General features: G+C 49.9%; 57 protein-coding genes and 1 pseudogene (1 of these 58 running past the window's edge). All 58 read right to left on the minus strand.

The features are described 5' to 3' along the window. A protein-coding gene (locus PGRAT_RS17490) for a M16 family metallopeptidase (RefSeq protein WP_025704666.1) crosses the window boundary here: on the minus strand, nt 1-1,076 show its 5' portion. It extends 190 nt beyond the left edge of the window; the window shows 1,076 of its 1,266 coding nt (coding positions 1-1,076); the start codon lies at nt 1,074-1,076; its stop codon lies off the left edge, out of view. A gap of 79 nt (nt 1,077-1,155) precedes the next feature. Then, nucleotides 1,156-2,142 carry a polysaccharide deacetylase family protein gene (locus PGRAT_RS17495; protein WP_025704665.1) on the minus strand — a complete coding sequence of 329 codons (987 nt, stop codon included), beginning with the start codon at nt 2,140-2,142 and terminating at the stop codon, nt 1,156-1,158. A gap of 193 nt (nt 2,143-2,335) precedes the next feature. Beyond that, complete coding sequence (gene pnp, locus PGRAT_RS17500) at nt 2,336-4,438, minus strand: polyribonucleotide nucleotidyltransferase (protein WP_025704664.1); 2,103 nt, start codon at nt 4,436-4,438, stop codon at nt 2,336-2,338. A gap of 259 nt (nt 4,439-4,697) precedes the next feature. After that, nucleotides 4,698-4,967 carry a 30S ribosomal protein S15 gene (gene rpsO / locus PGRAT_RS17505; RefSeq protein ID WP_019910460.1) on the minus strand — a complete coding sequence of 90 codons (270 nt, stop codon included), beginning with the start codon at nt 4,965-4,967 and terminating at the stop codon, nt 4,698-4,700. Nucleotides 4,968-5,117: 150 nt separating this feature from the next. Then, on the minus strand, nt 5,118-6,065 hold the full coding sequence (locus PGRAT_RS17510; protein WP_025704663.1) for a bifunctional riboflavin kinase/FAD synthetase: 948 nt from the start codon (nt 6,063-6,065) through the stop codon (nt 5,118-5,120). Nucleotides 6,066-6,103: 38 nt separating this feature from the next. Beyond that, complete coding sequence (gene truB / locus PGRAT_RS17515) at nt 6,104-7,018, minus strand: tRNA pseudouridine(55) synthase TruB (RefSeq protein WP_025704662.1); 915 nt, start codon at nt 7,016-7,018, stop codon at nt 6,104-6,106. Further along, entirely contained in the window at nt 7,015-7,992 is a 978-nt protein-coding gene (locus PGRAT_RS17520) for a DHH family phosphoesterase (RefSeq protein ID WP_025704661.1), read from the minus strand. The genes truB and PGRAT_RS17520 overlap by 4 nt, the downstream gene beginning before the upstream one ends. A gap of 21 nt (nt 7,993-8,013) precedes the next feature. Further along, nucleotides 8,014-8,367, minus strand: a complete 354-nt coding sequence (gene rbfA / locus PGRAT_RS17525) for a 30S ribosome-binding factor RbfA (RefSeq protein WP_025704660.1) — start codon at nt 8,365-8,367, stop codon at nt 8,014-8,016. 17 nt (nt 8,368-8,384) lie between these two features. Continuing rightward, nucleotides 8,385-11,036 (minus strand): translation initiation factor IF-2, encoded by a 2,652-nt coding sequence (infB, locus tag PGRAT_RS17530; RefSeq protein WP_042266949.1) that lies wholly within the window; start codon nt 11,034-11,036, stop codon nt 8,385-8,387. Continuing rightward, nucleotides 11,034-11,352, minus strand: a pseudogene (locus PGRAT_RS17535) (YlxQ family RNA-binding protein); the annotation flags it as partial. The gene infB and the pseudogene PGRAT_RS17535, both read right to left, overlap by 3 nt. Further along, on the minus strand, nt 11,345-11,653 hold the full coding sequence (gene rnpM, locus PGRAT_RS17540) for an RNase P modulator RnpM (RefSeq protein WP_019910454.1): 309 nt from the start codon (nt 11,651-11,653) through the stop codon (nt 11,345-11,347). The pseudogene PGRAT_RS17535 and the gene rnpM, both read right to left, overlap by 8 nt. 35 nt (nt 11,654-11,688) lie before the next feature. Further along, nucleotides 11,689-12,786, minus strand: a complete 1,098-nt coding sequence (gene nusA / locus PGRAT_RS17545; RefSeq protein WP_025705363.1) for a transcription termination factor NusA — start codon at nt 12,784-12,786, stop codon at nt 11,689-11,691. Between the two features lie 26 nt (nt 12,787-12,812). Beyond that, nucleotides 12,813-13,280, minus strand: a complete 468-nt coding sequence (gene rimP / locus PGRAT_RS17550; RefSeq protein WP_019910451.1) for a ribosome maturation factor RimP — start codon at nt 13,278-13,280, stop codon at nt 12,813-12,815. 265 nt (nt 13,281-13,545) lie between these two features. Further along, nucleotides 13,546-17,871 (minus strand): PolC-type DNA polymerase III, encoded by a 4,326-nt coding sequence (locus PGRAT_RS17555; protein WP_025705362.1) that lies wholly within the window; start codon nt 17,869-17,871, stop codon nt 13,546-13,548. Between the two features lie 179 nt (nt 17,872-18,050). Beyond that, complete coding sequence (gene proS, locus PGRAT_RS17560; protein ID WP_025705361.1) at nt 18,051-19,499, minus strand: proline--tRNA ligase; 1,449 nt, start codon at nt 19,497-19,499, stop codon at nt 18,051-18,053. Nucleotides 19,500-19,655: 156 nt separating this feature from the next. Next, nucleotides 19,656-20,930, minus strand: coding sequence for an RIP metalloprotease RseP (gene rseP / locus PGRAT_RS17565; protein WP_025705360.1), 1,275 nt, complete (start codon nt 20,928-20,930; stop codon nt 19,656-19,658). 148 nt (nt 20,931-21,078) lie between these two features. Further along, the gene (locus PGRAT_RS17570; protein ID WP_025705359.1) at nt 21,079-22,218 is read right to left on the minus strand and encodes a 1-deoxy-D-xylulose-5-phosphate reductoisomerase; all 1,140 of its coding nucleotides are present in this window, start codon (nt 22,216-22,218) and stop codon (nt 21,079-21,081) included. A gap of 21 nt (nt 22,219-22,239) precedes the next feature. Next, the gene (locus PGRAT_RS17575) at nt 22,240-23,043 is read right to left on the minus strand and encodes a phosphatidate cytidylyltransferase (RefSeq protein ID WP_025705358.1); all 804 of its coding nucleotides are present in this window, start codon (nt 23,041-23,043) and stop codon (nt 22,240-22,242) included. Between the two features lie 21 nt (nt 23,044-23,064). Further along, a complete protein-coding gene (locus PGRAT_RS17580) occupies nt 23,065-23,835 on the minus strand; it encodes an undecaprenyl pyrophosphate synthase (protein ID WP_025705357.1) in 771 nt (256 codons plus the stop codon). Nucleotides 23,836-23,913: 78 nt separating this feature from the next. Next, on the minus strand, nt 23,914-24,468 hold the full coding sequence (frr, locus tag PGRAT_RS17585; RefSeq protein WP_025705356.1) for a ribosome recycling factor: 555 nt from the start codon (nt 24,466-24,468) through the stop codon (nt 23,914-23,916). Then, nucleotides 24,468-25,196 carry a UMP kinase gene (gene pyrH / locus PGRAT_RS17590; RefSeq protein WP_025705355.1) on the minus strand — a complete coding sequence of 243 codons (729 nt, stop codon included), beginning with the start codon at nt 25,194-25,196 and terminating at the stop codon, nt 24,468-24,470. Before pyrH ends, frr begins: the two co-directional genes overlap by 1 nt. A gap of 105 nt (nt 25,197-25,301) precedes the next feature. Continuing rightward, complete coding sequence (gene tsf, locus PGRAT_RS17595) at nt 25,302-25,952, minus strand: translation elongation factor Ts (protein ID WP_025705354.1); 651 nt, start codon at nt 25,950-25,952, stop codon at nt 25,302-25,304. A gap of 132 nt (nt 25,953-26,084) precedes the next feature. Continuing rightward, the gene (rpsB, locus tag PGRAT_RS17600; RefSeq protein ID WP_020434093.1) at nt 26,085-26,786 is read right to left on the minus strand and encodes a 30S ribosomal protein S2; all 702 of its coding nucleotides are present in this window, start codon (nt 26,784-26,786) and stop codon (nt 26,085-26,087) included. A gap of 198 nt (nt 26,787-26,984) precedes the next feature. Further along, nucleotides 26,985-27,632, minus strand: coding sequence for a hypothetical protein (locus PGRAT_RS17605; RefSeq protein ID WP_042266953.1), 648 nt, complete (start codon nt 27,630-27,632; stop codon nt 26,985-26,987). Continuing rightward, nucleotides 27,629-28,195 (minus strand): hypothetical protein, encoded by a 567-nt coding sequence (locus PGRAT_RS17610; RefSeq protein WP_025705352.1) that lies wholly within the window; start codon nt 28,193-28,195, stop codon nt 27,629-27,631. The genes PGRAT_RS17605 and PGRAT_RS17610 overlap by 4 nt, the downstream gene beginning before the upstream one ends. Before the next feature lie 39 nt (nt 28,196-28,234). Then, nucleotides 28,235-28,546: a hypothetical protein gene (locus PGRAT_RS17615; protein WP_025705351.1), complete on the minus strand. Its 312-nt coding sequence runs from the start codon at nt 28,544-28,546 to the stop codon at nt 28,235-28,237. Between the two features lie 84 nt (nt 28,547-28,630). Next, nucleotides 28,631-30,004 (minus strand): flagellar assembly protein A, encoded by a 1,374-nt coding sequence (locus tag PGRAT_RS17620; protein ID WP_036704705.1) that lies wholly within the window; start codon nt 30,002-30,004, stop codon nt 28,631-28,633. 60 nt (nt 30,005-30,064) lie between these two features. Further along, complete coding sequence (locus PGRAT_RS17625; protein WP_025705349.1) at nt 30,065-30,853, minus strand: FliA/WhiG family RNA polymerase sigma factor; 789 nt, start codon at nt 30,851-30,853, stop codon at nt 30,065-30,067. Nucleotides 30,854-30,903: 50 nt separating this feature from the next. Further along, nucleotides 30,904-31,320, minus strand: a complete 417-nt coding sequence (locus tag PGRAT_RS17630) for a hypothetical protein (protein WP_025705348.1) — start codon at nt 31,318-31,320, stop codon at nt 30,904-30,906. A gap of 2 nt (nt 31,321-31,322) precedes the next feature. Beyond that, nucleotides 31,323-31,820 carry a chemotaxis protein CheD gene (locus PGRAT_RS17635; RefSeq protein WP_025705347.1) on the minus strand — a complete coding sequence of 166 codons (498 nt, stop codon included), beginning with the start codon at nt 31,818-31,820 and terminating at the stop codon, nt 31,323-31,325. Then, the gene (locus tag PGRAT_RS17640; RefSeq protein WP_411830834.1) at nt 31,813-32,406 is read right to left on the minus strand and encodes a chemotaxis protein CheC; all 594 of its coding nucleotides are present in this window, start codon (nt 32,404-32,406) and stop codon (nt 31,813-31,815) included. Before PGRAT_RS17640 ends, PGRAT_RS17635 begins: the two co-directional genes overlap by 8 nt. A 36-nt stretch (nt 32,407-32,442) precedes the next feature. Then, nucleotides 32,443-32,904 carry a chemotaxis protein CheW gene (locus PGRAT_RS17645; protein WP_025705345.1) on the minus strand — a complete coding sequence of 154 codons (462 nt, stop codon included), beginning with the start codon at nt 32,902-32,904 and terminating at the stop codon, nt 32,443-32,445. A 28-nt stretch (nt 32,905-32,932) separates the two neighbouring features. Beyond that, entirely contained in the window at nt 32,933-34,999 is a 2,067-nt protein-coding gene (locus PGRAT_RS17650) for a chemotaxis protein CheA (protein WP_042266957.1), read from the minus strand. A 34-nt stretch (nt 35,000-35,033) separates the two neighbouring features. Continuing rightward, nucleotides 35,034-36,422 carry a protein-glutamate methylesterase/protein-glutamine glutaminase gene (locus PGRAT_RS17655; protein ID WP_025707204.1) on the minus strand — a complete coding sequence of 463 codons (1,389 nt, stop codon included), beginning with the start codon at nt 36,420-36,422 and terminating at the stop codon, nt 35,034-35,036. A gap of 35 nt (nt 36,423-36,457) precedes the next feature. Next, on the minus strand, nt 36,458-37,339 hold the full coding sequence (locus PGRAT_RS17660) for a MinD/ParA family protein (protein WP_025707203.1): 882 nt from the start codon (nt 37,337-37,339) through the stop codon (nt 36,458-36,460). Next, the gene (gene flhF, locus PGRAT_RS17665; RefSeq protein ID WP_025707202.1) at nt 37,336-38,754 is read right to left on the minus strand and encodes a flagellar biosynthesis GTPase FlhF; all 1,419 of its coding nucleotides are present in this window, start codon (nt 38,752-38,754) and stop codon (nt 37,336-37,338) included. The genes PGRAT_RS17660 and flhF overlap by 4 nt, the downstream gene beginning before the upstream one ends. Then, entirely contained in the window at nt 38,751-40,784 is a 2,034-nt protein-coding gene (flhA, locus tag PGRAT_RS17670; protein ID WP_025707201.1) for a flagellar biosynthesis protein FlhA, read from the minus strand. Before flhA ends, flhF begins: the two co-directional genes overlap by 4 nt. An 18-nt stretch (nt 40,785-40,802) precedes the next feature. Then, the gene (flhB, locus tag PGRAT_RS17675) at nt 40,803-41,897 is read right to left on the minus strand and encodes a flagellar biosynthesis protein FlhB (RefSeq protein WP_025707200.1); all 1,095 of its coding nucleotides are present in this window, start codon (nt 41,895-41,897) and stop codon (nt 40,803-40,805) included. Nucleotides 41,898-41,918: 21 nt separating this feature from the next. Further along, entirely contained in the window at nt 41,919-42,704 is a 786-nt protein-coding gene (fliR, locus tag PGRAT_RS17680; RefSeq protein ID WP_025707199.1) for a flagellar biosynthetic protein FliR, read from the minus strand. 10 nt (nt 42,705-42,714) lie between these two features. Continuing rightward, nucleotides 42,715-42,984, minus strand: a complete 270-nt coding sequence (gene fliQ, locus PGRAT_RS17685; RefSeq protein WP_025707198.1) for a flagellar biosynthesis protein FliQ — start codon at nt 42,982-42,984, stop codon at nt 42,715-42,717. Between the two features lie 22 nt (nt 42,985-43,006). Then, nucleotides 43,007-43,774, minus strand: coding sequence for a flagellar type III secretion system pore protein FliP (gene fliP / locus PGRAT_RS17690; RefSeq protein ID WP_025707197.1), 768 nt, complete (start codon nt 43,772-43,774; stop codon nt 43,007-43,009). Then, complete coding sequence (locus tag PGRAT_RS17695) at nt 43,771-44,298, minus strand: flagellar biosynthetic protein FliO (RefSeq protein WP_025707196.1); 528 nt, start codon at nt 44,296-44,298, stop codon at nt 43,771-43,773. The genes fliP and PGRAT_RS17695 overlap by 4 nt, the downstream gene beginning before the upstream one ends. 9 nt (nt 44,299-44,307) lie before the next feature. Beyond that, on the minus strand, nt 44,308-44,673 hold the full coding sequence (locus tag PGRAT_RS17700; RefSeq protein ID WP_019910416.1) for a response regulator: 366 nt from the start codon (nt 44,671-44,673) through the stop codon (nt 44,308-44,310). 27 nt (nt 44,674-44,700) lie between these two features. Further along, a complete protein-coding gene (fliY, locus tag PGRAT_RS17705; protein WP_042266961.1) occupies nt 44,701-45,966 on the minus strand; it encodes a flagellar motor switch phosphatase FliY in 1,266 nt (421 codons plus the stop codon). Beyond that, on the minus strand, nt 45,956-46,954 hold the full coding sequence (fliM, locus tag PGRAT_RS17710) for a flagellar motor switch protein FliM (RefSeq protein ID WP_025706281.1): 999 nt from the start codon (nt 46,952-46,954) through the stop codon (nt 45,956-45,958). Before fliM ends, fliY begins: the two co-directional genes overlap by 11 nt. A gap of 39 nt (nt 46,955-46,993) precedes the next feature. After that, on the minus strand, nt 46,994-47,461 hold the full coding sequence (locus PGRAT_RS17715) for a flagellar basal body-associated FliL family protein (protein WP_025706280.1): 468 nt from the start codon (nt 47,459-47,461) through the stop codon (nt 46,994-46,996). Further along, entirely contained in the window at nt 47,458-47,682 is a 225-nt protein-coding gene (locus PGRAT_RS17720) for a flagellar FlbD family protein (protein WP_025706279.1), read from the minus strand. Before PGRAT_RS17720 ends, PGRAT_RS17715 begins: the two co-directional genes overlap by 4 nt. A 121-nt stretch (nt 47,683-47,803) precedes the next feature. After that, the gene (gene flgG / locus PGRAT_RS17725) at nt 47,804-48,622 is read right to left on the minus strand and encodes a flagellar basal body rod protein FlgG (RefSeq protein WP_025706278.1); all 819 of its coding nucleotides are present in this window, start codon (nt 48,620-48,622) and stop codon (nt 47,804-47,806) included. A gap of 121 nt (nt 48,623-48,743) precedes the next feature. After that, nucleotides 48,744-49,127, minus strand: a complete 384-nt coding sequence (locus tag PGRAT_RS17730) for a TIGR02530 family flagellar biosynthesis protein (protein ID WP_025706277.1) — start codon at nt 49,125-49,127, stop codon at nt 48,744-48,746. Further along, on the minus strand, nt 49,124-49,618 hold the full coding sequence (gene flgD / locus PGRAT_RS17735; RefSeq protein ID WP_025706276.1) for a flagellar hook assembly protein FlgD: 495 nt from the start codon (nt 49,616-49,618) through the stop codon (nt 49,124-49,126). Before flgD ends, PGRAT_RS17730 begins: the two co-directional genes overlap by 4 nt. Nucleotides 49,619-49,643: 25 nt before the next feature. After that, nucleotides 49,644-51,131, minus strand: coding sequence for a flagellar hook-length control protein FliK (locus PGRAT_RS31710; protein ID WP_081758862.1), 1,488 nt, complete (start codon nt 51,129-51,131; stop codon nt 49,644-49,646). 21 nt (nt 51,132-51,152) lie between these two features. Further along, nucleotides 51,153-52,094 (minus strand): MotE family protein, encoded by a 942-nt coding sequence (locus PGRAT_RS17745; protein WP_025706274.1) that lies wholly within the window; start codon nt 52,092-52,094, stop codon nt 51,153-51,155. A gap of 18 nt (nt 52,095-52,112) precedes the next feature. Next, the gene (fliJ, locus tag PGRAT_RS17750; protein ID WP_025706273.1) at nt 52,113-52,556 is read right to left on the minus strand and encodes a flagellar export protein FliJ; all 444 of its coding nucleotides are present in this window, start codon (nt 52,554-52,556) and stop codon (nt 52,113-52,115) included. 6 nt (nt 52,557-52,562) lie between these two features. Continuing rightward, on the minus strand, nt 52,563-53,876 hold the full coding sequence (gene fliI / locus PGRAT_RS17755) for a flagellar protein export ATPase FliI (RefSeq protein ID WP_025706272.1): 1,314 nt from the start codon (nt 53,874-53,876) through the stop codon (nt 52,563-52,565). Beyond that, nucleotides 53,869-54,720, minus strand: a complete 852-nt coding sequence (locus tag PGRAT_RS17760) for a FliH/SctL family protein (RefSeq protein ID WP_025706271.1) — start codon at nt 54,718-54,720, stop codon at nt 53,869-53,871. The genes fliI and PGRAT_RS17760 overlap by 8 nt, the downstream gene beginning before the upstream one ends. Further along, the gene (fliG, locus tag PGRAT_RS17765; RefSeq protein ID WP_025706270.1) at nt 54,713-55,729 is read right to left on the minus strand and encodes a flagellar motor switch protein FliG; all 1,017 of its coding nucleotides are present in this window, start codon (nt 55,727-55,729) and stop codon (nt 54,713-54,715) included. Before fliG ends, PGRAT_RS17760 begins: the two co-directional genes overlap by 8 nt. A gap of 4 nt (nt 55,730-55,733) precedes the next feature. Then, entirely contained in the window at nt 55,734-57,320 is a 1,587-nt protein-coding gene (gene fliF, locus PGRAT_RS17770; protein WP_025706269.1) for a flagellar basal-body MS-ring/collar protein FliF, read from the minus strand. A gap of 34 nt (nt 57,321-57,354) precedes the next feature. Next, nucleotides 57,355-57,663 (minus strand): flagellar hook-basal body complex protein FliE, encoded by a 309-nt coding sequence (gene fliE / locus PGRAT_RS17775; protein ID WP_025706268.1) that lies wholly within the window; start codon nt 57,661-57,663, stop codon nt 57,355-57,357. Nucleotides 57,664-57,671 lie beyond the last annotated feature (8 nt).

The raw sequence follows: 57,671 nt of genomic DNA on the forward strand, positions 1-57,671 counted from the left end.
TCGTTTTTTCCGATACGGTTCATCCTGCTGCTGGTGCTTTCGAGGCTGAGGATCAGGCTGCCTTTGAGCTGCTCTTTGCCTTTTCTCAGTTCATCCTCGCTGAGCCCCTTGACGGCAAGCTCATACATCATGTCTTTGATCAGCTCGGTAACCTCTTTAGTCTGCTTCGGCGCAGTCCCCGCATATACCGTGAACATCCCGCTATCCGCCTGGGAGCTATGGTAAGAGTAGACCGAATAAGCCAACCCGCGTTTTTCGCGGATCTCCTGGAACATCCGTGAGCTCATGCCGCCGCCGATGGCATTGTTCAGCAGCACCATCGGATATTGCAGCGGCCCTCCGCTTTGGACACCCGGCAGGGAGAGGCAAATATGGTTTTGCTCTGTTTTTTTGCGGTGGAACAGCAGCTCGCCATGGAAATCGGGTGCAGCCAGCGCTGCGGACTCGCCATGATTCTGAAATGAACCGAAGTGCTTCTCCAGCAGCTCTGCCAGCCCGTCATTGATGTTGCCGGCTACACTAATCACTGTGTTCTCAATCGTATATTGTGCCTTCATATAGGCCCGGAGATCATCCGGGGTCATTTCCTGAAGCCGCTCCTTGAGGCCCAGAATGGAATAGGCCAGCGGATGCTCACCGTAAGCTGCGGCGCACATCAGATCATGCACCAGATCATCCGGTGTGTCCTCGCACATAGCGATTTCCTCGAGAATGACATTTTTCTCCTTCGCCAGCTCTTCGGCATCCATCCGCGATCGGAAAAACATATCGGCCAGCACATCCACCGCAATCGGCAGATGCTCATCCAGCACTTTGGCATAATAGCATGTATATTCCTTAGAGGTAAACGCATTGACGTTGCCGCCGATAGCGTCGAACTGTTCAGCAATATCCTTGGCGCTGTACCGGCCTGTTCCTTTGAACAGCATATGCTCAATAAAATGAGAAATCCCGTTGTTCAGCGGAGTCTCATTACGGGAGCCAGTTTTGACCCATATTCCAAAGGAAACGGATCGGCCGGTGGGAATTTTTTCTGTAACCACCCTGAGACCGTTTGACAATACTATTTTTTCCACTTCTAAGTCCTCCTGGCATAGCCCTGGTTCTATCTGTATTTTGATATACGCGCCTCTTATCCTACCAGAATTAGACGGCTCACTCAACATCAGCAGGCAGTACACGCTCCGCTGAGAGCGTCTGGCTGACCGTCCCCAGCTGCAGGCCTTTTGCTTTTATTCCCCGGATCATCCCCCGGAGCGCCTGCGAAGAGGAAGCTGTCGGGTGCATTAGAATCAAGGTTCCCGGCTCCGCTTTGCTGCTGATTTTGGAAATGATCGAATCCGGGGAAGGGTTGCGCCAATCCACCGTATCCAGCGTCCACAGCACCGTTTTCAGCCCTAACGAGGCGGCAATGTCGACAGTCTCCTGGTCAAAGTCGCCGGATGGAGGAGCAAACCAGATATTGGTCACTCCCAGGCTCTCTTTGAGCAGGTTTTGCGTTTTCTGGATTTCGGCTGTGGCTCGCGCCCGGCTCAAAGTGCTCATATTAGGATGGGTATAGGCATGATTCTCCATTTCATGCCCCCGTTTCAGCATTTCCTCGGCCAGCTCTTTATTGCGGCTCAGCCAGCTGCCGTCCAGAAAAAAGGTGACCTTTACCTTTTCCTGATCTAAAATGTCCAGCATTGGGATAATGTACTCGTTGCCCCAAGCTACATTGATCATCAGCGATACCATCGGCTTCGCGGGATTGCCCCGGTATATCGGCTGAGCCCCAAGGTCATCCAGTGAAACTCCAGGTTTAATCTGGCGGTACAGCAGCTTCAAGCCAGCATTAGGCCCCTTAAGCTTAGCCTTCCGGTATGTTGCCTCCACATCCACTTCCAGCCCGTTATAACCCGGTATAGCCTTCCATACACGGTCAACGGTTGCATCCACAGGCGGGCTGTTCAGCTTGGCGGCTTTACTCTCAATGCTTGTGCGCAGATCATCCTGGGGTTCTGTGTAGACCCTGCTCCATACAGCCAGTCCAGTCTGCGGCTTAAGCTGGGCCAGCATTTCCTTCACCGGCCCATATGTACTGCCGATCCCGGCCACCACAGCAATACAGCCCAGCACCAGTGCCGCTTTTTCCGTCTTCATGACGTCTTTTCCTCCCTGGCAGAACAGTTCATTTGTCCGTCCCGGCACAAGTCAGGTGCAGAGACGCTTTGTCCCAGCCTATGAGTCCATGAAGGAAAATATGTCCAGCGTCTACAACTTAAAAAAGAGCCAGAACAAAACTGCTTCTGTCTCTTCCCGTTCATACATTTAATTTCGTTTCAAACATTAATATCTAAGCCTTAGCTGCACCCTCTGCAGTGAGCACTGCTTTGCGTGACAAATTTACGCGGCCCTGCTGGTCGATTTCAGTAACTTTGACAGTAATCGTGTCACCGATAGCCACTACATCTTCCACTTTGGCTACACGTTCAGTAGACAGCTGTGAAATATGCACCAGTCCGTCTTTGCCTGGAATCAATTCGACAAAGGCACCAAACTTTTCGATGCGTCTGACTGTACCCACATATATTTCACCGACCTGTACTTCACGTACAATGCCTTCGATAATACCGCGGGCTTTTTGAATCATCGCTTCGTCCGAAGAGCCAATGAAGACACGGCCATCCTGCTCGATATCGATCTTCACGCCGGTTTCTTCAATGATTTTATTGATAATCTTGCCACCTGCGCCGATGACATCACGGATTTTGTCCGGATTGATGTTGATGATAATGATTTTGGGAGCATATTTGGACAGGCTTGGTCTAGGCTCGGAGATAGCTTCCTTCATTTTGCCCAAGATGAACATCCGTCCTTCTTTGGCCTGCTGCAGCGCATCCTGAAGAATCTTGCGGTCAATGCCGGCGATCTTGATATCCATCTGAATCGCTGTAACCCCTTTAGCCGTACCTGCCACCTTGAAGTCCATATCGCCAAGATGATCTTCCATCCCCTGAATATCGGTCAGGATCGAGACATGCTCTCCGTCTTTGATCAGACCCATGGCTACACCGGCTACAGGCGCCTTAATCGGCACACCCGCATCCATCATGGCCAAGATGCTGGCGCAAATACTCGCTTGGGAAGTAGAGCCGTTGGATTCAATAGCTTCTGATACCAGACGAATCGTGTACGGGAATTCAGTTTCACTAGGTATAACTTTGGACAATGCACGCTCCCCAAGGGCTCCGTGTCCAATCTCGCGCCGTCCCGGTGCTCTGAGCGGACGGGCTTCCCCTACGCTGAACGGCGGGAAGTTGTAGTGGTGCATGAAGCGTTTCGTCTCGGCCGGATCAATCCCGTCCAGGATCTGCACATCTCCAAGCGCACCAAGCGTACATACGCTAAGGATCTGAGTCTGTCCGCGCGTGAAAAGTCCGGAACCATGAGTACGCGGCAGCAAAGCCGTATCGCATTCAATGGGCCGGATTTCATCCAGCTTGCGTCCATCCGGACGGATCTTGTCATGGGTGATCAGACGTCTTACTTCATCCTTGACGATATCATGCAGCACTTCCTTGACATCCTTCAGAAGCTCCGGTGTTTCTATGTATTTCTCTGCGAAATACTCCACCGTTTCATTGTTGATCAGGTCGATGGCATCCTGGCGGGCATGTTTCTCGGCAATTTTCACAGCTTCGACCAGACGGATCTGCGCATAAGCGCGTACCTCTGCGTTCACTTCGCTATTTACCGTGTGCAGCTTCACTGCCATCTTTTCTTTGCCGGCAGCGGCAACAAGTTCTTGAATCACAGCTACGATCTTGCGGATTTCATCATGTCCGAACATGATAGCTTCCAGCATGACATCTTCAGGCACTTCATTGGCTTCAGCTTCCACCATCATGATGGCGTCTTTGGTTCCGGCTACGACTACATAAATGTCGCTCGCTGCTTGCTGCGCAACGTCCGGATTAATGATGAATTCACCGTTAATACGGCCTACTGCCACACCACCGATCGGTCCGTCAAACGGCACATCGGAGATGCTGAGCGCAGCGGAAGTACCAATCATAGCGGCAATATCCGGCGCACAATCCTGATCCACGCTCATTACCAGATTCAGTACCTGCACATCGTTACGGAATCCTTCCGGAAACAGCGGGCGAATTGGACGGTCTGTCAGACGGCTGGACAGAATCGCTTTCTCACTGGGTCTGCCCTCACGTTTGATGAAACCTCCAGGAATTTTGCCAACTGCATATAATCTTTCCTCATAGTTAACCGTAAGCGGGAAAAAATCCAGATCTTTGGGTTCGCTGGAGGCTGTAACCGTACACAATACTGAAGTGTCACCATAGCGCACCATGACTGCAGCATTTGCCTGTTTGGCAAGGCGGCCCGTTTCCAGTACAAGGCGTCTTCCGCCAAGCTGCATTTCTACACGTTTTTCCATAAAATCCCTCCTTAAATGGTAGTAGACCTGCCTTATTATCGCAGGTTCCAGCATAACACTAATAAATTCTTATCTTTCAAGCAAAAACGGCTTGTCCTCAAGCAGAGGTAAAATAGCCGTTTTGTGCAAATCATATCCACTTGCCGCCTGCAATAGTTTTCCCTAAATTTTCAAAAAGCAACCCGGCTGTCCCGCTGTCGCTCGTAAGAAGGACATACGGTATACAACCAGGCTGCTTTAGGGTAATGATTATGGAAAATTAGCGACGCAATCCCAGTTTTTCGATCAGGGCGCTGTAACGTCTGATGTCTTTGTTTTTCAAATACGCCAGCAGTTTACGACGTTGTCCAACCATCTTCAGCAGTCCGCGGCGGGAATGGTGATCCTTCTTGTGCGTACGCAAGTGGTCAGTCAAATTAACGATGTTCTCCGTTAGGATAGCAACTTGCACCTCAGGAGATCCAGTATCGGATTCGTGAGTTTTGTGCTCGTCAATCAATTGATGTTTACGTTCTTGAGTCAATGCCATCCTGTTCACCTCCTTCAATATAATCGCCAATAGCCTCGTCACCGTCGGTGAGAACATGCAACCAAGCTAAGGTTATGATGCTGTCATTCCAGCAACGTTAATCAGTATAGCACCTTCGAAGACAAATGTAAACGGCATGTCCACAGTGAATCAGGATTCTGCACTCAGCAAGCTTTTGGCGGTATTGGCATCCTCGCCAATCTGCGCGATCAAGGCATGAATGGAGTCGAACTTGCGTTCAGGACGGATGAAGGAGACCAGCTCCACCTTCAGCTCCTGCCCGTAGATATCTCCCGAAAAATCAAACAGATGCACCTCAAAGCTGGGCGCTGTTACCCCTTCGTGGAAGGTTGGCTTCACACCAACGTTCATTACCCCGTGCAGAACTTCATCTTTATAAAAGACCCTGACCGCGTATACCCCCTTGGCGGGAACAACATACCGGTCTTCAAGCTGCACATTGGCTGTAGGGAAACCTATAGTGCGTCCCCGCTTCTCTCCATGAACTACCGTTCCCCGCAGATGATAACAGCGCCCGAACCATGTATTCGCCAGGGTAAGATCACCATTCTGGAGACTCTTGCGTATCCCGGAGCTGCTGACCTTCTGTCCTTCAATCAGGAACGGAGGGGCAGTTAGAACACCCATCCTCCCATTTCCCAGCTCACGGAGCCGGTCTGGATCACCTGCGCCCAGATAGCCGAAGTGGAAATCAAAGCCAACCACGGCAGTTGAAATCTGCAGCGGCAGCAGCATCACAGACACAAAGTCCTCCGGACTTACCCGGGATAACTGCTCGTTAAATTCAATAATATACAAAATATCGACACCCATGCCGGCAAGAATCTCCTGCTTGTCCTTCGCCGGGGTCAAATATCCGTCATAATCTCCTTTGCCCATGACATCCTTGGGATTCGGATGAAAGGTCATGACTGCAGCCGGTACGCCTTCTTTGCGGGCCAATGCAACAGCGGATGCTATGACACTGGCGTGTCCGCGGTGCAGCCCGTCAAACTGACCCAGGGCAGCCACTTGCGGCTGCGCCCACTCCGCTGCAGTCTCCGGCGGCATCGGATAGCTTAAGGTTATGGTTCTCACGCTGTTTCTCACCTACAATTCACTAATGAAATTAATTGTCAAGCTTGTGCAAATACCTTCACAGGCGCGATGGCTCCGGTTTCTTCCAGTTCATATATCCCCAGGAACCCCCCCTGCTCATCATAAAGCCGAAAATGCCCATTGCGCTTTACTTCAGGCGCCACATGACGGAGGGACAGACGCTGCCCCTGCAGCGCTGCCTTTTTCTTCTCGTCCATCACTGTATGCCTGGGCAAATGGGAGATCGCCTCGTCCGCCGCAATCAAATACCTATCCAGGGTACCTGCATCCTTGTATTCAGCGATTTGTTCCAGGGTCAGGCAATGGCTTGCAGATATCCCGGCAGACATCGTCCGTTCAAGCTTCACCATAACACCGGGAAGTCCAAGCGCCCGGCCAATATCTACGCATAGGGTACGGATGTATGTGCCCTTAGAGCACAGCACACGGAACGTAACATCCGGATGATTGCCGTTCCAGACCATACCGGTCATTTCAATCTCATAGATTTCCACTTCGCGGCTCTTACGCTCTACGGTTTTGCCTTCCCGGGCCAGCTCATAGAGGCGCTTCCCGTCAACCTTGACTGCAGAATACATGGGTGGAACCTGAGAAATCACACCTTGAAAAGAATTCAGCACTGCAAGTACTTCGGCTTCCGTAACATGCACATCATCAACGGTTTCCGTAATCGTACCTGTTAAATCCTCGGTATCACTGGATATCCCGAGCCGCAGCGTGGCTACATACTCTTTGGGCAGTTCCTGGATATATTCTACAACACGCGTTGCCCGTCCAAGACAAAGAGGCAAGACGCCTGTCACCTGGGGATCAAGGGTCCCCGTGTGGCCGATCCGCTTCATGCCGAGAATGCGCCGCGCTTTGGCGACAACATCATGTGAAGTGAATCCGGCAGGCTTATAGACAGCCAGAACACCTGTAAGCTCACTCATAAATGACGTCTGACCTCCTGAAGCACCATTGGAATAGCTTCTTCCAGTGTCGCATCGATCCGCGCACCCGCAGCCCGGGTATGTCCGCCTCCGCCAAACACTTGCGCCAAAGCAGCAACATCTACTTTACCTGCAGACCGAAAACTTGCTTTCACGGCACGCTCATGAATAACCTTGAATAGAATTCCTACCTCAACGCCACGGATATTGCGCGGATAGTTCACGATGCCTTCAAGATCCTCGTTTGCGGCTTCGCAATCCAGCATATCCTGAGGTGTTATGGATACCCAGGCAATGTCGCCATTCGGGGAGAGCTGCAAAGTACTCAGCGCCCGGTTCAGCACCTTGACCTGTCCCAGTGTCATCTCCTCCAGCAGTGTTTCCGCAAGCATTGGACCATTGACACCGAGTTCAAGCAGCTCAGAAACCGCAGCCATCACTTTTGGCGAAGTATTGCTGTAGCGAAAACCTCCGGTATCCGTGAGCAGTCCGGTATAGAGGGCTGTCGCGACATCAATATCCCATTCCACCTCAAATGTCTTCAGCAGGTCGAATAAAATCTCCGCAGTTGCAGCAGCATCAGGTTTAATAAGATTAACGTAGCCATAACCGTTATTCGTAGGATGATGATCAATATTTACGATGAGGGCATCGGAGGCAAAATGGCGCTTGGTCAGTCCTACACGCTGAAAATCGGCACAATCAACGCAAATGATATGGCTGTACTCGCGGGGCAAATCCCCTTCTGCCAGATTGGCAATCTCACCGGCATGCCATAAGTATTCCATCCGCTGCGGGATCGGGCCTTCGTTCAGCATAGTATATTTTTTGCCCAGACATGAGAGAAGCCAGCCCACCACTAGGGTGGAGCTGACTGCATCTCCGTCCGGCTGAATATGCGACACTACAAGATAGTCATCGTGTTCCAGCAGAAACTTACGGGTCTGCCGGAGACTTTGTTCATAGCTCTGCATTCGCCGTCTCCTTTATGTTTCCTAGCTTTCTTCATTCTTGCCAAGTTCACCGAGCAGCTTCTCGATATGGCTTCCGTAAGCAACGGATTCGTCAATCTTGAAGATCAGCTCAGGCGTATGCCGCAGACGGATCGCTTTGCCAAGCTCCGAGCGGAGAAAGCCATTGGCTTTCTCAATCGCTTTTAAGGAACCTGTGACCTGCTCTTCATCCCCAAAAACACTCAGGTACACTTTGGCCTGTGACAGATCGTTCGTCACATCTACGCCGGTTACAGTTACAAACCCGATGCGCGGGTCTTTAAGTCCGCTTTGGATAAGCTGGCTGAGTTCTTTTTTGATCTGCTCGCCAACCCGTCCGGCTCTGATTTTAGACATTTATATCACCTCTTCGCTTAGCGCTCAACCGTCTCCATGATAAACGCTTCGATAATGTCGCCTTCGACGACATCATTATAGCGTTCCAAAGTTATGCCACATTCATAACCCTGTGCCACTTCTTTGGCATCATCCTTGAAACGCTTCAAGGTGTCGATCTTGCCTTGGAAGACAACAATACCGCTGCGGATCAGGCGCATTTCGGCATTGCGGGTAATTTTGCCGGAAGTAACCATACAACCTGCAATGGTCCCCACTTTGCTGATTTTGAAGACGTTGCGCACTTCGGCATGGCCGATAATGTTCTCTTTGTAGACGGGATCCAGCATGCCTTTCATAGCACTTTCAATTTCTTCGATTACATTGTAAATGATGTTGTGCAGACGGACATCCACTTTTTCCTGCTCTGCTGCGGCTTTGGTCTGGGCATCCGGACGCACGTTGAAGCCAATTACGATCGCATTGGAAGCTGCCGCCAGAGTAATGTCGGATTCCGTAATCGCACCCGCACCACTATGGATAATCTTCACACGCACGCCTTCAACTTCAATTTTGGCCAAGGAGCCTTTGAGCGCCTCAACCGAACCCTGCACGTCACCTTTGATGATTACGTTCAGGTCTTTGATCTCGCCTTCTTTGATGTGCTTGAACAGATCATCCAGCGTTACCCGGGTGTTCGTATTCAGCTCAGACTGGCGCTGCGTTGTGGAACGTCTGTCTGCAATCGCACGGGCCTTACGCTCATCCTCAAACGCCATGAACGGATCGCCGGCTTGCGGAACTTCAGTCAGACCGGTAATTTCCACTGGAGTGGAAGGACCCGCTTCCTTGATCTTGCGCCCTTTGTCATTCACCATGGCGCGCACGCGGCCGAAGCAGTTCCCTGCTACAAAGGCGTCTCCGACTTTCAGGGTACCATTCTGTACCAGAATCCGGGCAACCGGTCCACGGTTCTTATCCAGCTCTGCTTCTATGACGGTACCGCGCGCCCGTTTGTCAGGGTTAGCTTTGTACTCATTCACTTCAGCAACGAGCAGAATCATTTCCAGCAGCTCTTCAAGGTTGATGCGCTGTTTGGCAGACAGGTTGACGAAGATAGTGTCTCCGCCCCACTCTTCCGGCACCAGCTCATAGTTGGTAAGCTCCTGCTTCACGCGGTCAGGGTCTGCACCCGGTTTGTCGATCTTGTTGACAGCAACAATGATCGGCAGGCCTGCAGCCTTGGCATGGTTGATTGCTTCTACCGTCTGCGGCATCACACCGTCATCGGCAGCGACTACGATAATGGTCATATCCGTTACCTGGGCACCACGGGCACGCATAGCTGTAAACGCTTCGTGGCCCGGTGTATCGAGGAACGTGATTTTTTTGTGGTTGATTTCGACTTGATAAGCACCGATATGCTGGGTAATTCCGCCGGCTTCTCCGCCGGTTACATTCGTAGAGCGAATGGCATCCAGCAATGTCGTTTTACCATGGTCAACGTGGCCCATGATGGTTACGACCGGAGGACGAGTCTGCAGATCCTCTTCGGAATCGTTCTCTTCCACCGTCTCGAAGCTGTCTTCATCCACTGGAATCTTCACTTCTACTTCCACTCCGAATTCACCGGAGAGCAGCAGAATCGTGTCAATGTCGAGCTCCTGGTTAATTGTAGCCATAACCCCCATGGAAATCAGCTTCTTGATGACTTCAGAAGCATCCTTATGAAGCAGCTTGGCAGTTTCACCGACAGTCATGCTGCCGCGGACAATGATTTTTTTAGGGGTGTTGTCGATTTTTTCACGGACAGGCTGATTGCTTCGGCCACGGTTGTTTTTACCGCCCCGGCCGCGGAAATTACCGCCTTTGCCGTCTTCAAAACGTTTTTGACCGCTGTTGTTGTTCGGTCTGCCGCCGGTTGCGTTTTTCTTGGGTCCTCTGTCGCCGCCGCGGGAGAAATCACCGCCGCCTTGACCTTGTGGACGGCTGTCAGCTGTACGCGTTCCACCTTGACCCTGTGGACGGTCGCCAGTACGCGGCGCACCGCCGCCTTGGCCTTGCGGGCGGCTGCCCGTAGAGCTGCCCTGCGGACGGCTGCCAGTGGAGCTGCCTTGTGGACGGCTGCCGGTAGAGCTGCCTTGTGGACGGCTGCCAGTGGAGCTGCCCTGCGGGCGGCTGCCGGTGGAGCTGCCTTGCGGGCGGTTACCGCCCGTGGAGCTGCCTTGCGGACGGCTGCCGGTGGAGCCGCCTTGCGGGCGGTTACCGCTTGTGCTGCTTTGCGGACGTGAATTTTGTGCTGAACCTGATGTTGCTCTGCGGGAATCTTGTCCGCTTTGGGGCCTTGGGGACGTCGTCGATTGGTTGTTGTTTTGGTTACTGTTCATACCTACCTGCTTTTCCGGTTGATTTTTGTTGGCATTCTGAGCGCTCTGGGGTTCAGCGGTTACCGTTCCGGCCGATGCCGGACGGCTGCTGGTTCCGCTATCCCGTTTGGCTGCAGCATTTGACTTAATATCCTTGAAGAACTGTTCAACTTTACTCACGGAGCCATTCTCCATGACACTCATATGATTATTCACAGGGACATTCAAACGCTTCAGAATTGTGATGATTTCTTTACTGCTCATGTTGAGCGATTTCGCGTATTCATACACGCGCAGCTTATCCTTATTGTCTTCTTTAGTCAATAACTCCACCTCCGACAGTATCTCCCAGCACTCTGGAGATCATTTCCGCGAATCCTTTATCCGTAACGGCCAGCACTACGCGCTGGTCTTTACCAATACTTGCACCGAGTTCATCCCGGTGAAATGCGATTACTAGTGGAATATCGTAGGTTCCGCACTTGTCACGGAACTTTTTCTGAGTATTTTCTGAAGCATCACCAGCCAGGACGACCAGCTTCGCCTCCGAAGACCGTACCGCTTTCAGCACAGCTTCGTCGCCGGTGACAATCTTGCCTGCTCTCATAGCAAGCCCTAAATAAGAAAGTGTCTTACTCATTGTCCTCACTATCCTTCGCTGCCAGAAACTGCTCCTCCACGGATGCAAAATCCCGGGCAAGCTGGGCGTAAATTTCAGGACTCACTTGACATTTGAGTGCACGGTCAAGTGCTTTGTTCTTTTGTGCCAGCTTAAAACATTCAAGTTTGCCGCATATATAAGCACCACGGCCCGACTTTTTGCCTGTCAGGTCAATCAGCACTTCACCCTCCGGCGTTCTCACCACGCGAATCAGCTCTTTTTTGGGCATCATCTCTTGGCTGGCAACGCATTTGCGCAGCGGCACCTTACGCTGTTTCATGTCAATCGCCTCCCCTCTATAATAGAGCAGGTTGATTAGTCAATGGAGACGGAATCCTGATGCATTTCATCATTAGAAGTTCTTGGTCTGCCGTATTCCTGCTCTGCCTGGCTTTCGCTCTTGATATCAATTTTCCAGCCGGTCAGCTTGGCGGCAAGACGGGCATTCTGCCCTTTAATGCCGATTGCCAGCGACAATTGATAGTCAGGAACAATGACACGCGCCATTTTCTCCGCTTCAAAGACCTGAACCTCAAGCACCTTGGACGGACTAAGCGCGTTAGCCACATACTCCTGAACCGCATCGGAATAACGGACGATATCAATTTTCTCACCGCGGAGCTCAGTAACAATAGTCTGAACACGTGTGCCTCTAGGGCCTACGCATGAACCGACCGGATCCACTTCCGGGTTGCGCGAAAAGACGGCAATCTTGGAACGGAATCCGGCTTCGCGGGCAACGGAACGAATTTCGACGACACCGTCAAAAATTTCCGGAACCTCAAGCTCGAACAGGCGTTTCAAGAGTCCAGGATGACTGCGGGACAGCATGATCTGCGGCCCTTTGGTCGTGTTCTCAACCTTGGTGATATAAGCCTTGATGCGTTCGCTTTGCTTGAATTTCTCACCCGGCATCAGTTCGCTAAGCGGCAGAACCGCTTCGATCTTGCCCAGGTCAACATAGATGTTGCGCATATCCTGACGCTGTACAAGACCGGTAACAATGTCATCTTCCTTGTCGATAAAAGCGTTATAGATCAGTCCGCGCTCCGCTTCACGAATGCGCTGGGTTACCACCTGCTTGGCCGTCTGGGCGGCAATGCGGCCGAAATCACGCGGCGTTACTTCAAGCTCGGCGATATCCTCCAGCTGGAAATGAGGGTTGATCTCACGTGCGGACATCAGCGAGATTTCGGTGCGGGTATCCAGCACCTCCTCGACAATCAGCTTGCGGGCGAACACCTTGATTACGCCAGTGTTGCGGTTCATGTCGACACGCACATTCTGCGCGGCATTGAAGTTGCGTTTATAACTTGAGATCAGCGCAGCTTCAATGGCTTCGAACAACACATCCTTGCTGATGCCCTTCTCTCTTTCCAGTTCATTCATAGCTTCGATAAAATCCATACTCATGAAATTCCGGTCCCCCTTTCAAGACGTTAAAAAATAATGGCCAATCTCGCACTGGCGACTTTGGCGTACGGTACAACATGTTCTTTTTTGCCCGCGGAGATGAGCAGTTCCTCGTTCTCGAACGAGAGCAAACGACCTTCGAATTCCTTGAGTCCTTGAATCGGCTCATATACCGTTACATAGACGTCCTTGCCGACCGCTTTGGCAACATCCGCAGCTTTTTTGAGCGGACGTTCAGCACCAGGTGAGGAAACTTCAAGAAAATACGCCTCAGGTATAGGATCATTCTCATCCAGCTTCTGGCTGAAATATTCGCTGATGGCACCGCAGTCATCAATATCAATGCCGCCTTCTTTATCAACGAATATGCGCAAAAACCAGTTGGAGCCTTCCTTCACATATTCAACGTCCACCAGTTCGAAACCATTGTCCTCGAGATAGGGCCCGAGCATCTGCTCTACCGTTTGTTTAATTTTGGATTTGGGTGTGCTCAAAAGAAGATAACCTCCACGAACTTGTCTTTTGCTATATACCAAAGATAAAGAGTGGGTTTCCCCACTCTTTACACAACGGACTTATCTCATTATTACCAAAAAAATTATACCATAGTGCATCTGCACTGACAAGTGCCGGCCCTTGACTGCCTCATTCTGCAGGGCAAAAAAGGATGTTTATTTCCACTTTGTGGGGCTGCTTATCCCGGGGCCCCCGCAAAGTACCTGACTGTTCTTCGAATCTTAACTCCACTTTGTGGGGCTGTTAAAACAGTGACAGCTGGTTGCTCTCCGGCAATCCGCGGAAGCAGCCCATGCCGTTCAGCAGTTCGACAACCGTCTTGCTCGCCTTTGATTTCTGCTGGAAGTCCTCAATGGACAGGAACTCTCCAGCTTCCTTCGCAGCAGCGATATTGATGGCGGCATTGTCCCCGATTCCCGCAAGCGAAGAGAATGGAGGAATCAGGCTGGTGCCGTCAACGGTAAATTTGGTGGCGTCGGAACGGTACAAATCGATATTCTTGAAGGTGAAGCCGCGCGCGGTCATCTCCAGAGCCATTTCCAGCACAGGCAGCATCGCTTTTTCCTTCGGCAGCGCCTGGAAGCCTTTTTGCTCAATTTCTACGATTTGCCGGCCGATCGCCTCATAGCCTTTGCAGCATAACTCAATGTCAAAATCGGCCGCCCGGACCGAAAAATAGGTCGCATAATATTCAATAGGATAATACAGTTTGAAGTAAGCGGTGCGTACTGCGGAAATAACATAGGCGGCAGCATGCGCCTTCGGGAACATGTACTGGATCTTCAGGCAGGAATCAATATACCAGGCGGGTACCTTGCATTTTTTCATTTCCTCGATCCATTCGGCGGACAAGCCCTTCCCCTTACGGACACTCTCGGTAATTTTGAAGGCCAGCCCCGCGTCCATTCCCGCCTTGTAGATCAGGTAGAGCATAATATCGTCGCGGCAGCCGATAACTGTCTTGATGTTGCAGGTGTTGTTCTTGATGAGCTCCTGGGCATTGCCCAGCCAGACTCCTGTCCCGTGGGACAATCCGGAGATCTGCAGCAAGTCGGCAAAGCTGGACGGTTTCGACTCTACCAGCATCTGCCGGACAAACTTCGTCCCCATTTCCGGTACTCCATAGGTGGCTACCGGCGTGCGGATCTGGTCCGGTCTGACTCCAAGCGCCTCCGTGGAATTGAACATGCTCATAACCTTGGGATCATTCATCGGAATGGTCGTCGGGTCAACGCCCGTCAAATCCTGAAGCATACGCATCATGGTCGGATCATCGTGTCCCAGAATATCGAGCTTCAGCAGGTTCGCATCGAACGCGTGATAATCGAAATGGGTGGTCTTCCATTCGGCAGTGACGTCATCCGCGGGGTACTGCACTGGAGTAATATCTTCGATCTCCATATAATCCGGCAAAACGACGATACCGCCGGGATGCTGGCCTGTGCTCCGTTTCACACCTGTGCAGCCTGCCGCCAGACGCCCGACCTCGGCTCCGCGCCAGCGCTTCTGGTGATGTTCCTCATATTTCTTCGTGAAGCCGAAGGCGGTTTTTTCGGCTACTGTACCGATAGTACCTGCCCGGAAAACATTGTCCGGTCCGAACATGGTCTTGGTAAAATTATGGGCATTCGGCTGATATTCACCCGAAAAGTTAAGATCGATATCGGGAACCTTATCTCCCTTAAACCCGAGGAAGGTCTCAAAGGGAATATCCTGCCCTTCCCCCCTGAGCTTGCCTCCACAGTCCGGGCAATCCTTGTCCGGAAGGTCGAAGCCGCTTGGAACGCTCCCGTCAAGAAACCACTCGCTGTGCCGGCACTCCGGATTAGCGCAGATATAATGCGCAGGCAGCGGATTAACCTCGGAGATCCCGAGGAAGGTTGCAACTACAGAGGAGCCTACGGAACCACGCGAGCCGACCAGATATCCATCCTGATTCGACTTTTTAACAAGGCGCTCCGAGATGAGATAGTTGGCAGAGAAGCCGTATTTGATAATCGGCGCCAGTTCCTTTTCCAGCCGGGCAACGACAACCTCTGGCAGGTCTTCGCCATAGATTGATTTTGCCGTATTGTAGCAGGTATTGCGGATTTCTTCGTCAGCACCTTCGATGACAGGCGTGAACAGCTCGCTTGGAAAAAGCGGATATTCCTCAAACCGATCGGCCAGCGCAACAGTGTTCGTAACGACAACTTCCATCGCTTTTTCCGCACCAAGGAATTCAAATTCAGTGAGCATCTCATCTGTTGTGCGGAAATGGGCGTCCGGCTTGCGCTGGTCCTTCAGCGGGCTGAAGCCGGTAATCCCATGAATCGTAATATCGCGGAACAGCTTGTCCCGAGGCTCCAGATAATGCACATTTCCAGTGGCGATGACTGGCTTATTCAGCTGCTCGCCAATCTCGCAGATCTTGCGCACAACACCACGCAAATCCTCCGGACTGGCCACAAACCCCTTGTCCACCAGATGCATGTACATCGTCAGCGGCTGAATCTCCAGAACATCGTAAAATTGCGCGACTTCCATCGCTTCCTCCACCGTCTTATTCAGCACAGCCTCAAAAAACTCGCCGCGTTCACAGCCGGAAATCACCAGCAGGCCATCCCTGTGCTCTTCCAGCTTGGACTTGGGAATGCAGGGCACGCGCTTGTAATATTCCGTATGTGACATGGAAATCAGCTTATACAGATTTTTTTTGCCTGCCGGATTAAGCGCATAAATGCCGCAGTGGAACGGCCGGACATTGGAGAGATCATTGCCGACATAATCATTCAGCCGCTCCAGACGGGTGATGTTCTTGAGCTTCTCCGCATCTGCCAGCAAGCCGTTCAAGATGCCCGCCAGTGCAACGGTATCATCCACCGCACGGTGATGGCTCTCCAGCAGAACCTTATATTTATCCGCCAATGTGTTCAGACGGTGATTCTTCATGCTGGGGAACAGGAGACGGGCCAGCTCCAGTGTATCCAGCGAGGGGTTGGGCAATATCGGCTTGCCCAGCTTCGTCAGTGAAGCCTGGATAAACCCCATATCAAATCTGGCATTGTGGGCGACCAGGACGCTGTCCCCGACAAATTCCACGAACTCCTCCAGCACAGGCTCCAGATCCGGCGCATCCTTCACCATTTCATCTGTAATGTTGGTCAGCTGCTGAATATGGTAAGGGATCTTTTCATGCGGATTGACAAATGTCGTATAACGGTCCAGCTCCTTGCCTTCGCACATTTTGACTGCCGCCAGCTCAGTAATATTATTGCGCGTAATCGACAAACCGGTGGTCTCGATATCGAACACAACATAGGTGGCTTTTTTCAGGTCAAGCGGCTGCGGATTCTCGACAATATTCACCGAGTCATTAACGACATTGGCTTCAACACCGTATAGCATTTTGATTTTATGTTTATGGGCCGCGTGATCGGCATCGGGAAAGCTCTGTACCACGCCATGATCAGTGACTGCAATGGCCGGATGCCCCCATTTGGCGGCTGTTTTGACATAGGCATCAATGGGTGCAACCGCATCCATCGTGCTCATCGTCGTATGCAGATGAAATTCTACCCGCTTGACTGGAGCCAAATCTTTACGGGCAGGCGGTGCCTGCACCTCGGACAAATCCGAAGGAATCATGACCAGCTCAGGAATCTGCATAAAACGGTCGTATTCCACTTTGCCGCGTGCTCTGACCCATTTGCCGTTCGCCAGTTGTCCCATAACCTTCAGATCTTCCTTAGTTTTGGCAAACATCTTAATTTGCAGTGAATCCGTAAAGTCCGTGATGCAGAAAGTGAACAGCGTATTGCCGTTGCGCAGCTCCTTGCTCTCGAGTCCGAAGATGGTTCCCTGGATTGTGATTTTCTTTTCTTCATCCTGGATTTCAAGGATCGGTACAGCCTGCTCCTTGATTTCATACCCTACCTGGAGCTTGATCACTTCGTTCGGATCACCTTCGTCTTCAGGCTCGTCCGGCTCGCTGGCCATCATCATCATTTCCACCAGCTCCCGCTGCTCCTGCTGCAGCTTCTGCTGGAATTCCTCATAGGCATCCGCTTTGCTCTCATTCTCGGCAATCTGCAGCTTAACCTTCAGGGAGAGGCCGAAAAATTTATCGTAAAATTTCACAATCGCGCCTTCGATGCCTTTTTTCCGGGCCAATTCGAGTGACATAGAGTCGTTCAGGCTCAGCAGCAGCGTCCCGTCCTGCAATTCCTGAGTGGAACGCGTCAGCCAGCCATTGACAGAAGGAATCTCCCGCTGGACCCATTCCAGAAAAAGCCCCCAATATTCCTGCACTAGCTCCGCTCTGCTAATTTTCTCATCATATAGGAACAAAAAGCTGACTTTGGCAATATGCTGCAGCTTCTCACGCATTCTAAGTACAAAAGTCCGGTACGTCTGGGCCGGAACCAAACTTTCTTTGACAATAACAATATGCCAATCATGATTGCCGCGGCTGATCTCCACACGTTCAATGTGTCCGTCCAAGAAGTAGGGATCAATGATCGAGGGCGGAATTTCTCCCTGCTTCATTAAAAGCTCGAACCGCTTTCTTCTCTCCACGTTCTGTTCCATGCTTCCCCCACCTAACTTACGCAATGATAGAACTGCCCAATTCCAGAATAAAATAAAAAATCAGATTGTAAAAAGCTTCCGGGTCAAAAAGCTTTGGGTTCTTTCGGCCCGCCGACTCCTCTCTCCAGAAGCTAGATTTACGTGACTTGCATCATAATCATAAACAATGCAGAAGCAAATTAATAGGCTTTGGCAAAAACAACCGTATGCTCAGCCGGCTTGCCGCAGCAAATGCAGACCTGCTTCGTTTCGGCCGGGTTAAAGGGAATGTTGCGGCTGGTTGCGCCGGTTTCTTCCTTGACCTTGGATTCGCATTCCTCGGAGCCGCACCAGCCTGCCAGCGCGAAGCCGCGTTTCTCCTCCATGGATGCCTTCATCTCATTGAGTGTATCCACCGAATAGAAGTGATCCTCACGGAATTTCAGCGCGCGCTCAAACATTTCGTTATGCACCTGCTCCAGCATCGCCTGTACTTCTTCTACCAGGTTCTCCTGCTGGATAACCTTCTTCTCCCCGCTGATACGCGAGACGAGCACACAGACACCATTCTCCATATCACGCGGTCCCAGCTCCAGACGGACTGGCACTCCGCGCATTTCATATTCATTGAACTTCCAGCCAGGCGTTACATCACTCCGGTCATCGACACGCACACGGACACCCGCTTGTTTAAGTTCCTTGAACAGTTCGTCCGTACGTCCGATAACGGCTTCGCGGGTTTTGGGAGGGCCGATCGGAATCATAATGACTTGAGTAGGGGCAACTTTTGGCGGCAGTGCAAGCCCGCGGTCATCCCCATGAACCATAATCATGGAACCGATCAGGCGTGTGCTTGTCCCCCAAGAAGTGGTATGTACATACTCAAGAACGTTGTCCCGGCTCAGATACTGGATTTCAAATGCAACCGCAAATTTGGTGCCCAGGTAATGCGAGGTTCCCGCCTGAACAGCACGTCCGTCTTTCATCATGGCTTCAATGGAATACGTGTCCACCGCACCGGCAAAACGTTCCGAAGGCGTCTTCTGGCCGGTAATGACCGGTATCGCCAGATAGCCTTCTACAAAATCGCGGTAGATCTCCAGCATCTGCATCGTTTCTTCACGTGCTTCTGTTTCATTCTCGTGCGCCGTGTGGCCTTCCTGCCAGAGGAACTCACTCGTGCGGATGAACGGCAGTGTGCGCTTCTCCCAGCGGACCACGTTGGCCCATTGATTGATCAGGACAGGGAGATCACGGTAAGACTGAATCCATTTGGAGTACATATGGCCAATCATCGTTTCCGAGGTTGGACGAATCGCCAGTCGTTCTTCCAATTTGTCCCCGCCCGCCTCCGTCACCCATGGCAGCTCAGGGTTGAAGCCTTCAATATGATCCTTTTCCTTCTGGAAAAAGCTCTCCGGAATGAACATCGGAAAATACGCGTTGCGGTGCCCCGTCTCCTTGAAGCGGCGGTTCATTTCCTCCTGAATATGCTCCCAGATTTCAAAACCGTCCGGTTTGAACACAATACAGCCGCGGACTGGAGAATAGTCCATCAAATCCGCTTTTTTGATTACATCAATATACCAGCGTGAGAAATCCTCGCCCTGCGGCGTAATCTCCGTAACGAACTGCTTATCTTTGGCCATGTCGTGAAATCCTCCTAAATTCCTCCCCGCCAAGTGTTGATTTAGCATGGAAGCTGAATCAAGTACTTTGCAGGGACCCCAAAAGAATGTAAAACCTGAAAGTCCTTAACTAAGGACCTTCAGCAAAAATATAAAGATTATATGAAGCTAGGAAAATTAACCGCTGATGAGCCGCAATATATCATTATAGGTAACGGCAATCATCACCAGAAACAGCAGTGCGAAGCCTACGAAATGCACCATGCCTTCCCGGCTTGGATCGACTGGCTTGCCGCGCAGCGCCTCTACACCGAGGAAGACGAGACGGCTTCCGTCCAGCGCCGGAATCGGCAGCAGATTGAATATGCCCAGATACAGGCTGAGAATGGCCGCCCAATACGTTAAATACTGAATACCCTGCTGTGCAATCTGACCTGTCATTTGGAAAGTGCCTACAGGACCGGAGATGTCGTCCATGTTGAATTTATTGATCAATTGCTTGAATCCGATGAAGATCAGCTTGGTTGTATCAACCATGGCCGTGCCTGATTTGGTTATGGTCTCACCGAAACCGGCTTGACGGGTAGGCAGTTCAGGGGTAATCCCCACTTTGCCCCCTTCTTCCCCCTCCATGCTGCGGGGAATCATAGCTACGTTATAGGTTTCTTCGCCGCGCTGAAGTGTCCATTGCATCTCCTTGCCTTTGGACGCCGACGTCAGTGAAATCATCTTCTGGTAATCCCCGCCAATTTTCTCCCCATTGACAGATACAACAATATCGCCTTTCTTCAGTCCGGCTTCTTCAGCCGGCATGTTCGCGCTGACATCACCGATCTTCACATAGGTAGGGTTCTCGATAGGAATACCTGCCATTTGCAGATGAATCGCAAACAGCACAAAGGCCAGCAGGAAGTTCATCACTGGTCCGGCAAAAATTGCTATTGCGCGCTGCCCAACCGTTTTGCTGCCAAATTGACGGTCCTTGGGCGCAATCTGCGTCTGCTGGGTACCTTTGATCAGCATGGCTTGCGGATGAACATCATAGACAGTTACTTCCCCGTCCACATCAAGGCGGATTTTCAGTTCGTTCTCCAGATCCGTATACTGCGCTTCACCACGGATTACATTTCTGCGCGTATCGAGGGAATCCAGGTAAATGTTCTTGACCTTATTATCTTGTCCCAGTCTCACGGCGATGGTTTGTCCAGGGCCAATCTCAATGATCTCCGGGTCTTCACCGGCCATCCGCGCATATCCCCCAAAGGGCAGCAGACGAAGGGTGAACTGGGTTTCATTGCGTTTATAAGAAAACAGTTTCGGACCGAAACCGATAGCAAATTCCCGCACGAGAATACCGGCGCGTTTGGCAAAATAATAATGCCCCCACTCATGTACTGTCACCAGTACAAAGAACATGAGCACCGTTAAAAAAACGACTCTTACCATTTCCATGCGTAACTTTCCCCCTTTTGGTGTAAGACCGAAGTATGTCCTCTTAATTTATCATTATTCCAAGACCTTGCACAAGAGAATCACCAGCTCCAGCCTATTTTTCAGGGTAAAGCAAAGATTTCCAGTCTAAACCTTGATTTTCACGGTTTTATAGATTGCTCGCGAGCTCACGGGTTATCCGGTCACAGTCCTCAATTTGCTCCAGATTCGGGTAAGCTGCCCGTTCATGATGCTGAAGCACTTCTTCAATAATCTCTTCAATCCGCAAAAAAGGAATTTCATTTCGCAGGAAACGGGCAACCGCGATTTCGTTAGCGGCATTAAACGCAGTGGGAGCTGTCCCGCCGGCCTTGCCGCACTCAATGGCAAGCTTCAGGGCCGGAAAACGCGCAAAGTCCATCTCCCGGAAAGTTAAGCGCTGGGCTTCAGCCAAAGACAACCGTTTCGCCGGCGAAGCCCAGCGGTCCGGATAAGTGAGCGCATATTGAATAGGTACCCGCATATCCGGGCTGCCAAGCTGAGCCATAATGCTGCTGTCCCGGAACTCCACGTAGGAATGGATAATGCTCTCCGGATGGAGCAGCACTTGAATCTGTTCATACGGCAGACCGAACAGCCAATGGGCTTCGATAACTTCCAATCCTTTATTGACCATGGTAGCAGAGTCAATTGTGATCTTGGCTCCCATGCTCCAGTTGGGATGGCGAAGCGCATCTTCAACTGTAACATTTTTAAGCTGATCCCGGGTAAGGTCCCGGAAAGAGCCCCCTGAAGCGGTAAGCGTGATGCAGGAAACATCTTCCCGGTTCTCACCGTTCAGACACTGGAATATAGCTGAATGCTCGCTGTCGATCGGCAGCAGTTGGACCCCTTTGTGCCCGGCCAGTTCTGTCACCAGATGTCCGGCTGTTACAAGTGTTTCTTTATTGGCTAGTCCAATATGACGTCCCGCTTCAATGGCCGCAAGCGTCGAATGCAGGCCTACACTGCCCATCACCGCCGTTACAACGGTGTCTGCATCTCCTCCAGCAGCAATCTCAACCATTCCTTCGTTTCCGCTGAACAGCTCTACACCGGACGGGAGACTGGCTCTTATCTCCTCGGCCAGTTCCTTCGTGGACACAGAAACACGGCGCGGCTTGAAACGCCGGACCTGCTCCAGCAGCAGGGCAATATTGCTGCCTGCCGAAAGCCCGTCCACTTCAAAGGCATCCGGGTGCATGGCGATGACATCCAGTGTCTGCGTGCCAACCGACCCCGTCGAGCCGAGAATACTTATTTTTTTCACAGTAGAACCTTCTCCCTGTCGTTAATAGTAAGGCATAAGCATTACGATATGTACGAAAGGAAATACGATAATCCAGCTGTCACAGCGGTCAAGAATTCCTCCATGACCAGGCAGCAGCGAGCCTGAATCCTTAATACCGTACACCCGTTTATAGGCAGATTGTACAAGATCTCCAAGCTGACCCAGAACCGCGCATGATAACCCGATAAGCAGTGCGCGTCCAATAGTCAGCAGATCAGGAATAAATAAGGCAAAACCAATAGCAAACAGTATGGAGATCAAGACTCCACCCAGTGCTCCCTCTACCGTTTTGTTGGGGCTGATTGCCGGCCACAGCTTATTTTTGCCAAAGCTTCTGCCTACAAAATAGGCACCTGCATCACTTCCCCAAATACAGCATAACAGCAGGAAGGTCCAGACTACCCCATGCCCGTCATTTGCACCGCGGGCAATGGCCATATAGGAAAAACCCATTCCTATGTATACAATCCCTGTAAACATCAGAGCCGTAATTTTAATATCCTGCTTATTCTTGCTGAATACCGTGATCAATAGGAACAGCAGCAGAAGCAGCCAAATCCCTTGTTCCCAAGATAAAAATTCAGCAACCCCCATTAAATCCCATGGGATCATAAAGCACATTATGGACAAATAACCTAATATGGCGGTACCGCCGAAGGTTTGCGTGCCCGTCATTTTCACAAATTCATAATAGCCGATGAGGGCCATAGCTGTAAGCAGCAGCTGGTACGGCCAGCCTCCCCAAAAGCACAATCCCAAAAACACCGCTCCGGCAACAATTCCGGTAATCAATCGCTGCTTCAAAGGTTCCCATCTCCCATCAGGCTACTTCAGTCCACCATAACGGCGTGTGCGGCGCTGATACTCCGCCACAGCCTGCAGCAAATGCGTTTTGTCAAACTCCGGCCAATAGGCATCGGTAAACCAAAATTCACTATAGGCAACCTGCCAGAGCATAAAGTTGCTGAGACGCATCTCCCCACTCGTACGGATCAAAAGATCAGGGTCAGGCAGACCTGAGGTCATCAGCCTGTTGTCTATCAGCTGAGATGTTATATCCTCCGGTGACAGTAAACCCGCCTGAATATCCCGGCCCAACCCGCGCATGCAATCTTCGATTTCTTTGCGTGAGCCATAATTTAGCGCAAAATTTAATATAAGACCTGTATTATGCTTAGTCCGGTTTACTGCCTCTTCCATCGCCTTGCGGGTATGGGCGGGCAGGGCATCGGTATCGCCCATCACACGCACTTGCACGTTCTTTTCGATAAGTTCATCCAGCTCCAGAGCCAAGAACTCCACTGGCAGACGCATCAAAAAGTCTACTTCTTCCTTCGGCCGTTTCCAGTTCTCAGTAGAGAAAGCGTACATGGTCAAGAACTCCACTCCCAGATCATTCGCAGCAATCGTGGTACGTTTGACTGCCTTCATCCCGTTCTGGTGCCCAACGATTCGCGGCAAGCCGCGCCGTTTCGCCCAGCGGCCATTCCCATCCATAATGACTGCGACATGCCGGGGGATGTTATCCGGTGAAATCTCGACTGGCTGCTCCTGCCTGTCTTTACGGCTCAGCCACGCTTGAATCCGTTTGATCATTTCCGTTTCCTCCAAGCTCTTATCAGAAAGAGACAAACCCCACCATAAACGGAGGGGCCTGAAGTCTCTTGAATTCCATTATACTTCCATAATCTCTTTTTCTTTGGCCAAGAGCACTTTATCAACTTCAGCTATGAACTTATCCGTTGACTTCTGAATGTCCTCCTGGTGCCCGTGGGATTCATCTTCCGAAATTCCGTTCTTCTCCATCTTCTTGATGTCATCATTGGCATCACGGCGGATGTTCCGGATAGCTACCTTGGCTTCCTCACCAAATTTCTTGGTGAATTTCACCAGCTCGGTGCGGCGTTCTTCGGTCAGCGGCGGGATGGATAAGCGGATAATCGTTCCATCGTTCGCTGGAGTAATCCCGATATCCGATTTGAGGATTGCACGTTCGATGTCGGACATCGAAGTTTTATCCCAGGGCTGAATCAGCAATGTCCGTGAATCCGGTGTGCTGATATTGGCCAGCTGGTTGACAGGGGTAGGCGCACCGTAATACTCAACTTGAATGCGGTCCAGAAGAGACGTAGAAGCGCGTCCCGCCCGCAGTGTCGCCAAATCGCGTTTTAGCGATAAAATTGCTTTTTCCATACGCTCTTCGGCATTTTTCTTCACCGATTGTGGCATTAATCTACACTCCCTTTAACAATCGTCCCGATCTTCTCACCGAGAACGACACGTTTGATATTGCCTTGCTCTGTAATAGCAAACACAATGAGCGGTATATTATTATCCATGCATAGAGAGGAAGCGGTGGAATCCATAACGCCAAGATTTTTGTTGAGCACTTCCATATACGTAAGCTGCTCGTATTTCTCGGCAGTACTGTCTTTGAACGGGTCAGCAGAGTATACGCCATCCACTTTGTTCTTCGCCATAAGAATGACTTCCGCTTCAATTTCAGCTGCCCGTAGTGCTGCTGTCGTATCTGTAGAGAAGAACGGATTGCCCGTACCCGCTGCAAAAATAACTACACGGCCTTTCTCCAAATGCCGTATCGCCCGGCGGCGAATGTAGGGTTCAGCAATCTGCTGCATAGAGATCGAGGTCTGGACCCGTGTCGGCACATCTATTTGCTCCAGGGCATCCTGCAAGGCAAGGGAGTTCATCACCGTTGCCAGCATTCCCATATAATCGGCTGTGGCCCGATCAATGCCGCTTGCGCTGCCTGCGATTCCACGCCAGATATTGCCTCCACCGCACACAATAGCAACCTGAACCCCTAGCTCAACGACTTCCTTGACCTGTTCCGCGATGGAAATAATCGTATCGGCGTCAATGCCATATCCGTTTTGACCTGCGAGTGATTCTCCGCTAACCTTAAGGACTACCCTCTTAAATACCGGCTGTTCCAATTGTATACCCTCACTTTCTTACAAAAGACGGAACACTACGTGTATGTGTTCCGCTCTTTTGATGCTTGCCATTATTCAATTCTGTAAGCTGTAGACAGCATGCTATTATTGATTGACTTGGGCCATAACTTCTTCTACGAAGTTGTCGACTTTCTTTTCCAGACCTTCGCCCAGCTCATAACGGACAAAGCGGCGGATGGAGATGTTTTCTCCGATCGTGCTGATTTTTTCGTTCAGTAGTTGGGAGACCGTTTTGTCTTGGTCTTTCACGAAGGTTTGTTCCAGCAGACAGTGTTCTTCGTAGAACTTGCTGATGCGGCCTTCCACCATTTTTTCTACGATTTTTTCCGGTTTGCCTTCGTTCAGCGCCTGAGCCTTCAGAATTTCTTTTTCTTTTTCCACAGCTTCAGCCGGCACTTCTTCACGACGAACATACAGCGGGTTGGCTGCTGCGATCTGCATGGCAATATCACGGGCGAATTCCTTGAAGGAATCTGTTTTGCCTACGAAGTCAGTTTCGCAGTTGATTTCCACAAGCACGCCAATGCGTCCGCCGGCGTGGATGTAAGATTCAACAACACCTTCAGTTGCAATACGTCCAGCTTTGTTAGCAGCTGCGGAAAGACCTTTTTCACGAAGCAATTCTGCTGCTTTGGTGATATCACCGTTAGCTTCTTCCAGCGCTTTTTTGCAATCCAGCATGCCTGCGCCAGTTCTTTCACGAAGTTCTTTTACTGCTTTTGCATCTACTGCCATTGTTAATTCCCTCCAGATAGTTGTCGTTATGTTACATTTTCAAGTCTATTATCCTAAAAAAAGGGCAGTGAGAGGTTATCCACCTGCCAACCACCCTTTTCATTTAAGTTCTTGTTAAGTACCGGCTACTGCTTAAGCTGTAGTTGTATCTTCGCCCTGGTGAGCTTCAACCACTGCGTCAGCCATTTTACCAGTGAGCAATTTCACGGCGCGGATCGCGTCGTCATTACCCGGGATTACGTAGTCGATTTCATCCGGATCACAGTTGGTGTCAACGATAGCCACGATAGGGATACCCAGTTTGCGAGCTTCCGCAACAGCGATGCGCTCTTTACGCGGGTCAATGATGAACAGCGCGCTAGGCAGGCCTTTCATGTTTTTGATACCGCCCAGGAATTTCTCAAGACGATCTTTCTCTTTGCGGAGAAGGATAACTTCTTTCTTAGGCAGAACTGCGAAGGTACCGTCTTCTTCCCAAAGTTCCAATTTCTTCAGACGGTCAATCCGTTTCTGAATGGTCTGGAAGTTAGTCAGGGTACCACCCAGCCAACGTTGGTTAATGAAGAACATACCCGAACGTTCAGCTTCTTCTTTTACGGAATCCTGTGCTTGCTTCTTCGTTCCTACGAATAGGATTGTGCCGTTGTCGCCAGCGACGCTTTTTACAAAGTTGTAAGCTTCCTCTACCTTTTTGACTGTTTTTTGCAAGTCAATAATGTAAATTCCGTTTCTTTCAGTGAAGATATAACGATCCATCTTTGGATTCCAACGACGAGTCTGATGACCGAAGTGAACCCCAGCTTCGAGAAGCTGCTTCATGGAGATTACTGCCATCTTCACACACCTCCTAGGTTTGGTTTATTGTGTGTCTCCTCCGCCGCGTGTCATTTTCCTACAAGACTTTCTTCAGAAGAAAGCACCCCTTGTCGAAATCAACCGGCGTGTGTTTTAACACCGTTTATTACTATATCATAATAAAACAACGTATGCAACGCTTCATGTTAATTTCTTCGGACCCTGCCACGCGGACGTTTACTTCACGGTAATCAGCTTGTCGATGATTGAATCGATGCTTTCTCCCTTTGTAAAGCTATAGCCGCCATATTGAATTTTTGTATTAATTTTACGGCTGTTGGCGCTTTTGAGAAACTCTGCCTTATCTTTGATCACTCCAGCCTCAGCCAAAAGATCGGCGGTCCCGGAGAGCGTTGCTCCTGTAGGGATCTTTAGAGAAATCCCGCCTGCAGCCACCGGATCGGGTGTCGAGGGAGCTTGTACCGGTGACTCCTTTACCTGCGGTTTCACCGCTGCAGTGGTTTTTGGTGCAGCAGGTGCTGAAGGCTTCGCAGGTGTTACAGCATCGGTTGGCTGTGTAGCAGCCTTAGGCGAAGCTGCAGGCGAAGTTTTCGGGGATACAGAAGGTTTGGCCGAACCTGCCGGAGCCTTCACGGCCGTATTTCCTGCCGCTGCGGGATCTTTGCTCTGCGGATCTACTTCTCCCTCTGCTGCCGGTGCATCTGCAGCTTTGTCGGTTACGGTCAGGTTCAGCTTGGCCGCTTCCTTGAGCAGCTGCTCTTTGGTCATAGGAGCGGCTCCGCCCGAGAGCATCAATTGAAGCAGCAGCGCTCCGCTAATCAGTCCGGTACCAAGGCCAAGCATGAACGAGCGATTCTTGATCATACCGACTCCTCCTGATTGGCTAGCTGCAGAATCAGCTGGACTTCTCCGCGCTGCAGACCTGCCGTCTTGGCGATAGAGTCAATAGATTTGCCTTGCTCATGCAGCTCGAACAACCGGGGGTAACGCTGTTTGATCGAACTGACAGGTTTAGGTTTGGGGACAGGCTCTTCAGTTAATGGCTCCTTGACGCTCTGCTCAGCCGTCTCCGCAGCGCTCCCCTTGCCAAAAGCTGCCGACAGCTGGAGCAGGCTTTTTTCCTCAGCGGTCAGCCGTGCATCAAGCAGCAGCGAGCTTTTTTGCAGTTCTGCCACCTGCTCCCGCAGACCGGCAATCTCCTCCTGGAGGGCGGCCCGGTTATTCTGGGCCTGCTGCTTGATGCCGCTGACCAGCTGCAGCAAGTTGTCATTATCACGCTCAATGTCTGCCATATACAGTTCAAGCGCGGCTTCGGTCTCTTTTAAACTTTGTCGGTCCGCTGTCTCGTTCTTGCTGCGGGCTGGCAGTCTCAGGGCATAGACGATAGCAACAGCGCCAACCAGCACGATGTATACCCATGGTTGCAAGTGCCTTATCTCCTTTTGCAGTTCAATTCATACTATCCATTACAGACTCAGGTCAATGCGGTGTCCCTTATAGGGGTGCTCAGCATCGTGAGCGGTCTCCGTCTTTTGAGGTTTGGGCGGGGCAGAATGGCCACCCGGCTGTTGACCTCCACCTTCACGATCGCGCAGAGCCGATTCAGCGGATTCATCCACTTCACTGCTCCGCTGGGCGAGCTGTTCAGTCTGCTTCACATTCTGCCCTGCCAGTTGCTGCTGGTCCAGAGCGGGACGATGCTGCAGTCCATTTTGAATTTTGCCTGCCTCCGTTGTCCGGGGCAATGCAATTTGGAGTTCCACCGGTTTCAGACTCATAATACCCTCTCCTCCACTGAAATGTTCGCAGCGCTAAGCAGATGAATCCTATACCCCCGGTATACCGCCACAGCTGTTCCAGCTTTACAGATTAGGCGTAATAGTTATATCGCCTTCGCTGTAAATGAAGGTAACCCGTTCCGTCGGGTCCTTCACGAAGCGGGTATACCTGCCGATAACAATCTTAGAGCCTCCATAGATGGTTTTAATCACCTCTACTCTGGCTCTGCCGGTATCCTCCAACATTTTTTCAATCTCAAGAATGCGCTCTTTGATTTTTTTCTCCTCACGCATATGGGATTGCTTGGTAGCATTCAGCTTCACACGAAGAGCCACCTTGTCAGGAGAGAGTTGACCGTTGTTTGCAAGCTGATTAAGCAGATACAACGCTTTGTTGGTCTTATCCTCATTCTCCAGCAGATGGCGCAGTTCCTGGCGCAACTCGTTGATCTCATTTCTAAGCTCGGGAACAACGCCCACCTCAATTGCTGTCGCTGTCGACATGGTGTTGCCAATGGTTCGTGCCACAACACGTTCGCCGGCCTGCACTACGCCCCCTACAATCAACCCTTTCGCACCATTGCACAGGACATCCCTGCCGGCCCTGATATTGGAATGCATCACGCTCTGCGACACAATCACATCCTCACCGGCGACTACATTCCCGTCCTGGATGAAGGAAACCTTCACATTTTTACCGGCGCTTACAAGACCTTTGTTGTATCCGATAATTCCTCCGGTAATTTCAATGGATCCTCCGGAGATCAGGTCTGCTCCTTCAACCCCGCCTACCACACGGATATCCCCTGCAGATTTGACGGTGAAACCGGTCAGCACGTTCCCCCGGATCACAACTGTACCTACGAAATCAATGTTGCCTGTGCTGTAATCCACATCCCCATTGACTTCGTAGACTGGAAAAACATTGATCTTGCCTTTGTCTGTTAAGGTCACAAGTCCATCAATTGCTGCATACATAGCCGTTTCTTCCTGATCCACCAGCACGTTCTTGCCTACTTTGAAATGAGCCTCTTTGCCTGGTCTGAACGGCAGCTCCTCCCCAGTAACCATCGTACCGCTTTTTCCCGGCTGGGGTGGAATTATTTTGGCGATAATCTGACCTTTCAGAACGTTATGAAGCCGGACTAAATCCTTGTAATCTACTTTCCCATCCGCCATCTCCAGCGGTTTGCGGTCCTCTTCCAGATCGACAGTGAGTACTACTCTTCCGTCAATACCATTCACAGCAGGTTGTCCTATAGCAATAGGCACCCGATTGAAAAAGTACTCTTCTGGATTGGTGCTGATACGTTGAACGATGTCCCGCTGAATCCCGTAGCGAATGTTGTGACTGTGCAGGAAGCTTTCCAGATCTTCAATTGTGCAGGAGAAATTTTCATCCTTCTTAGAAAACTGAAGGTAAGCAATCCCCTTATCCTCTGAAAAGGTGATATTCATATACTGGCTCAAAACATAATGACCGATCAATTTCTGCTCCCCCTTGTCACCGTCGCCCGGTTAGTCGTTTTGCATGAGAAGATCCCGGTTTTTCTCAAGTGTCCCTCTCAGCCGCAAAATAGCTTTGGAATGAAGCTGCGAAATCCGTGAAGGAGACAGTGACATCACCTCGGCGATCTCGCTTAAAGACAAATCTTCATAATATAAAAGGGACACAACTGTCCGTTCTTTCACTGTTAATTTCTCGATGCCTTTGGTCAGGGTATCTCGTAGATAAAATTCATTCACTTTTCGATCCGGGTTCTTGGCTTTATCGTCCACCAATATGGACATACGGGTCTCTGATTCTTCTTCACGGATAGGATCCTCAAGCGAGCATAGCGACATGACCGCCACATCCTGCAGCATATTTTGAAATTCCGGCTCCGTAATGTTCAAATACTGGCTCATTTCCTCGTCACTCACAGATCTCAAGTATTTCTGTTCTAGCTGCTGGTAGGCATCCTCGATTTTTTTGGCTTTTTCCCGCACCGATCTGGGAACCCAGTCACTTTGCCGCAACGAGTCAAGGATCGCTCCACGCACACGCCAGGAAGCATAGGTCTGAAACTGCAGCCCCCGTTTGTAATCAAACTTCTCAATCGCGTCAATCAAGCCCATCACACCATTGCTGGCCAAATCGTCTTTGGATACATTCTTAGGCAGTCCCACTGCCAAACGGCTGGATACATAGTCAACAATATGGAGATAACTCTCAATCAGCTTTTTTTTGGCTTCAGGATTCCCGTGCTCTTTCCACTGCTCCCAGAGACCGTCAGTTTCTGATTGAGAAGCTTTATGCTCGTTCAACGGCTTTCACCCTTCCCAAAGTGTAGTCAGCGGGCCCAGACAGAACCCGCTTATTCTTCTTTCAGGTGACGAACGGCCTTGGCCAATTCTTCAGGATCTTTCATAGTGACCAGCTTGGGAGGCTGCATCGGCGTAAAGCCATCCGCGTCCCTGCCTGCCTTTTCCGGCTTTTGCTTCAACAGATTGATTAGTTCTTCATCCTGGCCCGGAGTGCTGATATCGAGATTGGAGCCAAGTTCCCCAGTCCCCTCAGCAGAGGCCGTCTCGCCGCTCTCCAAAGACCCGGATTGCTCATTAATAAAACCCAATACCCATCTTAAGAGGAAGGCAAGCAGAAACCAGACAATAAAACCAATAATTCCGCGAATAAGGCTGGTTCCCAGTAAGTTATGCCCATAATTGATGAGAAAGGTGAATCCAAATCCAAGCAATCCGAACAACAGACTCAATAGAATTTTACCCTTCATGGCTATATTTCCTTCGTGCCTTTTTGAACACTGCGGATATACAATATTCCGGTGTTGCAGGCAATTTCTATAGTACGGCCGAAATTTCCGCCAGTATCCTCTGCGATGAGCGGTATGTTCAAGGCCTCAAGAGCAAGCTTGCAGGATTCCACATTCCGAGGCCCGATCCTCATGGTGTCACTCCCCCCGGCAAAAGCGAACATCTGGGACCCTCCGGCCATTTTGGCCACAAGACGGCTCCGGACGGCGCCAAGCGCGAGCAAGCGGGATAATAGTTCCGGCAGTGCAGTGTCCGCAAATTTGGCGATATTCATTTGTCCCTCCCGGGCAATTTCAGATGAGGGCAGCATCACATGTGCCATCCCTGCAAGCTTTTTCCCGGGATCGAACAAAGTAACTCCTACGCAGGAGCCGAGGCCTGTTGTACGAACAAGACTTTCCTCACTGCCTACGTTAAGATCCGCCATACCTACTTTAATAACGCTTTGCTCTTCAATCATTATCGAACGGTACTCCTAATGCTTTGAAGATTTTCGGGAAAGATTCCGGATCGGGAATAAGGAAAAATTGCCCTTCAATTTCGTTTTGCCCTTCAAGAAAAGTGGTATCGATCAGTAAAGCATCATCTCCCATTTGTCCGAACTGCAGCAGGCCATAGCTTAGAATCGCTCCAGCCATATCCATAGCCAGCGCAGGTACGGTCGGATACATGGACAGCGAAGTGAAATCCGCAAGAGAAGATAGATAAGAGCCGGCCAGAATGTTGCCGATTTCGTTCAGTGCCGACAGCTCCATCTCGCCGAATTCTCCATTGCCTGTGAGTTCAATGCCGGCTATCCGGCTAAGCAGGTTAATTGCCGCCTCAGGTGTCAGGATGAAGAACAGATTGCCCGGTGCTTCTCCTTCGACCCGCAGGAACACGGCATAGACCAGCTCTTCTGCCCCACCGACCTTGTCGGTGATTTCTTCAAAATTAAGCAGCTGAACTTTGGGGACAGCCATATCAATCGGTTTGCCCAGAAGCTGTGACAGCGCGGTGGCAGCGTTGCCGGCTCCTATATTCCCGACTTCCTTCAGCACATCCATTTTAAAATCCTTGAAGTTTTTGAATAGCTCCACAGGTTAGCCCTCTAGACTTTCCAACTGCACAATTTCATTCTTGTTCAGCACTTCGGACAAGTTAAGCATAATGAGCAGACGGTCTTCTCCGATTTTGGCCACCCCGTCCAGATATTTAGCCTTGATGCCGCCCACTACATCCGGCGGGGTATCAATAGCATCCTGGTTCAAATCAATAACATCGTTGGCCGAATCTACAATAAAGCCTACTTCCATTTCATTGACCGATACGATAATGATCCGGGTCTGGTCTGTGTGCTCCGCCTCTTCAATTCCGAAACGGCCGCGCAAATCAATAACCGGAATCACAACTCCGCGCAGATTGATAACCCCTTTGATGAAGGAATACGTCTTAGGCACGCGGGTGATCGGCATCATACGCTCGATTGTTTGCACCTTTTCCACTTCGATCCCGTATTCTTCAGTTCCGAGTTTAAACACAATCACCTTGATGTCTTCAGCCATGGAATGAACCTCCCTGTTCTATCCTATATTATTTAATAAAAGCATTCGGATCAATAATGAGCGCGACCTGCCCGTCACCGAGAATGGTGGCACCGGATATGCCTTGAACCTCTGGCAAATATTTGCCGAGATTCTTGATGACAATTTCGTTCTGTCCGATAAAATCCTGAACTGCCAGAGCAACCAGGCGTTCCCCCTTGCGCACGACCACAATTTCGGTTTCTTCTTCTGTGCTTTCATCATAATCCGGTACTGAAAAGAGTTTGCTTAGTGAAACCAGCGGAATATGGCTGTTGCGGAATTCTACCATTTTGTTGCCGTGAATGCTCCGGATCTGAGTTTGCTTCACAATGCCGGTTTCCACAATGGACGAGAGCGGTATCGCGTATTTCTCTGAGCCCAGACGAACAAGCATAGCTGCGATAATCGACAAGGTCAGCGGCAGCTGTACTGAGAAATTAGTACCTTTGCCTTGTGTGGAATAGACCACCACATTCCCGCCCAGAGAGGTGATTTTTGACTTGACAACATCCAATCCCACTCCGCGGCCTGATACATCGGAGATTACCTCAGCCGTACTGAATCCCGGTGCGAACAGGAGCTGTATTGCCTCATCGTCGGAATAATTCGATGCTTGTTCTTGCGAGAGAATGCCTTTTTTGATCGCAGACTGCAGAATCTTCTGCGGATTGATTCCGGCACCGTCATCTTCGATTTCGATAAAGACATGGTTGCCGCTATGGAATGCCCGCAGATTAACTGTTCCTGTATCAGACTTTCCGGCAGCTAAACGTTCTTGAATCCCTTCAACACCATGGTCTACTGCGTTTCGCAGCAAGTGGACCAGCGGATCACCGATTTCATCGATAACGGTGCGGTCCAGCTCCGTCTCGGCGCCGGTAACAACCAGATCGATTTTTTTATCCAAGGATTTGGCGAGGTCACGAACCATGCGCGGGAACCGGTTGAACACGGTATCCACTGGAACCATGCGCAGCTTCATGACAATATTCTGCAGATCTCCGCTGACCCGGCCCATGTGCTCTACCGTTTCCGTCAGATCTGCATTTTGGACTTCTGAAGCAAGCTGCTCCAGCCGGACCCGGTCGATAAGCAGCTCGCTGAAGAGATTCATCAGCACATCAAGCCGTTCTATATCTACACGGATCGTCCGTGAGGGCGCTCCCCCTGTTCTCGCAGGAGCCGGTTTGCCGGCTTCTTCTTTGGCATGTGCAGCAGATGCCGGTGAAGCATTAGAAACAGGAGTTGCTTCTTTGACAGGAGCAGGCGCTTCGGCCGCAGCCGCAACCGTATCCTGTCCCATTTGATGCAAGGACTCCTGATCCAAGGCGACCGCAGTTACCTTGTCGATCTCGGACAGATTCAGAATCATCGCCTGGATCTCACTGGCTTCCTTTTGGGTTATGTAATAGAGCGAAAAGCTATGGTCGAATTTCTCCTGCTCTATGTCTTGAACCGAAGGGAAGGATTTGACGACCTCGCCAGAACGTTCGAGGAGATCAAAGACCATATAAGCCCGCACTGCTTTGAGCTGGCAGTCCTTGCGGATGGCCACATCAACATACAGCACCTTATGGCCTTCCTGAAGCGACTGCTCCAGAACTGAGTATTGAAACTCATCAAGAAATACGGGAGCTTCCGCAGTCGCTCCTGCAGCCACTTCGGCAGCAGCACCGCCGGCTGCAGTCGGGATCTCGCCACGGACAATAGCCTGCAAAGACGCAACAATGGCCGATACATCCGCCTTGCCTTCTCCGCCGCCTGTAATATCCTCGACCATGGATTCCAAGGCATCCAGACTTTTGAACAGCGTGTCAAAAATGAAATCCTGCATCCGCAGCTTATTGTTGCGCACTAAGTCCAGTACATTCTCCATTTGGTGCGTAAGTGAAGCCAAATCCTCAAAGCCCATGGTTGCCGCCATACCCTTCAAGGTATGGGCAGAGCGGAAAATAACCTGTACAATGCTCAGATCTTCAGGATTTGCTTCAAGCCCCATCATACTTTCGTTCAATGACTGCAGATGATCATTTGACTCATCAATAAACATGGATAAATATTGGTTCATGTCCATGAGCCGGCACCTCCCCTTCAAGTTCGCTTTTCCATTATTTTACGGCTTGCACCAGCCTTGGAGCAATTTCTTGCAAAGGCAGGACATGTCTTACACAATGCAGTTCCACCGCAGAACGCGGCATCCCGTAAACCACACAGGTTTCTTCACTTTCGGCAAAGGTGGAAGTCACTCCTGAATCATAAAGTGACTTCATCATTCTGGCACCATCACTGCCCATCCCTGTCATAATCACTGCGTGCCGCTCCAGTGAGGTGTATGGAAGAATGGACTCGAAGAGTGTATCCACCGATGGGCGGTGTCCGTTGCGGGCTTCTTCCAAAGTCAGATCAATGGCATATTGGCCGCCCGCAGCCGGAACTACCCTCATATGATAGCCGCCGGGAGCAATGTATGCCGCCCCCTGACGCAGAATCATTCCCTGTTCTGCTTCCGCCACTTCAAGCGGACTGAAAGTATTCAGCCGCTGTGCCAGCGACTTGGTGAAATTGGGCGGCATATGCTGCACAATGACAATAGGTGCTGGAAAATCAGCCGGAATATTTTCAAGAAATGCTTTTAAAGCTCTAGGACCGCCCGTGGAACAACCGACGGCTACCAGCTTGCGCAATCCCTTATTGTTGGGCTTGCGGTCCCCGCCTGCAGCAGAGGATTCAAGATTAGCTGCAGCAGCTGGCCGTGAATCCGGCTGTACCGGTTTGGCTTCCTCTTTCGATCGGTTCCTAGAGGGATCGGAAGCCGGTTTGGGAAGCCGCGCGGGGCCCTTGGCCGCCCCTGGCGGAAGAGCGCCTTCCGGAGATGTTCTTCCCGGCGAACCTTTGCCCTTAACCATCTCTGGAGCGGGACTCAATTCCGGCTTGGCCTTTGGTTTGTCAGCCAGCTTGCGTGGAAGCTCCGGAGCTTTCTTGGGAGCTTCCGGGGGTTGTTTGGCAGGCCCGCGCACCGGTTGCGGTGCAGAGGCCGCCTCTGCAGCAGGCAGCTCAGGCACCTTGTATGCGGAAGCTCTGGCTTCGCGCTGCTGGCGGGCAAGCATTGCCTCTTTCATTTGCTCTCTCAGCGATACGCCCACAGCTATAATATCCTGTGAGTTCGATATGGAGGGCTTGCGGATAAAATCAAAAGCCCCCCACTCCAGTGCCAGAATGGTTTCCTTCATGCCCTCTTCATTAATTCCTGAGAGCATGATTACCGGCAGAGGACGCTGCGCCATTATTATTTTGAGCGCCTCCAGGCCGTTCATTTCCGGCATCTCGACATCCATGGTTACCAGATCCGGAGAAAGTTCGTTGACTTTTTCAATGGCTTCACGTCCGTTGGATGCCGTTGCCGCAACCTGAAAGTTAGCATCATTTTCAATTAAATCGGAAATGATCTTGCGCATGAATGCAGAATCATCAACAACCAAAACTTGATAAGGTTTCATATCATTTCCACCTCTGTTCCTCAAATTCAGAACAATTATTCTTTTCGCTTCAACCACTTGCTGATAAATCCCTTGATGCCTTGAACTTTAGTGGTGTCTGCCGAATCAGCGGCCAAATAGCTAAGCGCAAGCCTATGCACATCTTTGGCTGCCGAACTGTTCGGAAAAGCCACCGAGAATGGAATCTGTCTCTTTACTGCCTGAACTACATGGGTATCGCTGCTGATATATCCAAGAAAAGAAATATCCAATTGTAAAAACCGGCTTGCCGCCATGCGGATTTTATCACTGGTGGCGCGCGCCTCTTTCTCATCCCCTGCCTGATTGACAATCAGCCGGAAGGAAACCTTCGGGTGGGAGTTATTTACTACCTTTATCAGTGCGTAAGCATCCGTTATCGCAGTGGGTTCAGGTGTAGTGACCACCAGGCAGTCATCCGCCGAAGTAATGAATTTCATAGTTTCTTTGGAAAGTCCTGCTCCTGTATCGAAGAGAATAAAATCCATCGTGTCCGCAATTCCGGCGATCTGGTCCGTGAAGTAGCTCAAATCCGCCTCAGACAGCGAAAAAAGCTCGTCCATACCTGAACCGCCTGCGATAAAAGGAAGCCCGTTGGGTCCTTTATGAATGATCTCTCCGATACCCGCTTCCCTTTTCAGTAAATGATAAAGATTATACTTAGTCGATACACCCATAAGCACATCTATATTCGCCATACCGATATCAGCATCGAACAAGAGCACTCTTTTGCCCATCGCTTTGAGTGTGAGTGCAAAGTTCAAGGTGAAATTCGATTTGCCGACACCCCCCTTCCCACTGCAAACAGTGATAATCCGGGCTGATGCCTCCCCTCCGGATACACGTTTGGGTTCCTGGCTGGACACAAGCCTCCTCAGGGATTGCGCCTGATCCATCACAGCCCCCCTGTTCCCAAAATCATCCCGCTAAGCTGATCTTTGGTAGCAGCCAGCAAATCATCGGGAACATTCTGACCATTGGTTATATAAGAGAGCTTGAGCGGGAAATCATTCAGAACATTGAAGAGCGGACCATAGCTTCCTGTCTCGTCAAGTTTAGTGAAGATGACTTTATCCAGCTGATAGCGGTCAAAATGTTCGGCAATCTTTTTCATATCCCGGCTTTTGGAGGTCAGGCTGAGCACCAGAAAGGTCTCACTCTTAAGCTCTTTGGCCAAAAGACTCTGCAGCTCCGCTACCAGCATCTCGTTACGGTAATTCCGGCCTGCCGTATCCATTAGCACAAGATCACAGCTCTCGAGCCGGAACAAGGCTCTTTGCAAATCACCAGGAGACTGTACAACCTCCAGAGGCATATTGAGTATAGCCGCATAAGTGCGAAGCTGCTCTACTGCCGAAATCCGGTAGGTGTCCGAGGTAATCAGGCCCACCTTGCGCCCTTGCCTGAACAACTGCTCAGCGGCAAGTTTGGCTATCGTAGTGGTCTTGCCAACACCTGTAGGTCCTGCGATATAAACAATCCGCGTATCCGGTGCAATCCCGTTAGCAATGCGCCCTGATAAAAAATCCTCAACCTGAGCGGTCATCCTAATATTGAACTGATCCGGGGCCCAGATTCGGCCTTCCTCATTCCACTGGTCAAAAATATTGCTGACCCACTCATCGACCAGAACAACATCCGTCTCCTGCTCTATCAGACGGTCTCTTAATTGTTCCAGCTGCTCTGGAAGCTCTACAGTGCCGGATGAATAACGGGCAATCCGCTCCATCCACTGCTTCATGTCGCGAATCTCCCGCAGCACATCACTTTCCAGTCCGGCTGCGGATGCTGCAGTTAATTTCTTTTCCCGGGCCTCATCTATGGAAGCCATGCTTGAAAGGTTAATACCTGGAGCTGATGAATGCTGCATTGGAGCTTCCTCAGCTTCAAAGTAGCCGGCATCTTCTTCCTCATGGACCGCAGGCAGTACCGCTACACTCCCCTTGTTCTCTAAGCTATCAGACAACGCTGCAGCAATCTCGGCAAAAGCCTGCTTTGCCGCTGCCTCATTTCCCGAGGAGGCCGCCCTAGCCGCTGGTTCATTTGCGCCAGCGGCTGCAGCCTTCTGGTATGCTTGGGGAACTGCGCTGCGCGGAATGTTCAATGGAGCAGCCGGCGGCTTTGCAGAAGCTCCAGGCTTCTGGGCATCCTCAACTGCCGCAACAACTTCAATTTTCTTCTTCTTAAACATCCCCATGAAACCGCCGACTCTGACCTCCTTGGTGCTTAAAATGACGGCATCGCTTCCCAGCTCGCTGCGGATGGAATGCATGGCGTCAGGCATCGTGTCGACCACATAACGCTTCACTCTCATAGATTCACCACCCCAACGCTTTGGATTTCAATATTTGGCTCCAGCTCACTGTAGGACAACACCGGGATGTCCTGCATGGTCCGTTCGATCACCTGACGCAGATACATCCGTATTGTCGGGGAGGTCAACACAATTGGCTGCTGCCCCGATTGAAGCAACCGGTTAATTTGCTCCGTAAGCCGCTGGTAAACGGTCTGTGTCGAGACTGGGTCCAGCGCAAGATAGCTGCCCTGCTCCGTCTGCTGCACACTTTCGGAGATTTTCTTTTCCAGATTCGGTCCCACTGTGATAACCTTTAGCGTCTCTCCAGTCTGGGAGAACTGTTGTGTAATCTGTCTGGAGAGGGACTGCCGGACATATTCTGTCAGAACATCCGGGTCTTTGGTATAGGTTCCATAGTCCGCCAATGTTTCAAAAATAGTCACCAGGTCACGAATCGAGATTTTCTCACGCAGCAGCTTGCCGAGTACCTTTTGAACATCCCCAATGGCCAGTACTGAAGGCACAAGCTCGTCCACCAGCACAGGATAATTTTCGCGAAGATTGTCGACAAGTTGCTTGGTTTCCTGTCGTCCCAGCAGCTCATGGCCATAACGTTTGATAAGCTCGGTCAAATGTGTAGCCACTACGGAAGGAGGATCAACCACGGTATAGCCCGACAATTCGGCCCGTTCCTTTACGGACTCGTCAATCCATAGTGCCGGCAGACCAAAGGATGGTTCTACCGTCTCAATTCCATGAATCGACTCATCCTCATACCCGGGACTCATAGCCAGATAGTGATTAAGTAATAATTCACCGCCGCCAACGTTATTTCCTTTAATTTTGATCACATATTCATTCGGTTTTAGTTGAATATTGTCGCGAATGCGAATAACAGGGACGACAAGACCCATCTCCAAAGCACATTGACGCCTGATCATGATAATACGATCAAGCAAATCGCCGCCCTGACCTGTGTCAGCGAGGGGAATAAGCCCATATCCAAACTCGAATTCAATGGAATCAACAGTGAGCAGGTTGATTACACTTTCCGGACTGCGTACTTCCTCGATCTGTTTTTCTTCAACCAGCTGTTCTTCAGCTATTTGCTTGCGGTTAGCCTTTTGGCTCATAGTATAAGCTGCATAGCCTAATAGCCCCGCTAGAGGCAAGGTAGACATCACTGTAATCGGGGTAAAGAAACCGAGGAATGCAATAGTTACGGCCACGATATACAGAAGCTTTGGATAAGAAAGGAGTTGTCCTGTCAAATCCTCCGCCAGGTTGCCATCTGATGCTGCGCGGGTAACAATAAGTCCGGCTGCGGTTGAAATGAGCAGCGCTGGTATTTGGCTGACCAGACCATCCCCGATTGTCAATACGGAATATGTCGAAAGAGCAGCCTGGAAAGACAATCCGTGAACGGACATACCGATAATGAAACCGCCAATCAGATTGATCAGCAGAATGATAATACTTGCGATGGCGTCACCTTTGACAAATTTACTGGCACCGTCCATAGACCCGAAAAAGTCGGCTTCGCGTTCAATCTTGCGTCGACGTTCGCCGGCCTGCTGTTCATTAATCATGCCGGCGTTCAAATCAGCATCGATACTCATCTGTTTGCCGGGCATCGCATCCAGTGTAAACCGGGCGCCTACCTCGGCTACACGTTCCGAACCTTTAGTAATAACAATGAACTGCACGACGACAAGGATCAGGAAGACAATGAATCCAATAGCGATTTGTCCCCGGGCAATCCAGCTTCCGAACGTGGCTACAACCTCACCCGCATGACCATCCGACAAAATCAACTTGGTGGTTGAAATATTCAGTGCCAGACGAAACAAGGTTGTGATTAACAGCAATGAAGGGAATATCGAGAACTGCAGCGGGTCTTTAGTATTCATTGCAACTAATATAATAGTTAAGGCTATCGAAATATTGATAATTAGCAGTACATCCAGAAGCCAAGCCGGGATGGGCAGAATCATCATAAGCACAATACCGATAACACCCAGTAGAACTGTTAGATCTCTTGCTTTCAATGTCCTCAACCTCCCGACTTATCTCCTCTTACCATTAAGCTTGTACACATAAGCGAGCACTTCAGCTACTGCCTGAAAAAGATCGGCAGGAACGACATCGCCGATTTCTGTCCTGTGAAATAACGCTCGTGCGAGCGGTTTGTTCTCCATAGTTATAACACCATGCTCCTTAGCCAGTTCACGGATACGGAGTGCCACAAAGTCCTGGCCTTTGGCTATAATTTGCGGAGCCTCCATTTGGGATCCGTCATATTTCAAGGCAACTGCAAAGTGGGTCGGGTTAGTGATGATCACATCCGCATTCGGAACCTCCTGCATCATCCGCTGCATAGCCATTCTTCGCTGCCGTTCCCTGATCTTGCCTTTAATGATCGGATCGCCTTCCATTTTTTTATATTCATCTTTGATATCCTGTTTGGACATTTTCAAGCTCTTCTCATGTTCGTACTTTTGATAAATGTAATCAAAAACAGCCATTATCAAGAGTGCCGCCCCGATTTTGATGCCCAGGTTCATAGTCATCTTTGCTGCAAACCGGTAAGCCCCTTCCGCACTGACATGGGCTAAGGAAGCGAAGTTTTCCTTTTCACCCCAAAGGGTACTGTAGACCAGATAGCCGATTATCAGAAGCTTGAAGATGGATTTTAGGAACTCCACAAAAGAACGCATGGAGAAAATATTCTTGAAGCCTTTGATCGGATTGATCTTGCTGAATTTTGGAGTCAGCCCTTCCGTGACCATCATAAAACCGACTTCAGCCAAATTCACTACAAGAGCCATCACAAACGTAATGATGAACAGCGGAGCCAGGAGAATTAATATCTGTATACCGTAATGGTTAAACAACTCGGAAACATTCTCAGGAGTCACCTGCATCATCATGCGGTTTTGAAAGACATCCGTATACAGTTTAACAACCCGTTCTTTTATGAAATCCCCAAACATCATTAAGGTCAGAAGAGCCGATAACAACACAACCGCACCGGATAGTTCAGCACTTTTTGCAACTTGGCCCTTTTTACGTGCCTCCTGCCGCTTCTTCGGGGTTGCTTTCTCTGTTTTGTCTCCCCCGAAATGCTGAAGATTGAGTGCATAACGTTTCGTTTTCGGCATAACTCTCTCTCCTTAAGTCACCTAAGGACTCTTCCCCATAAGGCCCAGCAAATTGTGCATGGACTCAAACATGATGTCGAATAGATTCTGGAACAGCACGGCCAGACTCGGCATTAACAATAGAAGCAGCACAAGTCCTACAATGATTTTGAGAGGAACCCCGATGACGAACACGTTATACTGCGGAGCTGTTCTTGCCAGAAAGGCCAGACCAATATCCGTAAGAAAAAGTGCAGTAACCAGGGGGGCCGACATTTGAAAAGCCAGTATAAAGGACTGTGCAAACGTGCGGACCAGAAATTCTGACAGGCTTCCGTCTATCATTTTGATCAATAGATCATTATCTATCGGAACCCATTTATAGCTGTACACGATAGCATCCAGTAAATAATGGTGTCCGTTCATGCTCAGGAACAACAAAGTGGCAATCAAATATTTGAAGTTCCCGATGACAGGAGCTGAGGTTCCGGTCATTGGATCAATGACGTTCGCAATCCCGAAGCCGATTTGGATATCAATGAAGGAACCGGCTGTCTGAATGGCCATAAACATCAGATAGGCGATGAAACCAAGCAGTAAGCCTATTAACGCCTCACGGGCAATCAGCAGAATATAAGTCAGATCCTGCGGAACGGCAATCCCCGTCCCTCCTGAGCTGAAGACGACCAATGCTACAAAAAAGGAGAGTCCTATCTTGAACGTCGCCGGGATGCTTCTCGTAGAAAAAACAGGAACAACAACAAAAAAAGCGGAAATTCGACAAAAAATCAACAGAAAGACGGGAAAATTTTGAAGCCATGTCTCCATATTCATACTTTTAACCGATGTACATATTGAGGTTGCCCAGAATTTGCCCGGTAAAGTCTACCAGCTTGGTGATGATCCATGGTCCAAACAACAGTAGTGCAAGCAGCACCGCCACGATTTTTGGAATAAACGCCAGGGTTTGCTCCTGGATCTGGGTTGTAGCCTGGAATATGCTGACAATTAGTCCTACCACCAGACCAAGAATCAGCATGGGAGCGCTGGTTTCGAGCACTAAATATACGGCTTGACCGGCTAGGCCGATAATAAATTCCGTATTCATCCCTTATGCCTCCTCTTGAATCTCAGGTGTTAAAACTCAAAAGCAGTGATTTAACGACTAAATACCACCCGTCTACCAGTACAAAGAGCATTATCTTGAACGGCAATGATATCATCACCGGAGGCAGCATCATCATCCCCATAGCCATCAGGGTGCTCGCTACCACAATATCAATAATCAGAAAGGGTATAAAAATCATAAAGCCCATGGTAAAAGCTTTTTTCATCTCTCCGATTGCAAAAGCTGGGACCATCACCGTCAATGGAATATCGCTATACGTTGCAGGCTTGACCGAAGCTTTGTTGCCGGTGTAGTTCATAAAGAGCAGCAAATCCTTGGTGTTGGTCTGCTTGAACATAAATTCCTTCATGGGATCGGCCGCCTTGTTCAGCGCCTCGGTCTGGGTAATTGTCCCTTTCATATACGGTTGAAGCGCTGTCTCATTCACTTTTGCCAGTGTCGGAGACATGATAAACAGTGTCAGGAACAGGGCCAGCCCTACAAGCACCTGGTTAGGAGGCATAGATTGTGTTCCGAGCGAGGTTCTCACAAAGCCCAGAACGATGACAATCCGGGTGAAACTGGTCATTAACACAAGAAAGGCCGGAGCCACACTCAGAACCGTTACAAGCAGCAGAATAGAGATGGAACTGGTGCCGCTGCCTGAACCATCACCGCTGCCCCCAACCTGAATATCAATATTAGGGATAGGATCAGCATGTACAGGGTGCATCAGCAAGGCGCTGAATACCACAAGCAGCAGAAGTGAAAAAATCAGTTTATTTTTCATAAATCCCTCGACTCATCCTTAAGCACATCATCCCGGAGCAGCTCTTCCATTTTCTCCTTACGCTCTGGTGCGAGCGCAAGCTTGGATTGCAAAGTCTCATAGAAAGAGGATGTTTCATTAAGTTCGATTTCCTGCGATGGCACTTCTCCGCGGAATTTGGCTCTGATCTTGGCAAGAAACGGCGCAAGAAAGTTACTCTGTCCTGCAGATTGATCCTCAAATGCCGAAATGATCAGTGCTACCTCAGCCGGATCGGTGATTTTATCCATCATGGAGATATTCTCACCGACCCCGATCAGATAGAGGCTGCCTCCGATTTCAATAATCTGTATAGACTTGTTCGGCCCGAGGCCCAATGCACCAAGCGTACGGATGGAACGCCCGCTCATCAAGGTCTGATTGCGGCGTCCCAGAAAACGGATAAGCAGCACTATGAGCACAACAATTACCGCAAGGACAAAAATAACGTTTAACAAATTCAGCAGATTGTTACCTGTTCCCAGCGGTTCTACACTGACTGGCATAAGTTCTGGTTACACGCCCAGTGTCTTGTTGATTGCTTCAATAACACGGTCTGCCTGGAAAGGCTTCACAATAAAATCCTTGGCACCCGCTTGGATTGCATCAATGACCATAGCCTGCTGACCCATGGCAGAACACATGATGACTTTGGCGTTGGCATCTACTTTTTTAATTTCTTTTAGGGCGGCAATACCGTCCATTTCAGGCATGGTGATATCCATCGTGATCAAATCCGGACGCAGCTCCTTGAATTTCTCAATAGCCTGTGAACCGTCCTGGGCTTCACCCACAACCTCAAACCCGTTTTTCGACAAAATGTCACGGATCATCATTCTCATAAATGCTGCATCGTCCACGATTAGAATTCGGTTAGCCATTTTTACAAAATCCTCCCTAAGTATGCTTTATTGTAGTTTTTGAATTCGGTCCCACTGGCTGACGATATCCGTAACGCGAACTCCGAAGTTTTCGTCGATAACCACGACTTCCCCTTTGGCAATAAGCTTGTTGTTAACCAGAATGTCTACAGGCTCACCGGCCAGCTTGTCCAGCTCGATGATGGAGCCTTGCGACATTTCCAGAATATCTTTGATCTGCTTCTGGGTCCTTCCTAATTCTACGGTTACTCTCAGTGGTATGTCCATTAATAAATTCAAATTATTTTCGTCAATATTTCCAAAGGCGCCTGAGCTTAAATTGGCAAACTGTACCGGCTGCACATTTACATTGCGGTTCGGTGCGGGCTGCTGCGGCGGAGCCTGCTGGTAAGGCACACCTTGAGGCGGCATTCCATACGGCGGCATCCCATAAGCCGGCATTCCTGCGGGAGGATAATAATATCCGCCCTCGGGCATACCCGGGTATGGCGGCGGAACCGCTCCAGGCTGTGCTGGAGGTGTTGGTTGCACCGGAGGCGCTGCAGTTGGTTCTGGTGCTGCTGCTGCCTTAGGCGGAGCCTCTGCCGCAGCTGCGGCCGTCTCTTCTTCTGACTGAACATCGCCCAGAAGCATAGACACCATATCTTTGGCAAATTGTACCGGGAGCAGCTGCATAATTGTCGAATCAATCAGATCCCCGATCTTGAGCCGGAATGAAATCTGGATCAGTGTTTCATCATCCGGAAGACTGCCAACCCCTTCTCCGCTGGACATGTTCAGAATATCGATACCCGGAGGCGAGATATTCACGAAGCGGTTGAAAATGGTCGACATGGATGTGGCTGATGAGCCCATCATTTGGTTCATCGCTTCCTGAACTGCACTGATATGGATTTCGTTCAATTCTTCGTCCTTAGGTTCGCCTTCACCGCCGAGCATCAGATCCGCGATGACCTGGGCATCCCTGATTTTGATAACCAGTGAGTTAATGCCCTGAAAACCATCCACATATTGAACATGTACTGCAACATGGGGTTTTGGAAAAGCTTCTTCGAACTCACCACGGGTGATGATGGATACCTTAGGAGTAGTGATGTCTACCTTTTTACCCAGCAAAGTGGACAGCGCAGTGGCTGCACTCCCGAATGTGATATTCCCGATCTCCCCCAAAGCATCTTGCTCAAAAGGGGTCAGGTAATCATCCACTGTCTTCGAGGGAGCAACTGGGCCTTCTGCTGACTGCCTGAGAAGGGCATCTATTTCCTCTTGGGATAAATAATCTTTACTCGTCAAAATCTTCAACTCCTTCGCTGACTATCTCGTCTATTTGCACAGCCACACGCTCTTTAATCATGCCGGGACTTCCGATGAATTTTAGCTTGTCCCCCACCTTAATGGAAAGTCCAGAATCCACAGTCTTGTTAAGAGAAATAACGTCACCGACATTGAGTCCGAGAAATTCAGCAATGGATAGACTCGATTCACCTAATTCTGCCACAATCGGCAGCTGAGCTCTGTGAACTCTTGCCCGGATTGCCTCAAGCTCAACCTCATCCCGCACCTTCTTTTCAGAAACAAACCACTGGTGCACAGACAACCTGGACATGATTGGCTCCAGAACAACGTGAGGTATGCATAAGTTAATCATCCCTGTCGTATCGCCGATTTTGGTGCTTAAGGAAATAAGTGCAATCGTTTCGTTGGGCGATACAATCTGCATGAACTGAGGATTGGTCTCCAATGCCTCCATGCGGGGACTGATATCAAGCACTGTCTTCCAGGCTTCCTGCAGACTCTCAAAACATCTGCTGAAAATCCTCTCCATTATTGTTGTTTCAATTTCAGTCAATGCATTAATCTTGGAAGGCGCCGTCCCGAAGCCGCCGAGCAGTCTGTCCAGCATCGCAAAAGCAATATTCGGATGCACTTCCATCACCATGCGGCCTTCGAGCGGTTCAGCTTCAAAAATATTCAAGATCGTCATTTTCGGAATGGAGCGGATAAACTCATCATAAGGGAGCTGCTCTACTTGAACGACATTGATCTGCACGAAGGTTCGTAATTGTGCCGAAAAGTACGTCGTCAGATAGCGGGCAAAGTTATCATGGATCCGCGTGAGGCTTCGGATATGATCCTTTGAGAAGCGTACAGCCCGTTTGAAATCATATGAGCGAATTTTCTTTTGGGTTTCTTCTTTTTTGAGTTCGTCGGCATCCATTTCACCGGATGATAGTGCGGCAAGCAGAGCATCAATTTCGTTTTGTGATAGTACATCAACCAATTCAATCACCCCCCCATCAAAGAATTAATCCTCCAGTAGCTAAATGGAAGCCAAAACAAAATCAGTGAATTCGATCTGGGTTATCGTGCCCTCGGTCAAATTCTTGTTGATTATATTCATCAGCTTGCTGCTGAATTGATCTTTGCCTTTAGCCCCGTTCAGTTCCTCAGGCTTGGCATCAGCAATTGCCTTGATAATAAGCGGCGCAATTTTAATTGCCTTTATCTTTTCGAATTCTTCCTTAGACTTCGCTGAATCCAGTTGGAACGCGATGTTTACTTTAAGGATATAATCGGGATCGGCAGTATTAGTTTTGATATCAGTGATTTCCGCCGTTAATGCGACAATCTCATCAGCGCTGAGTTTTTTGGTCTCCACGTTCTGAACTGCCGTATTCACGTCATTCGTATCACTGGGAAAGATCTTATCCATTAGTAAAAATGCAGCTACTACGATAAGAGTTATTGCTAATAAAATTGTGATGAGCCACGGCAGCATCTTTTTCATGAAAGCTCCTCCATTGACTGGACTTTAATGGTGGCAGCATATGTGCCAATGTCCCTGTTATAATCACGGATCTTACGGATGACTTCATCGGCCTTTTCCAGCACAATCAGCCTTTTGCCAGTTACGAGCGTAATGTACGTATCCGGACTTTCTTCTACCATTTCTACCAGCAAAGCATTTAAAAACATGGATGTACCATTCAATCTGGTTACCGAAATCATAACAGGCCTCCTAACAAAAAATAGGGGGAGGAGTTCCTCCCCCACGACTTCGCAATAACCTTTACGCCAGTAGACGAAACGTTACCATTATACAGCAAGTTTATGATTATCGCCCCAAAAATTAACGCTTGAGGTTGACGACTTCCTGCAGCACTTCATCAGAGGTCGTGATAATGCGGGAGTTGGCCTGGAACCCGCGCTGGGAAACAATCATTTCTGTAAACTCACTGGTCAGATCCACGTTGGACATTTCCAGCTGGCCGGCAACTATGGCTCCAGTTCCTTCTTCAGTATTGTTGGCTGTCGTTGGAGTTAGCGCTCCATCAGCGTTGGCATTCAGCGTCATCCGGTAAAGATTGCCGCCGATTTTTTCCAAGCCTTGCGGGTTACTTACCTTAGCTACCCCGATTTTGTTATCCGAATTAATGGTTCCGTCTGCTAACGTTTGTAAAACTGTGCCGTCACTGGAGATGGAGAATGCAGTTGTATCCTCACCCAATTGAATAGGATCACCGTCGGAATTAAGCACATGCAAACCATCAGAGGTCAGCAGGTTGCGTGCGGAGTCCACATGAAAGTCACCGGCGCGGGTAAGGAATGGTGTCGCCTGCTCTTCATCGAGCTTCACCAGGAAAAATCCATCCCCATCAATACGCAGGTCAGTCGGATTATTGGTGGTCATGGCGCTGCCGGCCAAATGCATGGTGTCAATGGAGCCAATGCTGACTCCAAGCCCAATCTGCTTGGCGTTCACGCCGCCCTGGCCGCCATCCACAGGAGCAGTAACCCCGGATACCGTCTGGCTCATAATATCCTTAAACATGACGCGTCCTGACTTGAAGCCGATGGTATTCACGTTCGCAATGTTGTTGCCGATTACGTCCAGTTTTGTCTGGAAACCGCGCATTCCGGATACCCCTGAGTACATAGATCTTAACATTATTTGTCTTCCTCCCGGATGATGGAGTTCTTAGACTCCGAATTTGTCTGAAATGAAATTGAGCTATGGCCGCTTCAATCGGTCGGCAGCCATTCCGGCTCTCCAGTTAGGACCGGCCGGGTTAAGAAATAATCACTGCACTGTCAATTTGTGTGAACACATTATCCTTCATGGAGTTGCCATCCATAGCAGTCACTACAGTGCGGTTAGCCACACTGACGATCAAAGCCATGTCCTTCATTAATATAAGTGATTCCTTGCTGCCTTTGGCTGCTGCTTTGTCCACTGCGGACGAGATTTGATCCAGCTGCCGGCTTCCAAGCTCGATTCCTCTTTGTTCCAGTCGTTTGGCCGCATGATGGCTGAACTTCAGCATATTCTTTTGCAGCACGCTCTCAAATGAAACTTCTGAATTCACAAGATTCTTGGAGCCTGCCGGCCGCTGAAGAGTTGACGGGTGTACGCTGGCAGGATACAGCTGGCCTATCGTAAGCCTGTCACTCATGATCCCGTCCCGCCCTCCGCAGAACCTGTACTGGAATTCGCATTCTCTACGGGTGCAGCTGAATTCTGGATTTGCGTGACGTCCGTTAGCGCTATTTTTTCTTTGCCCACAACAGCGTACTGCACGCCACTGCTGACAACGATAGAATCGACATTCCCCGATTTTGACTCTTTAGTCGTTGCATCCATCCAGGTAATATTTTTGCCAATCAGTCCCGATACCGCTCCAAGCGACTGATTCATCGCTGTCATTTGTGTTGAAATATTCATTAGTTGTTCTACCGAGGAGAACTGGGCCATCTGGGCGATAAATTCCTTGTCCTCCATAGGCTGCATTGGGTCCTGATTCTGCAGCTGGGTAATGAGGATCTTCAGGAACTGGTCCTTGCCGAGTGTTGAGTTTCCGGTAGTTTTTTTGGTGCTGTCCGGCGCAGAGTAATTCCACTGGTCCGGTGTTGAGATGGGAGTGGAGACTGGAGTACTTGATGCCATTTTTGTTCACCTCGCTTGTTGTTTGTTATACCTTGGCTGAGAAACTTCCACCTTGCGGACGGCTATCCTGCTGCGTGCCCGCAACCCATTCTTTCCATTCACCGTTCAGCTCAGCGGCAAGTACCGCATCACTGATTTCCTCCGTGCGTTCTTTGGAACGTCTTTCCTGCTGCTGATTGCCTGAACCGGTTCCACGCCCCTGATGGCTTCCATTATACTGGGACTGCAGCGGTGTATTGTTTTGGGTAACCTCCAATTTTTCAACCTGAAGGCCCTGTTGCTGTAATGCTGATCTGAGCTGGCTCATCTGCTGTTCCAGCATATCTTTGGCTCCGGCATGCTCAGTTAAGAACTGGGCAACCAAATGGCCGTTTTGCATTGTGATTTTAACATCCACTTGTCCAAGATTCTCAGGGAACAATGTAATTGTCGCCTCAGCCACTCCGCCTTTTTTGACAATCTCCAGTTTACCTGTAATAAACGAGGTCATCTCACTTGCGAACTGATGTACAGGAACCGGTGGTGTCTCTGCCTTAAGCGGTGCGGTAATTCCGCCTCTTAATGACAGCTGCCCGGCAGTTACGATTTCATGGTCCTCTTCAGCCGGTTTTGCTCCAGGCAAAACTTCTGTTTCCGCTCCGTTCTTGGAAACGTCTGCTGTAAGAGCAACCTTAGCCAGCGGTGCAGCAACCGTATCTTCCGCAGTCTCTGCCGTTACTGTTGCAGCTGGAACCGCTGCGGTATTCTCAGTTGTCGCTGCAGCAGTTGGCTTGGAGCGGAGGTCTGACAAGACTGGTGTTTTTGCTTTTACCTCCACATTGGATTCCGTTTCGGACACTGGTTTCAAAACTACTGGTGTGGTATCAGTACTGACAGCCGGTTTTGCCTTAGCTTTGTTGTCAGGAACTAACGTATCCGCCAGAATTGCCGTAAAATGATTCAATAGGGTTATTCCCGCTGATGCTGTTTGTTCCTTCCCCTCTGCGGTTGCTTGCTGAACCAGGCCTACCAGACTGTTAAGCTCGTCCTGTACGGCAAAACGCAGCGTCTCCGGATTCTGGGCAAGTGGGGACAGCGTATCAGCAGGTGTACTTCCCGCAGTGGAGGTTCCCTCAGCAGGAGCGCTTCCCGATAATAGAGCAGATACCTGGAGCAGCCATCCTTGAAGGGCAGCCATCAGTGCAGGATCACTGCTAATGTCTTCATCCAGCTTCTCGAGATCTTCCGTAAGTCCCTGCAGCAGCTCGGCGCTTTTGGCTGTATCATCGGTGCCTGTTTCTTCACCAGCTGCTTGTACGGCGTTCATTAGACCTTGCAGCAGTGAAGCCAAATTCCCCAGCACCGCCGGTGCTGCTGTTTCTGTGGTCTGTACTGCACCCAGGGTCTGAACAAGAGTCTGGGCAAAAGGTGCGGCTGATGCTGTTCCAGCGGCTGTACCCGCGCCTGCAGTTGTAGAAGTCCCTGCGGCAGCGGCTTTATTCCCGCCACTCATTGATGGAACGACTAAACTCATTTTTTCACCTCCTCTCCAGTGTTATTTCCCGCCCATCAGCCGGTTTACAACCTTGGCTGTCTGAGCACTGTCATTCTTGGTCATCTCCCCCAGAATTGAAGAGCGGACAGTGTCACTAACCGTATTAAGAATCGTGATCACTTTGTCCGGGCTGATCTTGTACATCGAGCCCAGCAGTGTTGCCGCATCAGCAGCAGGCATGCTGGTAAATGTCTGGTTCAGCTTCTCTTTATCCAGGTTATTTGTGGCTGTGGCTTTTGTAGAAGCTCCCGCATCCTGCTTCAGTCTGGATTGAAGGGCTGCAATAGCCATATCGGTTGAATTTGTAGTTTCTTTTAGCTTAATGGAGACATCCGCAGCTTTTTTGGGATCCATTTTTTCTAAAATAGCTGTTTTGCTGGCATTATTCATCACACTGAAAATCTGCACCATTTCATCGGTGGTCAAATTCTCCAGGATTGGCGCAGCTTTGGAGGCCTTCATCCCCGCATACAGCTTGGCCAGATCTTTCACCTGCTTCACATAGGGGTCGTCCGTATCTCCTGTACCTGCTTCTGCAGCTGCAGCTTCTTCCTTTATACTGTCAATCTGCTTCTGCAGCGCTTCAGCTTTTGTTGCCTGAGCCGCAGTATCTTCGTTCGCCTTCTTAAGCTGCTCGCTTTGTGCCGCAAGCTGAGACTTAAGCTCCTTGATCGTCTTATCAGAGCTTGCTGCCTGCTCTTTAGCCTGCTCTTTCGGATCGGGTGCTTCATCAGCAGATTGCGGCGGGTCAGGTACCCACTTCTCCACCACAGGAATCTTGTTCGCAATTGCCAGAACGTTGTTGCGGATATCCATATTAAACAGAGTTAACAATACCCCAAGCAGGACAAGTGTAAAAATGATCGGTATCATCAAAAACAAAAACCGTTCAAATTTACTTGCTGACCCTTCAGTTTCAAATTCCATTTCATTGTTAGCCACTAGCGGAAACCTCCTGGGTTAGAGGGATTTCATCGCGAAGCGGACGGTAGCCATCTCATCCAGTTCGTTTTGTTCCCGTAAAATCATACTTTGCTGAAAAGCGGTCTGGGCCTTGTCTTTAGCCTTCAGCCACACCTTTTCATCCAGCACTTTCGTGCTGAGATGATCCTGCTTATGCTGAACTTCAATATGCGCACGGCTGATATCCGAGTGTTTACGCGCAATGCAGTGGTCCAGATAATCGACATAATCCTGCATCTCGCGCAGCTTAGACATCGGTGTTTTTTGTTCAGCCGCATGCTGCAGTGCCAGCATCAGCTCGCGGCGTTGCTCCAACAAGTCTTGAAGTTTTCTTTCCTGGGCTTGAAGTTCTCCGAGGGCGCTTGAGAGCATCCACTCTGCCTGCGTTTTTTCATTTGCTTTCAAGTCCACAACTTTTTGAAAAGTATAATGAAATCTCATGATCAATCAACTCCTTGAGAACTGGGAAATTAAAGACTCTTGGACTTCGGCCAGCGTGACCTTTTCGTTTACCTTTTGCTTGGTAAAATTCCATATGCTATCAATATAATGTATGGATTCATCGATCTGGGCATTTGAGCCTCTTTGGTAGGCACCAATGTTGATTAAATCTTCCGAATCCTTGTATACAGCCATGAGCCGCTTCACGTTCTCAGCCGCAGCAATCTGTTCCTCGGGAGCTATATCTTTCATGACGCGGCTGATGCTGGAGAGAACATCAATGGCTGGAAAATGTCCCTTATTGGCAATATTCCGGTTCAGCACAATATGCCCATCCAGGATTCCGCGCACTGCGTCAGCAATCGGCTCATTCATATCGTCACCGTCCACGAGCACTGTGTAAAAAGCGGTAATGGATCCGGCTGGTCCCGTCCCTGCCCTCTCCAGCAGTTTTGGAAGGCTGGCGAACACAGAAGGAGTATACCCTCTCATTGCCGGCGGTTCCCCCACTGCAAGTCCCACCTCACGCTGCGCCATTGCATAGCGGGTTACTGAATCCATCATCAGCATGACATTCAAGCCCCGGTCGCGAAAGTATTCGGCGATCGTTGTGGCAATGAGCGCGCCTTTAATGCGGATAAGCGCCGGCTGGTCAGAGGTAGCGACAACAACGACGGACCGTTGCAGCCCTTCCGGACCGAGATCGCGTTCAATGAAGTCCAGCACCTCTCTGCCCCGTTCACCAATCAAAGCAATCACATTCACATCTGCAGAAGTATTGCGGGCGATCATGCCCATCAATGTGCTCTTACCGACTCCTGATCCCGCAAAGATACCCACACGCTGGCCTTTGCCTATGGTGAGTAATCCGTCGATGGCTCTGACTCCAATGCTAATCGGCTCATGCACCCTGGGGCGGTTCAGCGGATTGGATGGAATGTTGAACGTTGAACTGTGCGGCATGCGCGCCGGAATGAGCGAGCCGTCAAGCGGCTGTCCCAACCCGTCAAGAACTTTGCCGAGCAGCTCCGAGCCCACCTGTACACTTAGAGGTTTGCCTGTCCCCACAACATCACAGCCCGGTCCTATGGCTTGCAGCTCACCTAACGGCATCAGCAGTACCTTATTGTCGCGAAATCCTACAACTTCAGCCTGCAGCGGCTTGTTGCCTTTGGCCGGATAGATATAACATACATCACCGATACTCGCATCCGGACCTTCCGACTCTACCATCAGCCCGATCACCTGAGTAACTTTGCCATTGATTCTGACCGGGTCAAAATTACGCAGCTGCTCCTTATACCGTCCGCTGTCAAGCATCGTCTTCCCCATTTCTGTTCTCATCGGTATCCAGTGCTATCCGGATCAGCTCTTTTTTGATTTCGGCAAGCTGTGTATCTATGCGTGCATCAATACTCCCAAAAGAAGATCGGATGACACAGCCGTGATCCCTTACAGTTGAGTCAGGCAGAATTTGCAGCTCCGCCTGAGAATCTACTGCCAGTGCCAGTTCTTCCCTGGCTGCATTGACAAAGGAGAACTGTGCCGGGGACACACATAGCGAAATCAGTCCCTGCTCGCGTTTGCGGGCAAGATTCTTGCGAATCAGATCCATAGCAAATTGCGGCTCCACGGTCAGCTGCTTGTCCACAATTTTCTCGGCAATACCACAGCTAAGCTCTACCAGAAAAGGCTCAGCCTCTTGAATAATAACTTCTTTGGCCCGATAGGCCTCCTGGAGAACCTGTCTTGCTTCCTCCATCATCTCGGCCATTTTCTGCGACATTTCCAGTTCAGCCTGGGCCTGTCCTTCCTGGTATCCCTGTTGATAGGCTTCCGATTTGACGGCCTCGACAAGATGCTCATCCTGTTCCCTGCGCTGCCGCCACCACTCTTCAGCCTCTGTCCGTGCCGATTCTACAATATTCTCAGCTTCCTGTGCCGCGTCTCGGACCTGTCCTTCGGCAAACTCCTGTGCATCCTTCAGCATTTGCTTGCGGGCCTGTTCCGCCTCTTCCCTGGCAGAATCCTGAATGTGCACCTCGCCTGCCGCTTGATCCGAAGCAGTCGACTCCTCGGTCAGGCCTGCATGCTGCCTGGCTTGTTCCAGCCGTTTCAGAACATCAACCGGAACATACTGTGAATGTTTGATCAGCCTAGACAATGATGTCATCTCCTCCGCCACGGGCGATGATAATTTCACCTGATTCTTCGAGTCTGCGGATCGTTCCTACGATGCGTGTCTGAGCTTCCTCGACATCACGCAGCCGTACCGGACCCATATATTCCATTTCTTCGCGGAAGGTTTCGGCCATCCGCTTCGACATGTTGCGGAAAATAACGTCCCGCACTTCCTCGCTGGCCACCTTGAGCGCCAGCTGCAAATCGGCATTTTCGATATCGCGGATAATCCGCTGGATCGAACGGTTGTCCACGTTGACGATATCTTCGAAGACGAACATCCGTTTTTTGATTTCTTCCGCAAGTTCCGGGTCCTGAATTTCCAGGGAATCGAGAATCGTGCGCTCTGTACCACGGTCAACACCGTTCAGAATCTGCACAATCGACTCGATGCCGCCGGCATTCGTGTAATCCTGAGTTACTGTAGCAGAAAGCTTCTGCTCCAGCACCCGTTCAATTTGAGTAACTACCTCTGGTGAGGTGCTGTCCATAATTGCAATTCTTCTGGCTACTTCAGCCTGTTTCTCCTGTGGAAGCGAGGATAGGATGGATGCCGCCTGTTCAAATTGCAGATAAGACAAGACCAGAGCTATGGTCTGTACATTTTCATTCTGGATAAAGTTCAAAATCTGATTAGGATCTGCTTTACGGGCAAAATCGAATGGCCGTACCTGCAGAGTTGCCGTCAAGCGGTTGATGACCTCCATCGCCTTGCTTGAACCGAGCGCTTTCTCCAGAATTTCTTTGGCGTAATTGATACCGCCTTGTGAGATATATTCCTGTGCGAGGCAAATTTGGTGAAATTCAGCCATAATGGACTCTTTTTCCGCACTGTCTACTTTACGGACATTGGCGATTTCCAGAGTCAGCTGTTCAATTTCCTCGTCCCTTAGATGTTTGAATATTTGCGCCGATACCTCGGGCCCTAGTGTGATTAGCAGGATAGCCGCCTTTTGACGGCCGCTAAGCACCTGCTGAGTGGCCTTTGCCATTAGTTCACCTCTGTTCATCTGCTAGCCATGTACGCAGCAGATTTACGAATTCATCCGGCTTCTTCTTGGCCAGACTTTCCAGTTGCTTGCGAACCTGACTTTCGTTCGTCATGCTATCCATATTAATGGACGGGAACTCTGTAGGAACCTGAAGCGGAATATCTTCTTCCACCTCTTCTTCCTGCTTCTTGCGGCTGCGGTAGATCATGTATCCAACGCCTGCCCCAACCAGCAAGGCAGCTGCAGCAATTGCCCAGATCATCCACGTTGCAAGCCCGCCTGAGGCCGCATTTGCATCCGTACTTCCAAATTGTTGGGAGTATACCGAAACTTTTTTGGCTAAGTCCGCGTCTGTATAAGTGACACCTGAATCGGCCAGAGAAGCGCGTACGATATTCACCAAAATGTTCTGAATTGCTGCTGATGTAGTGTCATCTAAAGAATTTTGTCCGGTAGGTGGTTCAACAGCAACGTTTATGGTTAAATCTTTAACAGAGTAAGGACTTGCAATAATATCTTTAGTGATATGGTTCACTTCAAAGTTTCTTGTCTCCGAAGACTCCTCAGATGAAGAAGTTCCCGAGCCCGTATCCGATGGATAACCCGCAACATCTTGCGAGCCTGTACCTGCAACTCCTCCGGTAGTGTTTCCCTGACCTGAATAGGTATTGCTGATAATCTGCGAGCTGATCTCAATCCCTTTCATATTTTCCGCATCTACCGGTGTGACCAGTTTCTCCTGGCGATTCTCTTTGTCAAAATTCAACTGTGAGAAGACCAGAACGTCAACTTTATCCGGACCTGTGAGCGTACTAAGGAATTGTTTCACATTCTTTTTAACTTCCTCCTCAAATTTCTTTTTGAGGGCAAAGTTTTCTTCAACCTGGCTGGAAACTCCTGCTTGACCGCCCTTGGCTGTCGGCATTAACTCGACTTCATTATTGGCAATCGTAATGTTGTCGAGCGGAAGATTCGGAACTGCGGTCTTTACTAGGTTGAAATAACCATCAATATTGTCTTGTGTAGGTCTAAAGCCAGGATCGAAGCTAAGCACAACCGAAGCTGAAGCCCGTTCCTGATCTTCCTGTGAGGCAAATACGGTTTCCTTAGGCAGATTGATCAGGACCTTGGCATCCTTGATCCCCTGCATCCGTCTCATAAGCTGCTCTACTTCACCATTCAATGCATTGTTATACTTAACATTGAATTCGCTGTCTGTAGTACCAATCATCGACGAGGACTCGTCGAAGACTTTATAACCGATGGAACCGCCTTGTACAATCCCTTGCGAGCCAATATCCACTTTGACGCGGGCCGCATCCGTACTTGGCACGGAGATGCTTTTTCCATCCGGACTCAAGTGGTAAGAAACTCCAGCAGAGTCCAAGTACTTCATTACACCGGCTGAATCGGTACTGTCCAAATCCTGAAATGCCACTTCGTATTCCGTTTTCGATAATTGCATCGTCAAAACCACGATTATGATTATGATGATAAACAAGGTAGAGAAAAATAGTATTTTCTGTTTACCGCTGAATCTGTTCCAATACTGGGTCACCTTCTCCCGGTACTGGGCAAATCTTTCATTCACAGTGTCACCCCATCCGAAACTAAGCTAGGATTATTTAGATTTGAGTTCTCATAATTTCCTGATAGGCTTCAATTACTTTGTTCCGGACTTGTGTAGTCAACTGCAAACTCAGCAATGCCTGTTGGGAAGAAATCATAGCTTCATCAATATTGACCTCACCCAGGACGAACTTGTTACTCATATCTTTTGCCTGCTGTTCTTGATTTGCCACCTGCTCCAAAGCATTCTGTAAATAAGCGCTAAAGTTCTGTCCCGAACCTTCTGCGGGCAATGACTCAGCGGCTGATGTTTTCATGGAGAGCGGCTTAATAGCCTGCGCACCAATGCTTAAATTCTGTATCAACAGATTCC

This window comes from Paenibacillus graminis, from assembly GCF_000758705.1.
Lineage (GTDB): Bacteria > Bacillota > Bacilli > Paenibacillales > Paenibacillaceae > Paenibacillus_AQ > Paenibacillus_AQ graminis.

Excerpts from the sequence above, each read along its gene's own strand:
- PGRAT_RS17495 (WP_025704665.1), bottom strand. The coding sequence starts at position 2,142 with ATGAAGACGGAAAAAGCGGCACTGGTGCTGGGCTGTATTGCTGTGGTG.
- PGRAT_RS17630 (WP_025705348.1), bottom strand. The coding sequence starts at position 31,320 with ATGAAGGGTAAAATTCTATTGAGTCTGTTGTTCGGATTGCTTGGATTT.
- PGRAT_RS17700 (WP_019910416.1), bottom strand. The coding sequence starts at position 44,673 with ATGGCTAACCGAATTCTAATCGTGGACGATGCAGCATTTATGAGAATG.
- frr (WP_025705356.1), bottom strand. The coding sequence starts at position 24,468 with ATGCCACAATCGGTGAAGAAAAATGCCGAAGAGCGTATGGAAAAAGCA.
- PGRAT_RS17635 (WP_025705347.1), bottom strand. The coding sequence starts at position 31,820 with ATGATTGAAGAGCAAAGCGTTATTAAAGTAGGTATGGCGGATCTTAAC.
- rpsB (WP_020434093.1), bottom strand. The coding sequence starts at position 26,786 with ATGGCAGTAATCTCCATGAAGCAGCTTCTCGAAGCTGGGGTTCACTTC.
- PGRAT_RS17695 (WP_025707196.1), bottom strand. The coding sequence starts at position 44,298 with ATGCCAGTCAGTGTAGAACCGCTGGGAACAGGTAACAATCTGCTGAAT.
- tsf (WP_025705354.1), bottom strand. The coding sequence starts at position 25,952 with ATGGCAGTAGATGCAAAAGCAGTAAAAGAACTTCGTGAAAGAACTGGC.
- PGRAT_RS31710 (WP_081758862.1), bottom strand. The coding sequence starts at position 51,131 with ATGAGTTTAGTCGTTCCATCAATGAGTGGCGGGAATAAAGCCGCTGCC.
- fliI (WP_025706272.1), bottom strand. The coding sequence starts at position 53,876 with ATGCTTGACAGCGGACGGTATAAGGAGCAGCTGCGTAATTTTGACCCG.
- PGRAT_RS17655 (WP_025707204.1), bottom strand. The coding sequence starts at position 36,422 with ATGAAACCTTATCAAGTTTTGGTTGTTGATGATTCTGCATTCATGCGC.
- fliQ (WP_025707198.1), bottom strand. The coding sequence starts at position 42,984 with ATGAATACGGAATTTATTATCGGCCTAGCCGGTCAAGCCGTATATTTA.
- PGRAT_RS17580 (WP_025705357.1), bottom strand. The coding sequence starts at position 23,835 with ATGATCAAACGGATTCAAGCGTGGCTGAGCCGTAAAGACAGGCAGGAG.
- rbfA (WP_025704660.1), bottom strand. The coding sequence starts at position 8,367 with ATGTCTAAAATCAGAGCCGGACGGGTTGGCGAGCAGATCAAAAAAGAA.
- flgG (WP_025706278.1), bottom strand. The coding sequence starts at position 48,622 with ATGTTAAGATCTATGTACTCAGGGGTATCCGGAATGCGCGGTTTCCAG.
- fliG (WP_025706270.1), bottom strand. The coding sequence starts at position 55,729 with ATGGCAAAGGCCACTCAGCAGGTGCTTAGCGGCCGTCAAAAGGCGGCT.
- truB (WP_025704662.1), bottom strand. The coding sequence starts at position 7,018 with ATGAGTGAGCTTACAGGTGTTCTGGCTGTCTATAAGCCTGCCGGATTC.
- PGRAT_RS17640 (WP_411830834.1), bottom strand. The coding sequence starts at position 32,406 with ATGGATGTGCTGAAGGAAGTCGGGAATATAGGAGCCGGCAACGCTGCC.
- fliR (WP_025707199.1), bottom strand. The coding sequence starts at position 42,704 with ATGGAGACATGGCTTCAAAATTTTCCCGTCTTTCTGTTGATTTTTTGT.
- PGRAT_RS17730 (WP_025706277.1), bottom strand. The coding sequence starts at position 49,127 with ATGAGTGACAGGCTTACGATAGGCCAGCTGTATCCTGCCAGCGTACAC.
- flhB (WP_025707200.1), bottom strand. The coding sequence starts at position 41,897 with ATGCCGAAAACGAAACGTTATGCACTCAATCTTCAGCATTTCGGGGGA.
- PGRAT_RS17650 (WP_042266957.1), bottom strand. The coding sequence starts at position 34,999 with ATGGACATGAACCAATATTTATCCATGTTTATTGATGAGTCAAATGAT.
- fliJ (WP_025706273.1), bottom strand. The coding sequence starts at position 52,556 with ATGAGATTTCATTATACTTTTCAAAAAGTTGTGGACTTGAAAGCAAAT.
- PGRAT_RS17615 (WP_025705351.1), bottom strand. The coding sequence starts at position 28,546 with ATGAGTCTGAAACCGGTGGAACTCCAAATTGCATTGCCCCGGACAACG.
- rnpM (WP_019910454.1), bottom strand. The coding sequence starts at position 11,653 with ATGAAACAGCGTAAGGTGCCGCTGCGCAAATGCGTTGCCAGCCAAGAG.
- flgD (WP_025706276.1), bottom strand. The coding sequence starts at position 49,618 with ATGGCATCAAGTACTCCAGTCTCCACTCCCATCTCAACACCGGACCAG.
- PGRAT_RS17605 (WP_042266953.1), bottom strand. The coding sequence starts at position 27,632 with ATGATCAAGAATCGCTCGTTCATGCTTGGCCTTGGTACCGGACTGATT.
- PGRAT_RS17620 (WP_036704705.1), bottom strand. The coding sequence starts at position 30,004 with ATGAATATCACCTTTTCAGAGGATAAGGGGATTGCTTACCTTCAGTTT.
- PGRAT_RS17520 (WP_025704661.1), bottom strand. The coding sequence starts at position 7,992 with ATGCAGAGCTATGAACAAAGTCTCCGGCAGACCCGTAAGTTTCTGCTG.
- proS (WP_025705361.1), bottom strand. The coding sequence starts at position 19,499 with ATGGCCAAAGATAAGCAGTTCGTTACGGAGATTACGCCGCAGGGCGAG.
- PGRAT_RS17555 (WP_025705362.1), bottom strand. The coding sequence starts at position 17,871 with ATGGAACAGAACGTGGAGAGAAGAAAGCGGTTCGAGCTTTTAATGAAG.
- PGRAT_RS17720 (WP_025706279.1), bottom strand. The coding sequence starts at position 47,682 with ATGATTTCGGTAACCAGATTGAATGGTACATCCATGTTTTTAAATGCT.
- PGRAT_RS17715 (WP_025706280.1), bottom strand. The coding sequence starts at position 47,461 with ATGAAAAAGATGCTGCCGTGGCTCATCACAATTTTATTAGCAATAACT.
- rpsO (WP_019910460.1), bottom strand. The coding sequence starts at position 4,967 with ATGGCATTGACTCAAGAACGTAAACATCAATTGATTGACGAGCACAAA.
- pnp (WP_025704664.1), bottom strand. The coding sequence starts at position 4,438 with ATGGAAAAACGTGTAGAAATGCAGCTTGGCGGAAGACGCCTTGTACTG.
- fliP (WP_025707197.1), bottom strand. The coding sequence starts at position 43,774 with ATGAAAAATAAACTGATTTTTTCACTTCTGCTGCTTGTGGTATTCAGC.
- nusA (WP_025705363.1), bottom strand. The coding sequence starts at position 12,786 with ATGAGTATGGATTTTATCGAAGCTATGAATGAACTGGAAAGAGAGAAG.
- rseP (WP_025705360.1), bottom strand. The coding sequence starts at position 20,930 with ATGGAAATGGTAAGAGTCGTTTTTTTAACGGTGCTCATGTTCTTTGTA.
- flhF (WP_025707202.1), bottom strand. The coding sequence starts at position 38,754 with ATGAGAGTGAAGCGTTATGTGGTCGACACGATGCCTGACGCCATGCAT.
- PGRAT_RS17645 (WP_025705345.1), bottom strand. The coding sequence starts at position 32,904 with ATGGCTGAAGACATCAAGGTGATTGTGTTTAAACTCGGAACTGAAGAA.